The organism is Streptomyces olivochromogenes (assembly GCF_021538895.1).
Taxonomy (GTDB): domain Bacteria; phylum Actinomycetota; class Actinomycetes; order Streptomycetales; family Streptomycetaceae; genus Streptomyces; species Streptomyces olivochromogenes_A.
In genome coordinates this window covers 1-56,504 of the sequence record NZ_JADDRL010000061.1, presented here as the reverse complement: position 1 = coordinate 56,504, position 56,504 = coordinate 1, and the positions used below count along the sequence as shown (strand labels likewise).

The window sequence follows — 56,504 nt, the reverse complement described above, 5'->3', positions numbered from 1 at the left end:
ACTGGCGGTCGCCCTCCAGGGCGCCCGAAGGGCGCGGCCGACGCTGCGGCCCCGATCCCGGGACTGAGCGAAGTTTTCGACCCGCACCGACGACCACACCCCACGAGCCAATCGATCCAACCGGAGCGTTGACGTGACGACGATGCCTCCTGTCCTCCTGAAGAGCGACGAGTTGTTCGGGGACGACAAGACGGGCCTGCCCTACGACAAGTCGCGGGAGATATCCCGCTACCTCCTCATGCACTACGGCGCTGTCGACGACGTCTTCGACCGCCCCCGCCATCCCCTCGCCGACGCCCACGGATACCCGCGGCGGCTGTCCCGGATGCTCCAGGACAGCGCGCTGCGGACCGGGAGCCGGGTGCGGCGCGTGCTCGACGTCGGCTGCAACGTCGGGGGCGTGACGCACGCCCTCAGCGAATGGGCCGAGGACCTCGTCATCGGTGTCGACATCAGCCCGCGCTCGATCGAGATCGCGCAGACGCTGACCCGCAGCGGCGGCGGCACCTTCAGCGTCGCCGAACTGGGGCCGTTCACCCGGGACATCGAGCTGCGTCTGCCGGCCACCGACGGCCGGGCCGAGGTGCGGTTCGAGGTCGGTGACGCGGGCGCGCTGAAGGGCGGGCCCGACGCGTTCGACGCCGTGCTGCTCTCCAACGTGCTGGACCGGGTCGACGACCCGGCCGCCTGCCTGGCGCAGTTCTCCGCCGGCGCGGACCTGCTGCGTCCCGGCGGGCTGCTGATGATCGCCTGCCCGTGGTCCTGGTACCCGGAGTACAGCCACCCGGGCACCTGGCTGGGCTCCGCCCAGGACCACACCTCCAGCGAGGAGGGCCTGAAGCGGCTCCTGGAGGCGGACTTCACCCTCGTCGACGAGGCCGACCAGGCGGGCGTGCTCCGGCAGAACCCGCGCGAGTACGACTACTTCGAAGCCCATGTGACCGTGTGGCGGAAGCGTTGAGAGCCCGTACAAAACCGCAGTAAAAGGGCGGCAAAGTGAACCGGCGTCGGGAGAACCGCGTGCCCTGAGGCAACATCTTGGTGAACGGCGAGCGCCGCGCGGCAGGGACGCGGACGCCGCCGTCTGCCGGATGGGGTGACGGGCATGGTGGAGCCGAGAATCGCGGTCGCCGTGGTGACCATGGGGAACCGTCCCGCCGAAGTCGACGCCCTGCTGGAGTCGGTGGCCAAGCAGGATGTCGCCCCGGCCCGGATCGTGATCGTCGGGAACGGCTGCCGGCTGCCCGACTTCGGCCGGTGGCTGTCCCTGCCCGGCGAGGTCACCGCCATCGACGTCGACGACAACCTCGGCTGCCCGGGCGGGCGCAATGTCGCCCTCGCCCGGCTCCGGGAGTACGGCGACGTCGACGTCGTGGTGGAGCTGGACGACGACGGGCTGCTGGTGGCACCCGATGTGCTGCGCCGCGTACGGGACTTGTACGCGGCCGATCCGCGCCTGGGCATCGTCGGCTTCCGGATCGCCGACGAGCACGGCGAGACCCAGCAGCGGCACGTCCCCCGGGTCGGGGCGGCGGACCCGCTGCGGGGCGGCTATGTGACCGGGTTCCTCGGCGGCGGGCACGCCCTGCGCATGACGATGCTGGCGGAGATCGGGGACTGGCCCGCCGAGTTCTTCTTCGCGCACGAGGAGACGGACCTGGCCTGGCGGGCCGCCGACGCCGGATGGAAGATCCTCTACGCGCCCGAGCTGCTGCTCCAGCACCCGAAGACCTCGCCCGCCCGGCACGCCATCTACTACCGGGTCACCGCCCGCAACCGGGTCTGGCTGGCACGGCGCCGGCTGCCGCTCGCGCTGATCCCGGTCCACCTCGGTGTGTGGACGCTGCTCACCCTGGTCCGCACCCGGTCGGCGTCCGGGCTGCGGGCCTGGCTCGGCGGGTTCGTGGAAGGTCTGCGCGAATCGGCCGGCGAACGGCGCCCCATGCGCTGGCGGACGGTCTGGCGGCTGACCAGGCTGGGTCGCCCACCGGTGATCTGAAGCGGAAAAGACGCGGAGAAGAGGCGGAGGAGAGGGCGCGAGAGGGGCGAGGAAGAAGAGGGGGACGAGGGTCCCGGTCGTTCACCTCCGCCGACCGGGACCCTCTTGCGTCCCCGGACCAGGCCTACGGCGACACTCCCCCGAGCTGCGCATGATGCGCGCGCCGGTGGGCCGGATCCGATGCATTGATCACATCAGGGCGCACCAACGGATCGCTAACATGTGGCCAACGGTTCTCCCGGTGGTCGCGATGCGGTTGGCGCGAAGTCGTCGGGAGAATGGGCGGACAAGCCGGAACCGTAGCGGATTCCGGCCCGTACGGGCAGGGGCAGGGCGGCGGGAAATCGCCGTGGACAGGGCGGAAATCCGCCAGGGACGGCGGGCGAGCCCGCGGGCAGCACGGCCGGTTCCGGCCGCGCGGGAAGGCAGTGGCGGCGTGATGCGGCGGTGCGGGCTGCGGTTCGGGCTGCTGGGACCACCGGTGCTGTACGACCGTGCGCCGTCCGGTATTTCGTACAAGACCGAGGCCGCCCAGAGCGATCTCCTGCGGGCGATCGGCAGCCCCAAGGTGCGCGCCCTGCTCGCGGCGCTGCTGCTGGAGGCCGGCCGGGTCGTCTCGGTCGAGTCGCTCAAGGACGCGCTGTGGGGCGACGCGCCGCCGGCGTCCGCGCAGGCCTCGCTGCACAACCACGTCACCCGGCTGCGCAGGCTCCTCGACGACCCCGAACGGCTGCGTGCCGTGTCGCCCGGATATCTGCTGCGGGTCGACCAGGGCGAGCTGGACGTCCACGTCTTCGACGCCCGGGTCGCCGAGGCGCGCTCCGCGCATGCCCGCCGGGACTGGGCGGGCGTTCTCCGCGCGTGCGCGGCGGCGCTCGCGCTGTGGCGCGGCACGCCGCTGAGCGGCCTGCCGACCGAACTCGGCGGGTACCCCTTCGTGCAGCGCCTGGAGGAGGCGCGGCTGCTCCTGATCGAGTGGGGTTACGACGCCGAGCTCGCCCTCGGCGGCGGCCGCCTCACCGGTCTCGTACCGGAGCTGGCGGCGCTCGTCGCCGAACACCCCCTGCGCGAGGCCTACCACCGCCAGCTCATGCTCGCCCTCCACCGCACCGGCCGCCAGGCCGAGGCCCTGGCCGTCCACCGCGACCTCCGCACCCGCCTGATCGAGGAACTCGGCATCGAACCGGGCCAGGCCATCCGCGACGCCCACATCGAGATCCTCCGCAACGGGGAAGTCGCGTCGACCGACGGCGCCCTCATCAAGCGCCCCACCACCACCGAGGCCGCACCCCGAAGCGCGCCCGCCCCCACCGAACCGGCACTCGCCGACGGCGAGCACACCCCACAGGGGCCACCCGCACCCGACCCCGACTCCCGCACGGGTGGTGCCGGTGGGAACCCGGACCCGGCCGAAGGCCGGGTGCCCGCCCACGCGCCGGCACCGGCACTCGCACCCGCACCGGCCCAACTCCCCCCACCCCCGGCCCACTTCACAGGCCGGACCACCGAACTGAACAACCTCGTCCACACCCTCACCTCCACGAACACCGTCGCCGTGATCACCGGCATGGCCGGCGTGGGCAAGAGCGCCCTCGCCCTCCACACGGCCCACACCCTCCGGGCCCGGTTCCCCGACGGCCAGCTCTACGTGAACCTGCACGGCGCCACCCCCGGCGTCCCCCCGCTCGCCCCCACCCAAGCCCTCACCGCCCTTCTCAGAGACCTCGGCGCCACCCCCCGCAGCATCCCCGACCACCCCGACGCCGCCAGCGCCCTCCTCCGCTCCCTCCTCGCCCCCACCCGCACCCTGATGGTCCTCGACGGCGCCGCGAACGCCGCCCAGGTACGCCCCCTGCTGCCGGCCGGCCCGGGCTGTGCCGTCATCGTCACGAGCCGCTCCCCGCTCACCGCCCTCGACGGCGCCCGCCGCTTCCCGCTCACCCCCCTGACCGGCGAGGACAGCGCGGCGCTTCTGCGCGCGGTGAGCGGCCGCGACAGCCTGGACGCCGCCCACCCCCTCGTCCACCTCACCGGCCGCCTGCCGTTGGCCCTCCGCGTCGTCGCCGCCCGCCTCGCCGCCCGCACCGCCCTCACCCCGGACGTGCTGGCCGGCCAACTGACCGCCACGGAAGGGCGCCTGCACCACCTGGAGTACGACGACCTGAGCGTCCGCCGCTCGCTCGCCGTCGCCCACGACGCCCTCGCCGCCTCCGACCGCGAGGCCGACCAGGACGCGGCCCTCGCCCTGCGCCGCATCGGCGCCCTGGACCTCCCGACGTACGGTGCACCACTCATCGCCCGCCTCACCGGTACCGACGAGCGCCGGGCCGAGGCCGCCCTGGACCGCCTGGTCGACGTGGCCCTCCTGGAGGAGACGGCGTACGGCCGCTACGCACCCCACGACCTGGTCCGCGACTTCGCCCGCGAACTCACCGACGCCGACGAGGGCACCGAGGCGGCCGTCACCGCCCTGCGCTGGTACGCCGCCGTCGCCGAACGCGTCCTGACCGCCATCGTCGAACCCGGCCTCGACCAGGACGACCGCCGCCGCCCGAGCGCCGCGCAGCCGCCCGAGCACGCGGCCGACGTGGCGGCCGTCCCGCCCTTCGCCTCCTCCGCAGAGGCCTTCGCCTGGGGCGACACGGAGCTGGAGAACGTCGTGGCCCTGGTGGAACGCCACGCCCGCCCGGACTCCGACGCCAACCTGGACTCGGGCGTCACCCTGGACTCCGGCGCGAACCCGGACTCCCACCCGAACCCGCCCCCGCCCCATCCCGAACCGCCGGCGACGACCGCGCCCCTCGCCCCCCTCGCCCCTCTTTCCACGCTCATCCGCCTCTTCTTCCCCTACGTCCAGCGCAGCGGCCGCGTCGCCGAGATGGAGGTGCTCGGCCGGGCCGCCCTGGGGACGGCGCGGTGCCTCGGGGACGCGGCCGCCGAGGCGTACGCGCTGGGCGACCTCGCCGGGCTGCACTTCCTGACCGGCCGCCAGAACGACGCCCTGGCCCTCACCGACCGGGCCCTGGCCATCTGGCAGCGCCTCGTCGTGGTCTCCTGGATCCGCCGCTGCCTCAACAACCGGGGACTGCTGCTGGAGGGGCTCGGCCGGTACGCCGAGTCGGAGGAGGCGCTGCGGCGGAGCCTCGGATACTCGCGGCAGCTGAACGACCCCTACGGCGAGGCCGTCACCTACAGCCACCTGGGCAACCTGTACGAGCACACCGACCCCCGGGCCGCGATCGAGCAGCACCGCCGCTCGCTGGCGATCGGCGACGCGATCGGCGCCGTCATCGTGCAGCACTCGGCCCGCTGCAACATCGGCTACGCCCACCTCACCCTCGGCGAACCGGCGGCCGCCGCCACGCACTTCGAGGAGAGCCTGCGCATCCTCGGCGGCCACGGCGACTGGCACGGCGAGTCCCAGACCCGGCTCGGCCTGGTCCGCGCGCTGCGCGGGCTGGGCCGCTCGGAACGCGCCGGGCACGAGTGCGCGGAGCTGCTGCACCGCGCGGACGCCCGCGCCGACCGCTACATGGGCGGTCTGGCCCGCCACCAGCGGGGGCTGGTGCTGCGCGAACAGGGGCGGGCGCAGGAGGCGTACGACAGCTGGCGCGCGGCGCTCACGGCCCTGGACGGCACGGACGCCAAGGAGGTCGTGGCCGAGCTGCGGGAGCTGCTCGGCGGCACGTGCTGATCACTTCGCGTCGGCATAGCACTCCACCACCGCCGTGGTGAACGGAAACCGCACGGGCGTCCGGCCGAACGTCAACCGCCCCGCCAGGTCCGCGGCTTCGCGTATCGCCGCCACGACCGTCTCGGCCTCCTCCTTCGGACAGTGCACCATCACCTCGTCGTGCTGGAAGAAGACCAGTTCGGCCGCCAGGTCCGCGCAGGAACGGCGCAGCGCGGCGAGCATCAGCAGGGCCCAGTCGGCGGCGCTGCCCTGGACCACGAAGTTGCGGGCGAAGCGGCCGCGGGCGCGGGCGTTGGTGGAGGCGTAGCCGGGGACCCACTGCCGGTCCTCGCTCTCCTCCTCCCCGGAGGGGATGCCGGCCTCCTCGGCCGCGTCCTCGCCCGTCCGCGCGGCCGGCGGACAGGTCCGGCCCAGCCAGGTCCGCACCAGCCGCCCCTCCTCGCCGGCCCGGGCCGCCTCGTCGACGTACGCCACGGCGGCCGGGAAGCGGCGTCTGAGCGCGGCGAGGTTCTTCAGGCCGTCGCCGGAGGTCTGGCCGTAGACCGCGCCGAGCACGGCGATCTTGGCCTGGTCGCGGTCGCCGGAGAAGGCGCGGTCGGAGACGGACTGGTAGAGGTCGGTCTCGCGCCCGGCCACCTCCATGAGACCCGGGTCGCGGGAGATGGCAGCCAGCACGCGCGGCTCCATCTGGTCGGCGTCTGCCACCACCAGCCGCCAGCCCGGGTCGGAGACCACGGCCCGCCGGATCACCTTGGGGATCTGCAGCGCGCCCCCGCCGTTGGTCACCCAGCGCCCGGTGACCGTCCCGCCGGCGAGGAACTCCGGCCGGAACCGCCCCTGCCGCACCCAGTCCTGCAGCCAGGACCAGCCGTGCGCGACCCAGATCCGGTACAGCTTCTTGTACTCGAGCAGGGGCTTCACGGCCGGGTGGTCGATGGACTCGATCTCCCAGCGGCGGGTGGACTTCACCTTGATCCCGGCCTGGGCGAAGGCCTTGACCACATCGGCCGGCAGATCGGGCCGCACCCGGCGGCCGAACGCCGCCGACACCTCGTCCGCGAGCTCGGCCAGCCGGCGCGGCTCGCCACCGCCCGCGTACCGCTCGCCGAGCAGTTCGCGCAGCACCTCGCGGTGGACGTCCGCGCTCCACGGCAGTCCCGCCCGGTTCATCTCGGCGGCCACCAGCATCCCCGCCGACTCGGCGGCGGTCAGCAGCCGCATCCGGTCGGGGTGGGCGGCCCGGTCGTGCCGCCGCTGCTGCTCGGCGTAGACGGCGAGGAGGTCGGCGAGCGGCAGACGGGCGCCCTGCGGTTCGAACAGTGGGGACTGCGCGCCCGGTTCGGCGGAGCGCAGCGGCGGATCGGGCGGTACGGGGCCGCCGCGGAGGCGGGCCAGGGCGGCGGCGGCCGAACGCGGCTCGCCCGACCGCCCCTCGTGGCCCAGCAGAAGGGTCTCGGCGTCCTCGATGTCGTAGCACCGCTCCACTCGCACCCCCGTGGCGAGCAGACGCGGATAGACCTCGGGGGTCGACCGCCACACCCAGCGCGTCACCTCCGGACGGCTCCGCACCGCCTCGGCGAGATCGGGCTCCCGCCGCACCGGGCCGACGGGCAGCCCGTCCGGACCGAGGGGGGCGAGCTCGGCGCCGCCGTCCTCGGCCGGGGCGAGTGCCCACCGGTCGGTCATGGTCGCGAGTGTGGCAGGCGGCACTGACAATCCGCCGTGACCTGCGGGTTCAGCTCTCGGGCCGCTGCTGTTCGCGGGTCTGCAGCAGCTGCGCGAGCACCTTGGTGACGTACTGCTCGGCCTTCTCCTTGGTGATGCCGAGGCCGCTGAGCACACCCTCGCCGTGCTCGTACTCCAGCAGGGCCAGCAGGAGGTGTTCGGTGCCGATGTAGTTGTGGCCGAGGCGGAGCGCCTCACGGAAGGTGAGCTCCAAGGGCTTCTTGGCGGCGGCGCTGTACGGGACGAGCTCGGGCACCTCCTCGGCCGCCGGCGGCAGCGCGGCGGCCGCGGCCTCGCGGATCGCGTCGAGGCCGACGCCCTGCTGGGCGAGGGCCTTCGCGGCGAGGCCCTCGGGCTCGGCGAGCAGGCCGAGGACGAGGTGCTCGGGCAGCACCTCGGCGTTGTGCGCGGCCTTGGCCGCGTTGTGCGCGGCCATGACGGTGTTCTGCGCGCGCGGGGTGTAACGGCTGAAGCCCTGGGCGGGGTCCAGGTCGAGGGACTCCTTCGGCACGAAGCGCTTCTGCGCCGCCTGCCGGGTGACGCCCATGCTCTTGCCGATGTCCGTCCAGGAGGCGCCGGAACGCCGCGCCTGGTCGACGAAGTGGCCGATCAGGTGGTCGGCGACGTCGCCCAGGTGGTCGGCGGCGATCACCGCGTCCTGGAGCTGGTCGAGAGGTTCCGCGTGGACCTTCTTGATGGCCTCGATCAGGTCGTCGAGGCGTACCGATGCCGTGCCGGAAGGGTTCGTCGTCATGTGTCAACCGTAGGTTGACAGCCCCGCACCGTCAACCGGGAGTTGACGGTGCGGGGCGTCCTGGGTGCCCCGGGTGTCCTGGGGACCGGCTTCGTCACTTCGGTGCACCGCCGCCCCCGCCCACGTGACCGTACGGCTGTCCACAGGGTGTGGACAGCCGCCGACCGCTGTCGGTGGCCCATGGCACGATCGACGAGTGAGCAGTACGACCAGCACCGTCGAGCGAGCCTTCGCGGCCGCCCTCTACGACGACACCGACTCCGGCCTCGACACGGCGGCGTCCCTCCTCGCGGCCGACCCCGGCGCCGACACCGAACTCGCGCGGCGGGGAGAGGAGTTCGTGGCGGCGGCCTGGCGGCGCGGCTGGCAGCCCGCCGACGTCGTACGCCTGGTACGCCGCGAACTCGACCAGATGCACGTCGAGCGGGCGGCGGCCCTGATCCGCGCCCAGGTGCCGCAGGACCGCCCGCGCGGCCCCCGCTGGACCGCCCAGCTCCACGCGCTCCCCGACGGCGCCCCGCGCGGCGGCGACCGGTTCTCGCACGCGACCGCGGTCCTGGAGCTGTACCGCCTGCTGCTGCGCCTGCCCGCCCTGGAGCCCCTCGACGAGCCGCGCCCGCGCCGGGAGGGCCAGGAAGGCCCGCGGCCGGCCTCCCGCATGCTCACCCGCATCCGGGCGCTGCTCGCCAAGGCGGAGGCGACCGGGTTCCCGGAGGAGGCGGAGGCGCTCAGCGCCAAGGCGCAGGAGCTGATGGCCCGGCACAGCATCGACGAGGCCCTGCTTGCGGCCGACGCACCCGCCGCCGACGCGCCCGGCGCCTGCCGGATCGGGGTCGAGCCGCCGTACGAACAGGCCAAGGCGGTGCTGCTGGACGCCGTCGCCACCGCGAACCACTGCCGTGCCGTGTGGAACGAACCGCTGTGCTTCTCCACGGTCGTCGGCTTCGAGGGCGACCTGGAGGCGGTCGAACTCCTCTACACCTCGCTCCTCGTGCAGGCCACCCACGCGATGACGAAGGCGGAGGCCGCCCAACGCGCGGGCGGGCGCAAGCGCACCAAGACCTTCCGGCAGTCCTTCCTCGCGGCTTACGCCCACCGCGTCGGCGACCGCCTCGCGGCCGCCGCCGAGACCCAGGTCACCCAGGATCTGCTCCCGGTGCTGGCCACCCGCGAGACCGCCGTGACCACCCGCATGGAGCGCATGTTCCCGGAGACGACCACCACCCGGCTGCGCGGGGTCAGCGACGCGGCGGGCTGGACGGAGGGGGCGCGGGCGGCGGACCGGGCCGAGGTCGGGTCCCGTCCGCGACTGCCGTGATCCTCAGTCGCCGACCTGCTGGAAGGTGCTGACGGTGGCGTTCGGCTTGTCCGCGGAACCCTTGCCCGCGACCGGGCCGTACGACCACGGGAAGGTCTGGGCCTCCTTGGCGCCGGGCAGGGTGATCTTCACGGTCTTGGCCTCCAGGCTCGCCTTGTCGCCCGCCTTGCCGCGCACATAGCTGATGGTGAAGGAGGCGGAGTCGCCCTTGGCGAGCTTCAGCTTCTGCGCCTTCGCGCCCTGCTGCGCGGAGACGGTGGCCGAGGCACTGCCCGCGGCGAGGTCGACCCGGGGGAAGCCTTCCAGGGTGCACGGGGTGCTCTGGTTGGTGATGCTGACCGGCACCTCACCCGTGTCGCCGGCCGCCGGGGCCAGGCTCGCCGCCCCGATCTGCACGGACACCCCGCCGTCCGCGCAGGCGTTGTTGTCCTTGCCCTTGTTCTTGTCGCCGCCGCCGTTGTCGCAGGCGGTCAGCACGAGGACGGCGGCGAGGGCGGTGACGGTGAGCGGAAAGGCGCGCATGTGTGGGTCCCTGTCGAGGTCGTGACGGTGTCCCAGCATCATCACGTGCCCGGCCGTTCCCCGCTCGCGCGCCCCTCCGATACGGCGGCCACCGGGCCCCGGGTACGGCGGCTACTGCGCCCCGAGGCTCGCCGTCGGCAGACCCGGAGGAAGCTTGCCGCCCTCGGCCTTGGTGTACGTCTCCTTGCCGAGCTTGCCCGACCAGGTCACCTTCATCGTCGACCCGCTCACCGAGTCGACCATCCCGGTCGCCCGGTCCTTGGAGCCGTCGGCGCACTTCAGATGGATCATCTGCATGCCCGCCTCGACGCCCGCGGACCCGCTGCACACGGTCCCGCCGGTCCCGAAGAGCGCGGCCTGCTTGCCGGTAATCACCAGGGCCACGGCCTTGCCGTCGGTCGTGGTGAGCCAACTGCCCTGCAGCTTGCCGGCGGAGGAGCCCGTACCTCCCGTGCCGCCACTGCCCGCGGTCGACGTCGGGGCCGCGGACGCGCTCGGGCTCGCCGAGGAGTCGTCGTTGGAGTCACCGCCGCTGCTGCACGCGGTCAGCGCGAGCGCGCCCACCAGCCCCGCGGCCGCGGCCGCGATCCGCACCGTCGTAGTCGCCGAAGTCACTGGAAGCTCCCAAGCTGTAGCCGGTCGGCCGCCCGGTTCGCCGGAACGACCGCAGCAAGCTACCAGGCCCTACCACGAGGCCTTCCGGACCCCGGCAGTAACCGCCGTGCGCCCGCTCCCACAGGTTCACCGGGGACGGTCCGAAGCCGCGCGGCTGCCTGCGCGATCCCCGCCGGCCGGAGTACGCGCCCGTCCTAGCCGTGCTCGACTCTCCCGAAGCCGACGGCGAAGACCGTGGAGTCCTGACACAACTCATCCCGACCGCCCGCCAAGTCCCCGTCCGGGCGACCACCCAGGGGACTTGGCGGGCAACCCCCCACACCCCACGCGCGCCCGGGAGCCCACGGTTCCCGGGCGCGCGGTGCCGTTCCCGGCGCTCGTGCGCGCCACTCGCCCCGTTCGATGGGTAGGGAATTCCCTACGCTTGACTCGTAGGGGAACTCCTACCTATCGTCGTGCCCATGAACATCACCCACGCCTCCTTCGTCACCCTCCCCGTCACCGACCAGGACCGCGCCCTGCGCTTCTACCGGGACGTCCTCGGCTTCGAGGTCACCGCCGACCTGGATCTGCCCCAGGGCCGCTGGCTGCAGGTCGCCCCCGCGGGCGCGCAGACCGTCTTCACACTCTCCGGGCCGGGCATGGGTGATTTCGAACCCGGCACGACGCGGGGGATCATGTTGGTGACGACCGATGTCGACGCCGACTGCGCCCGGCTCGCCGAGGCGGGTACCGAGGTGCAGGGCCCGGACGACCTCCCGTGGGGTCGGATGGCCGCCTTCCAGGACCCGGACGGCAACGGTCTGATGCTGCTCACGGAGGCTCACGGCTAGGCCAAGTACGGGCAACTGACGGACACGGCCGGACACAGCCAGACACAGCCAGACACAGCCGGACACGGCCGGACGGGAGCGGCCGCGAGCAGTCACGAGCGCAGACGACGAGAAGGGCCCGGCATGACCGCAGCAGGCACCCGCGAGGCCGCCGAGGACCGTGTCTTCGCCGCGCTCGCCAACGCCACCCGCCGCGAGGTGCTGCGCCTCCTGCGCGAGGAGGGCCCCCAGCCCGTCCAGGCCCTGGCCGACCACTTCGACATGCGGCGACCCAGCCTCTCGGAGCACCTCAAGGTCCTCCGGGAGGCCGGCCTCGTCTCCGAGCAGCGCTCCGGCAGGCAGCGCATCTACCGCCTGGAGGCGGCCCCGCTGGCCGACCTGCAGGACTGGCTCCATCCGTACGAGCGGTTCTGGCGCGACCGCCTGAAGGGCCTCGGCGCACTCCTGGACCGCATGCCCGACGATGATCAGCCATGAACGACCGACCAGAGGACCCGCAACTCCCCGAGCCCCCCGAGTCCGGCGACGATCTCACCACGATCCACGTCGACCAGTTCTTCCCGCACCCGCCCGCCAAGGTCTGGCGCGCCCTCACCGACCCGGACCTGCTCGCCCAGTGGCAGATGCCGGGGGCGGAGAATTTTCGCCTCGAAGTCGGTCACCGGTACCGGATGACCTCGCTCCCGCGTCCGGGAACCCGCTTCTCGGGTGTCGTCGACGTGCAGGTTCTCGCCTACGACAGGGAGCGGATGCTGTCCCTCCGCTGGGCGGATGCCGATCCGGCCAATCCCACGGACTGGACCATTACGTGGACGCTGGAACACGAAGGGCGCGGTACGCGTCTCTTCCTAGTACACGAGGGATTCGATCCGGACGATCCGGCGCAGATGATGGCGCGGAAGATCATGGGCGGGGGCTGGCGTTCGCATGTCTTGCGGGCTCTGGGGCAGACGCTGGAACACCTTCGGTAAAGAAGGCGTCAAAGCTGTAATCGCGGGACCACCCCCCGTGCACGTGCATCTGCTCATGCATCTGCACTTGAACGGGGTTATGATCCGGGTCAGTTGACTACAGCATCTATGGCCACATCAGCCAGTGCACCACCAGGGAGCGACCTGTGGACCGCGACGTTGACAGCGTGTACGGGGGGTACGACGTGTACAACGGCATGGCTGCCACGCAGCTGGACGGAGTGGCCTGGCAGAAGAGCAGGCACAGCAACTCGCAGGGTTCCTGCGTCGAGTTCGCCCGGCTGCCGGGCGGGGACGTGGCCGTGCGCAACTCCCGCTTCCCGGACGGTCCCGCGCTCGTGTACACGCGCGCGGAGATCGAGGCGATGCTCCTGGGCATCAAGGACGGCGAGTTCGACCACCTGATCACGAACTGACGGCGGCACCACTCGGCCGGCAGGCCGAGGGCGCCGTGGCAGTAGGCCTCGCAACGCGCGTAGACTCGGCACGTCAGGTGGTGCCGTGTCTATGTCATTCACCGGGCTGGAGCCGAAACAGCGCCCAGACGACCTTGCCGTTGAGGGTGCCGGCGAGCGGGTGCCAGCCCCAGCTGTCGCTGAAGGAGTCGACGAGGAACAGTCCGCGACCCGACTCCGCGGAGAAGTCGTCCGAACTGCCGGCGACCGGGGTGTCGTGGCTGGGGTCGCGCACCGCGCACACCAGCCGCTCGGTCCAGCGCATCAGGTGCAGCCGCACCTGCGGGGTCTGGTCCGCGCCGCAACAGCCGCCGTCGCCCGGCAGCGCGTGCCGCAGGGCGTTGGTGACCAGTTCCGAGACGACCAGGCATATGTCGTCGAAGCGGTCGCCGACGTCCCACTGTTCGAGCGTTCTGCGGGTGAACTGGCGTGCCTCGCGCACGGCTTCGTAGCGGGCGGGCAGTGCGCAGGAGGCGGCGCTGGACACGGCCGCGGGGTCCAGTGGCGGAAGGCCCTGCCGTAACGGCTTGAGCATGGTCGATCCATTCGTCCCCATGCGAGGCACTCCCGGGAATTCGCGGTCGTTGCGATGCAGCGGTGGCGCGGGACCATGGTTTCGGATGCGCACAGCAGATGCAAGGGCAGATGCACGTGCACGAGACCGAATTGAGCACTCCCGTACCGCTTGTTGGCCATTTTTTCCGCCAAGCTTGTGCATGTGTCTCACCTCTTCCTTGTCTCTTCCTCCCTTCTTCCTGCGCGGAAACTTTGGCCTCTCTCCGTTTCCGTAACCAGACGAGTACTGCTCGAAGTGTTTTAGTGGCAGACTTCGGCCCCTGAAGACGGTTGGGGAGGCTGGCGAACGTGAGCGCGGGAGAGCCCGGATCGGTGGTGCGACGCATGCTGCTCGGATCACAACTCAGGCGACTGCGTGAGGCGCGGGGGATCACGCGCGAGGCGGCGGGTTACTCGATCCGCGCCTCCGAATCGAAGATCAGCCGGATGGAGTTGGGCCGGGTGAGCTTCAAAACACGGGATGTCGAAGACCTGCTGACGCTGTACGGCATCTCGGACGAGGCGGAGCGCGAGTCGCTGCTCTCCCTCGCCCGGGAGGCCAATGTCGCGGGCTGGTGGCACAGCTACTCCGACGTACTGCCGAGCTGGTTCCCCACCTACGTGGGCCTGGAGGGCGCGGCCTCACTGATCCGGGCGTACGAGGTGCAGTTCGTGCACGGCCTGCTGCAGACGGAGGAGTACGCCCGCGCGGTCGTGCGGCGCGGCATGAAGGGCGCGAGCGTGGCCGACGTCGAACGGCGGGTGGCGCTGCGCCTGGAGCGGCAGAAATATCTGGTCTCCGAGAATGCCCCGGAGTTCCACATCGTCCTGGACGAGGCCGCCCTGCGCCGTCCCTATGGCGACCGCGAGGTGATGCGCGGCCAGCTCCAGCACCTGATCGAGATCTCCGAACGGCCCAATGTGCGGCTGCAGGTGATGCCGTTCAGCCTCGGCGGTCACTCCGGGGAGAGCGGTGCCTTCACCATCCTCAGTTTCCCCGAGTCCGACCTGTCCGACGTGGTGTACCTGGAGCAGCTCACCAGCGCCCTCTATCTGGACAAGCGCGAGGACGTCGCGCAGTACGAACAGGCGCTGAAGGAACTCCAGCAGGACAGCCCCGGGCCGGACGAGAGCCGGGACCTGCTGCGGGGACTGCTGCAACTGTCCTGATGGCGGCACTCTTGACTTCGTTCATTTCGTATCCCCAGGTGACACCCCAACTCACATAAAACACAAGTACGATGACGTGTGATCAGACTGAACTGACCGTGAAGTTGATCGGGTGTCTGTCTCGACTGCTTCGGCAGCAAGGGATCGAGGGATCACATGTCGTCCTGCTTCACCGACCTGGCTCAGCAGTACATCGACGGTGAGTGGCGCCCGGGCAGTGGTTCCTGGGACATCATCGACTTCAACCCGTACAACGGTGAGAAGTTGGCCTCGATCACCATCGCCACCATCGACGAGGTCGACGACGCCTACCGGGCGGCCGCACGGGCCCAGCGCGCCTGGGCCGAGACCAACCCGTACGCCCGCCGCGTCTTCTTCGAGAAGGTCCTGCGCCTCGTCGAGGAGCGGGAGGGCGAGATCACCGAGATGATCATCGCCGAGCTCGGCGGCACGTACATGAAGGCCCGGTTCGAGATCCACCTCGCCAAGGAGTTCCTGCGCGAGGCGGCCCAGCTGGCGCTGCGCTGCGAGGGCAGATTCCTGCCCTCGCCGATCGTCGGCAAGGAGAACCGCCTCTACCGCGTCCCGGTCGGCGTGGTCGGCGTCATCAGCCCGTTCAACTTCCCTTTCCTGCTGTCGATCAAGCCCGTCGCCGCGGCCCTCGCGCTCGGCAACTCCGTCGTCCTCAAGCCCCACCAGGACACCCCGATCTGCGGCGGCACGCTGATCGCCAAGCTCTTCGAGGACGCGGGCCTCGCGCCCGGCCTGGTGAACGTCGTACTGACCGACATAGCCGAGATAGGCGATGCCTTCATCGAGCACCCGGTCCCCAAGGTCATCTCCTTCACCGGCTCCGACAAGGTCGGCCGGCACATCGCCACCGTGTGCGCCGCGCAGCTCAAGCGCTCGGTGCTCGAACTGGGCGGCAACAGCGCGCTGGTGGTCCTCGACGACGCCGACATCGACTACGCGGTCGACGCGGCCGTCTTCAGCCGGTACGTCGACCAGGGCCAGGTCTGCATGGCCGCGAACCGTGTGCTGGTGGATCGTTCCGTCGCCGACGAGTTCACCGAGAAGTTCGTGGCCAAGGTCAGGACACTGAAGACCGGCGATCCGAGCGACCCGCAGACGGTGATCGGCCCGGTCATCAACTCCCTCCAGGCGAACGCGATCTCGGCGGCGATCGAGCAGGCCGTGGCCGAGGGCGCCACCGTCCTGGTGCGCGGTGCGACGACCGACAACCTGGTCGAGCCGTCCGTCCTGACCGATGTGCCGACCGACTCCTCCCTGCTGCACAAGGAGATTTTCGGCCCCGTCGCCCTCCTGGTGCCGTTCGACGGCGAGGAGGACGCGGTCCGGATCGTCAACGACACGCCCTACGGCCTGAGCGGCGCCGTCCACACGGCCGACATCGAGCGTGGCGTGGCCTTCGCCAAGCGTGTGGACACCGGCATGTTCCATGTGAACGACGGCACCATCCACGACGAGCCGCTGGTCCCCTTCGGCGGCGAGAAGCACTCCGGCATCGGCCGCCTCAACGGCGAGACCACCCTGGACGCCTTCACCACGCTCAAGTGGATCTCGGTGCAGCACGGCCGGAGCACGTTCCCGTTCTAGTGGCCGCGTCCTTGAGGACAGAAGCTGACCGCAAGGGTCCGTAACGTCATCGGTGTCGGGCAAGAGAAGCCGTTTGGACCTGAGGAAAGGGCCAGTCATGGTCATGCACGTGGGAGCCGAAGCACAGGGCGACGAGCGGGGGGCGCTGCTCGCCTTCCTCGCGGAGCAGCGCGGGGCCGTCCGGCGGGCCGTGCTGGGGCTGACGGAAGAGCAGGCCGCGTCCCGCCCCAGCGCGAGCGAGCTGTCCCTGGGCGGTCTGGTCAAGCATGTCGCCGAGGTCGAGCAGGGCTGGGTCGCCCGTGCCAAGGGCGAGTCGCCGGCGGTCAAGCGGGACGCGTCGAACTGGCACGAGTGCTTCGCCCTGGCCGAGGGCGAGACCGTGGCCGGGCAGCTGGCCTACTGGGAGGAGGTCGCCGCCGAGACGGAGAAGTTCATCCGCTCCGTCCCGAGCCTCGACGACACCTTCCCGCTCCCGAACGACCCCTGGTTCCCGCCGGACGAGTCCGTCTCCATGCGCTGGCTGGCCCTGCACCTGATCCGCGAGACGGCCCGGCACGGCGGCCACGCCGACATAATCCGCGAGTCGCTGGACGGCAAGACGGCGTTCGAGCTCGTGGCGCTGGAAGCCCAGACGGGCCAGGAGTCCCAGGAGGCCTAGGCCGCCGAGGGCGCCCGGGCGGCCCGGCGGCAGGTGGGCCGGCCCCCGGGCCATAACCTGGACCGCATGTCAGCGATCCGTCTCCTCGTGCTGGGCGCGGTCCGCCAGCACGGTCGGGCCCACGGCTACCAGGTGCGCAACGACCTGGAGTACTGGGGCGCCCACGAGTGGTCCAACGCCAAGCCCGGCTCGATCTACCACGCCCTGAAGCAGATGGCGAAACAGGGACTGCTGCTCGCGCACGAGATCGCGCCGTCCACCGCCGGGGGCCCGCCGCGCACCGAGTACGAGATCACCGAGGCGGGCACCGAGGAGTACCTCCGGCTGGTGCGCGAGGCGCTGACCTCGTACGACCAGAAGATGGACATGAAGTCGGCCGCCATCGGCTTCATCGTGGACCTGCCGCGCGCCGAGGCGGTGGCGCTCCTGAAGGAGCGCATCCGGCGCAGCGAGGAGTGGCGATCCGCCGTCACCGAGCACTACGTGCCCGAGGACGGCCCCGAACAGCTGGGCCACATCGGCGAGATCATGAACCTCTGGATCCACACCGCCGACGCCGAGGCCGAGTGGACCCGGGGGCTGATCGCGCGGATCGAGGGTGGGGCGTACACCTTCGCGGGCGAGGGCGAACCGTTCGTCGGCGTCCTCGCCGAGGGCGAGGAGAACCCGTACGCGACGGGGAAGTCCCACCCGGAGGACAGCCGCTAGCCGACACTAATCAAGTTTGACCAATACCCCTTTCCGGCGTTAACTTCGAGCGGGTAGTCAAGTTTGACTAGCGAAAACGGCGTGCGCGCTGGGCTGGCGCGCGCACGGCGGCCCCGGGGCCTTCCTGGGCGCCGTCGGCCTGCTCCTGCTGTTCCGGTTCGCGATGCTGTGGGCCGGCATCCACCTCGCCCTGGTCGCCGGGAAGCCGGAGCTGGTGCAGGCCGTGCAGATCCTGGTCTGGCCGGTCGGCTTCTTCTCCAACGCGCTGGCCACGCCCCGCTCCATGCCCGGCTGGCTGGGCACGGCCGTCGAGTGGAACCCGCTGTCCCGGACCGCGACGGCCGTCCGGGACCTGCTCGGCGGCGCCGGCGGGGACCCCGCCCACGTCTGGCCGGCGATCCTCTGGCCCCTGGCCCTGCTGGCGGTGTTCTTCCCGCTGGCGGTACGGCGGTTCGCCCGCCTGAGTCACTAGCGGTACGGCGGGTGCGGCCGCGACAGGGCCTAGTGGTGGAAGCTGGTGGCCGCGCCCTTGTCCCGGGTGAGGGGATGCGCCTGTCGGCGCAGTTCCGGCAGCAGGCGGCCGAGGTCCTCGATGAACAGCTCGGCGAGGTCCGCGGAGAAGCCGTTGCGGCACACCACCCGCAGGACGGACAGGTCCTCCCGGTTGGGCGGGAAGGTGTACGCGGGCACCAGCCAGCCGCTCTCGCGCAGCCGCCGGGAGACGTCGAAGACGTCGTACGAGGTCACGTCGTCGTTGGTGGTGAAGGCGAAGACCGGCAGCTCGTTGCCCCGGGTCAGCAGCCGGAAGTCGCCGAGCGCCTCGATCCGGTTGGCGAGCGCGGTCGCCACCGTCCGGGTGTACTGCTGCACGGCCCGGTAGCCCTCGCGGCCCAGCCGCAGGAACGAGTAGTACTGCGCCACGACCTGGGCGCCCGGCCGGGAGAAGTTGAGCGCGAAGGTGGGCATGTCGCCGCCCAGGTAGTTCACCCGGAACACGAGCTCGTCGGGCAGCGCCTCCTTGTCCCGCCACAGCGCCCAGCCGACGCCCGGGTAGACCAGGCCGTACTTGTGCCCGGAGGTGTTGATCGAGGCCACGCGCGGCAGCCGGAAGTCCCACACCACGTCCTCGTCCAGGAAGGGCGCGACCATGGCGCCGGACGCGCCGTCCACGTGCACCGGGACGTCGATGCCGGTGCGCTCCTGGAGGGCGTCCAGGGCCGCGCACAGGTCCGCGATCGGCTCGTACGACCCGTCGAAGGTGGAGCCGAGGATGCCGACGACCCCGATGGTGTTCTCGTCGCACAGCGCGGCCGCCGCCTCCGGGTCCAGGTGGTAGCGGTCGCCCTCCATCGGGACCAGCCGGGGCTCGACCTCCCAGAAGTTGCAGAACTTGTCCCAGCACACCTGGACGTTGACCCCCATCACCAGGTTCGGGCGGACGTCCCGGCTCGGATAGCGGTCCGCGTTGCGGCTCGCCCAGCGCCGCTTGAGGGCCATGCCGGCGAGCATGCAGGCCTCGCTGGAGCCGGTCGTCGAACAGCCCACGGTGGTCGACGGGTCGGGCGCGTGCCACAGGTCGGCGAGCATCGCCACGCAGCGCCGCTCCAGCTCGGCCGTGCGCGGGTACTCGTCCTTGTCGATCATGTTCTTGTCCCGGCACTCCCCCATCAGGATCCCCGCCTGGGGCTCCATCCAGGTGGTGACGAACGTGGCCAGATTCAGCCGGGAGTTGCCGTCCAGCATCAGCTCGTCGTGCACCAGTTGGTACGCGGTCGTCGGCGGCAGCGGGGAGTCCGGGAGCCGGTGCGTGGGCGGGGCCTGGGTCAGGCCGACGACCGGGTTCGCCTCCCCGTAGAAGGGGTTGATGTGGGTCGTGCGTTCCTCGTGCTTCTGCGGGCCCTTGTGCAGTGCCATGGAATTGCCTCCTAGAAGGTGAACAGATCCGCCCGGCGGATCACCGGACCGCCGTCCCGTCCGGCCGCAGCTGCATCTGCGGCCGCCCCGTCACCAGCAGCCAGGCGGGCAGCGTGGCGATGCACAACAGGGTCAGGATCGTGGGAGAGGCGACGAGTACCGACGCCGTGAACAGGCTCACCCAGCCCTGTCGGGTGACGGCCAGGAGCATGCCCAGCACGCCCGCCGCCACGCCCAGCGCCGGCGGGACGGCGGGCACCAGGGCGTGGGCGCACAGACCGAGGGCGCCGCCGATGAACACGGACGGGAAGATCCGCCCGCCCCGGAAGCCGCAGGACGCGGCGACGAGCAGCGCGGCCAGCTTCACCACCGTCATCACGGCGAACTGCCCGGCCGTCCAGCCCTCGGGATCGCCGGCCAGCTCGTGGATCTGGTCCAGCCCCTTGAAGAGCGTCAGCGGGCCGCCCAGGACCCCCAGCGCGCCCAGCACGAGCCCGCCCACGGGAAGCATCAGCATCGGGTGCCGCAGCCGATGGAAGGCCGCGTGGACGTACGGGAAGGCGCGCACGGCACACATGCCGAGCAGGGCGCCCACCGACGCCACGACGATCACCGCGAGCAGATCGCCGGCGTCCGGCACGTCGACCGGGGGCAGGTGCAGGTCGAAGGTCGGATGCGAGACCAGGGTGGTCGTCATGGCACCGGCCGCGCCGGCCGCCAGGGGAGCGAAGACGTTGTCCCACAGCAGCCCCCTCATCGGCCTCCCGGCCAGCGACTCCGAGATGACCAGGGCCGCCGCCACCGCCGTGCCGAACAGCGCGCCGATCGTCGCCGCCTCCGCCAGCGCCACCCACAGCGGGCCCGGCAGTCGGGGGAGGAACCGGCCGCCCAGCCACACCGCGAGGCCGACGTTCACCGCGATGATCGGGTTCTCCGGCCCCAGGCTCGGCCCGCCCGCGAGCATCAGGCCGGCCGCCAGGGCCAGGCCGGGCAGCGCGACGGGCGGCAGCGTCTGCGCCTGCAGTCCCGTGGTGGCCGGGTCGGGTCCCGCGTGGCCCGGCGCCTTCCACACCACCAGCCCGACGGCGATGCCGGTCGCGGTGAGCATCACGAAGATCCACAGAACCGAGTAGCGGCCGATCCCGAGCGCGTCGGGCAGGTTCTGCCACAGCACCTTCTCCAGTTGCCCGGCCGCCGTGTCCACCCCGAGGAGGATCAGGCTCGCCACCACGCCCACAGCGAGGGCGGGCAGGATCAGTGGCAGCAGGGCGCGCGCGGGGGTCGCCGGGGCGGTCGTGCGCGTCTGCGGCGCGGTCTCCTGGGCCACGGCCTCACCATAAGCGGACAAAACCGACACAACATCCGGAGCGGGCGGACGGCGCGGCCGGACGAGGGGGACGGCACGTCCGGCGGGGGGCGGACGGCCGGGAAACCGGCTTGCACCTCACGTCACGTGAGGGCCCACCGTGGAGCGCGTACCAGAAAGAAGGAGCGGAAGTGAGCTACTCCGTGGGACAGGTCGCCGGCTTCGCCGGTGTCACGGTGCGCACCCTGCACCACTACGACGAGATCGGCCTGCTCGTCCCGGGGGAGCGCAGCCACGCGGGCCACCGGCGCTACACCGACGCCGATCTGGACCGGTTGCAGCAGATCCTGTTCTACCGGGAGCTCGGCTTCCCGCTCGACGAGGTCGCGGCGCTGCTCGACGACCTGGCCGCCGGCAGGGGTGACCCGCGCGCGCACCTGCGCCGCCAGCACGAACTGCTGACCGCCCGGATCGAGAGACTGCAGAAGATGGCCGCGGCCGTGGAGCACGCCATGGAGGCACACAAGATGGGCATCGACCTCACACCCGAGGAGCGTTTCGAGGTCTTCGGCGACAACGACCCCGAGCAGTACGCCGAGGAGGCCGAGCAGCGCTGGGGCGGCACCGACCAGTACGCCGAGTCGCAGCGCCGGGCCGCCCGCTACACCAAGGACGACTGGAAGCGGTCGCAGGCCGAGGTGGACGCCTGGGCCGAGCGCTACAAGGCGCTGATGGACGCGGGCGAGCCACCGGCCGGCGAGCGGGCCATGGACCTGGCCGAGGAACACCGGCAGCACATCAGCAGGTGGTTCTACGAGTGCCCGCACGAGCTCCACCGGTGCCTCGGCGACATGTACGTGGCCGACGAGCGCTTCACGGCGCACTACGACGCCATGCGGCCGGGCCTCGCCCAGCACCTGCGGGACGCGATCGCGGCGAACGCCGACCGCCACACCGACGGACACACCGCGTAGTCACCTGGCCCGGGGCCCTACTCCCGGGCCAGGACCACGGCGGTCCCGTACGCGCACACCTCCGTGCCCACGTCCGCCGTCTCCGTCACGTCGAAGCGGAACATCAGCACCGCGTTGGCCCCCCGCGCGCGTGCCTGCTCCACGAGCCGCTGCATGGCCTCGTTGCGGCTCTGCACCAGGGTCTTGGTGAGCCCCTTGAGCTCCCCGCCGATCAACGACTTCAGGCCCGCGCCGATCTGGCTGCCCAGATGCCGCGAGCGCACGGTCAGTCCGAAGACCTCGCCGAGGACGTCCTGCACCCGGTGTCCGGGTACGTCGTTCGTGGTCACGACCAGGACGTCGGGCTGGAGACCCTGGCCGCCGCCGTACTCATCAATGCCCATGGCTCACAGCTTTGCCCCAGTCCCCGCACAGTGCATCCTGGAGACACCGGTGGAACCTGGGGCGGACACCATGCGTTGATAGCTTTGTGCGCCTGTACGAGAACGCCGACGCCGCAACGCCTTCACCCTTCAGGAGCCCGGAACCGTGACGACGCTCGCCCTCGGCCCGAGCTGGCTGGACCCCAACTACCTGCTCGACACGTACAGCATCTGGGGTCTGCTCCTCATTGTCTTCGCCGAGTCGGGCCTGCTCATCGGGTTTTTCCTGCCGGGTGACTCGCTGCTGTTCACCTGCGGTCTGCTGATCACCTCCCACCAGCTGGACTTCCCGCTGTGGGGCGCGATCGCCCTCATCTGCCTCGCCGCGATCCTCGGCGACCAGGCGGGCTACATGTTCGGCAAGAAGGTCGGCCCGTCCCTGTTCAACCGCCCGGACTCCCGCCTGTTCAAGCAGGAGAACGTCACCAAGGCGCACGAGTTCTTCGAGAAGTACGGCCCGAAGTCCCTGGTCCTGGCCCGCTTCGTGCCCATCGTGCGCACGTTCACGCCGATCATCGCGGGCGTCAGCGGCATGAAGTACCGCTCGTTCCTGGTCTTCAACGTGATCGGCGGCGTCCTGTGGGGCGCGGGCGTCACCCTGCTCGGCTCCTGGCTGGGCAACGTCGACTTCGTCAAGAAGAACGTCGAGGCGATCCTCATCCTGATCGTCCTGATCTCGGTGGTCCCGATCGCCATCGAGTTCCTGCGGGCCCGCTCCAAGAGCAAGAACGCCCCGCCCGCCGAGGCCCCGGCCCAGCGGCAGCCCTTCCAGCAGCAGGCCCAGCCCCAGGCCCCGGTCATGGACGACGCCACGACCCAGCTGCGCCGTGTCGAGCCGGAGTACGGGCAGCAGCAGCCCCAGCAGCAGCCGTACGGGTCGGGGCAGGGCTACGACGAGTTCTACGGACAGCCCCAGCAGCAGCCGCAGCCCTACGCCCAGCAGGGCTACCCGCAGCAGCAGTACCCCCAGCAGCAGTACCCGCAGCAGCAGTACCCCCAGGGTTACGACCAGGGTTATGACCAGGGCTACGACCAGCAGCAGCCGTACGGATCGCAGCAGGGCTACCCGCAGCAGCACCCGTACAACCAGCAGTAGGGCCTCGGAGCAGGAGCAGGAGCAGGAGCAGGAGCAGGAGCAGGCGGCTGGGGGGCCTCAGAAGCCCCTCGTCCGCTTGGCGGCCCGGCGCTTCTTGGCGGAGCCGACGCGCAGGAACAGCCGCGAGATCTCCGCCCCCAGGTTGACGCCGATCGCGATGGCCATGGCGAGGGACGCGGCCTTGGCCAGGGACACGAGCCCCTTGTCGACCTCGTTCTGCGCGATGGACAGCAGCCCGAAGTAGGTCGCCGAACCCGGCAGCAGCGGCCCGATCGCGGCCGTGGTGTACGGCAGCGCGGACGCGAACCGGTACCGCGACAGCAGCTGCCCGAACAGCCCGACCAGCCCGGCGGCCACGGCCGTGGAGGCCACCGGCGAGATCTCCCCGGCGTAGTGCATCGCGCCGTACACCGACCAGGCGACGCCGCCGTTGAGCGTCACCGCCAGCACGGTGGATCGTTCCTGCTGGAGCAGTACGGCGAAGGTCAGCGACAGCAGCATCGAGGCGGCGATCTGGAGCAGCGGCCGCTCGGCGATGTTCAGCGCCGCGTCCGGGTTGAGCGTGCCGCCCAGCTTCACGCCGAAGTACAGGATGACCAGCACGCCGATGACGATGCCGACGAAGAAGTACATGACCTCCAGCAGGCGGGCGGCAGCGGTGATGTAGAAGCCGGTCAGGCCGTCCTGCACGCCCGCCACCAGCGCCCGTCCGGGCAGCAGCGCGAACAGCCCACCGGTGATCACCGCGGACGCCTTCACGTCGACGTGCGCCAGCGTGAACGCCACGCCGACCGCGGCGGGCGGCATCGCGGCCACGGTGAACTGGTAGAACTCCGGCAGCCCGCGCCCCGCGCACAGCCAGGCCAGCCGGTCGCCGAGCATCGCGCCCAGCGCCGCCGCCACGAACACGATCACGTCACCGCCGACCAGGACGGAGGCCGCGCCCGCGAGCAGTCCGGTCGCCGCGGTCAGCACCCAGGTGGGGTACGGGTGGCGGTTGCGGCGGATCTCCACGAGCCGCCGGTAGGCCTCCTCCAGGGAGACATGGGTCTCCGGGTCCGTCAGGTCGTCCACGAGCCGGAACACGGCCGCCAGACGCGTGTAGTCGGTGCCGCGCCGGCGCACCGTGCGGGACGCCGTCACCGGGTCGTCCACCAGGGACGGCTGGTGCGAGATCGACAGCAGCGTGAAGGTGACGGTCGGCTCGCAGCGGTCGAGGCCGTACGACCGGCACACCGCGAACATCGCGGCCTCGACGTCCTCGGCGCCCTCGCCGCCCGCCAGCAGCAGCTCGCCGATACGCAGGGTCAGGTCGAGCACGCGCGGGACGGCCGGGCCGCCCTCCTCCTCGCCCCTCTGCACCGGCTCCGGGGCCGGCCGCTCGGCCACCGGCAGGCGCAGCATCGTGCGCATCCGGTCCTGCCAGGGCGCGTCCTTGACCAGGCTGACGGCCGGGATGCCGGTCGCCGGGGTGAACGCCGGCGGGGCCTGCCGGCTGCTGTACGTGTTCGGCACGCTGAACGCCGAGCCCTCCGGCTCGGCGCTCGGCGCCTGCGGCGCGTGCGTGCCCTCGGGCACGGCGAACTCGGACGTCGTCTCGGACTCACCGCCCGTCCTCGGGACCGACAGCCCCTCGGGTACGGCGAACTCCGACGTGATCTCGGGGTCGTACGTGCTCCTCGCCTCGTCCGAACGAGGCTTGCGGTCCTCCGCCTCCGTCACTCCGCAACGCTCCCTGAACGACACCTTGCCCAGGCCCCAGTATGCGCATGGGCCCACAGCGGACACGCAAACGGGCCGCACGCGTGCGCGTGCGGCCCGTTAGGGACGCAGTGGTGTCCGTCCTCCAGTCCCGTGGGACGGAGGTCAGTGACCGCCCTGCTCCTTGAAGCGCTTGTAGGACCGCTCGATCTCGATCTCGGCGTCGGTGCGGCCGACCCAGTTGGCGCCCTCGACGGACTTGCCGGGCTCCAGGTCCTTGTAGACCTCGAAGAAGTGCTGGATCTCCAGGCGGTCGAACTCCGACACGTGGTGGATGTCGCGCAGGTGCTCCACCCGCGGGTCGGTGGCCGGAACGCACAGCAGCTTGTCGTCGCCGCCCGCCTCGTCCGTCATCCGGAACATGCCGATCGCACGGCACTTGATGAGGCAGCCCGGGAAGGTCGGCTCGTCCAGGATGACCAGCGCGTCCAGCGGGTCGCCGTCCTCGCCGAGGGTGTTCTCGACGAAGCCGTAGTCGGTCGGGTAGGCGGTCGAGGTGAAGAGGCGACGGTCCAGGCGGATCCGACCGGTCTCGTGGTCCACCTCGTACTTGTTCCGCGAACCCTTCGGGATCTCGATCGTGACGTCGAACTCCACCGGTGGCTCCTCCATGATCAGCACATAGTTCTGGTGATTAAGTGTCCCTCACGCAGGTGTGTGATCGCGAAAGGGGCTGGTGGTCGTGCCAGAGCTGAGGCCTTGGCGAGCCGCGGGACCGCATGTGGTGCGGCTCGCGAACGCCGTACGACCCCGTCTGGCACGGGTCGCGACGGCCGCGAAACCGCGGGTCGCGCGGATCACCCGGGCCGTGGGACCCCGGCTCGCGGGGCCAGGGGGCCTCGCTCGTCCGCGGTCCCTGAAGACCTGGCAGTACACCGCGGGCGCCGCCACCGCCGGGCTGGCACTGGCCGCCGGAGTGGTTTCCGCCGTCGGCCCCTGGGACGCCAACGGTCAGCGTACGGCCGAGCGGGAGCGCGCGGTCGCCCTGGAGCGGCCGGGTGGCGCAGATCACGGCGGTGACTCCGGCACGGCGGACGACGGGCCCCGGCCCGCCCCGAGCGCCGCGTCCGTCCTGACGAGCCTGGGCGGCACCGCCCACAAGGTCAGGTCGGCGCCCACCGGGAAGGCCCTCGCGAACGTCCTGGACCCGCTCCTGGACGACCCGGCGCTCGGCGGCTCGCACACGGCCGCGGTCGTCGACGTGGCGAGTGGTGGCCGGCTGTACGGCACCGGCGCCGACACGGCCCTGACCCCCGCCTCCACCACGAAGATCGCCACCGCCGTCGCCGCGCTGTCCGCCCTGGGCGCCGACCACCGCCTCACCACCCGGACCGCCCTGGAAGCCGACACCAAGGAACTCGTCCTCGTCGGCGGCGGCGACCCGACGCTCACCGCCCACACCAAGGCGGAGGGCTGGGCGAGCCTGCGCACCCTGGCGCGGGACACGGCCGAGGCGCTTGGGCACCGCGGCGTCCGCCAGGTGACGCTCTCGTACGACACCACCCTGTACACGGGCCCCGTGCTCCACCCGATCGGCGTCAACGACAACCTCGCCCCCGTGAGCTCCCTGATGGCCGACGAGGGCCGTACCGACGGCTCGAACAGCGGGCCGGTGACCCGGGTGGCCGATCCCGCGGCGGACGCGGCCGGCAAGTTCGCCGGGTTCCTCAAGGACGCCGGCATCAAGACCACGCACCCCGGCCCCTCCAAGGCGACCGGCCGCGCCACCGCCCTCGCCTCGGTCAGCTCGCCGCCCCTGTCCGACCTGGTCGAACGCATGCTGACCAACAGCGACAACGACATCGCCGAGGCCCTGGCCCGCCAGACCGCCCTGGCGAGCGGCCGGCCGGCGAGCTTCGACGGCGGCGCGGCCGCGATCGCCGCGCAGCTGAAGAAACTGGGCCTGCCGATGAAGGGCGCGTCGTTCCACGACGGCAGCGGCCTGAACCGCAACGACAGGCTGACCGCGAACCTCCTGACCGCCCTCCTGGTCGAAGCCGGCTCCGCCACCCACCCCGGCCTGCGGCCCGTCCTCACCGGCCTGCCCGTCGCCGGCTTCACCGGCACCCTCAGCAGCCGCTACGCGGACGGCGCGGCGGGCGTCGTACGGGCGAAGACCGGCACCCTGACGGGCGTGAACACGCTGGCGGGCACCGTGGTCGACCGGGACGGCCGACTCCTGGCCTTCGCCTTCCTCGCCGCGAACACGACGGATCCGGTCGCGGCCCAGACGGCCCTGGACAAGACGGCGACGGCGCTGGCGGGGTGCGGATGCGGGTAGCCGACGGGGTGCGGGTGCGGGGGCCGCTCGAACCTCGGCTCACCCCTGCCCGCGCGGGAATCCCCCGACGCCCCACGGGTCGCCCCGAGCCTCGCCGACCTCGCACGGCCTGCCCCAAGTGGGAAGGCTCACGTACGGTTGACGCATGACGAGCATCGGTGGCGCTGCATCTCCTGGGATGGTCGACTGGAACCTCGCGGTGGCGACCGCGAGCCGGCTCGTGCGGCCGGGCCCCGAGGTGAGCCGCGACGAGGCCCGCGCCGTCGTCGCGGAACTGCGGCGGCACGCGAAGGCCTCGGAGGAACACGTCCGGGGCTTCACTCGTATGGGCACCGAGGACACCCACGGCACGCCCGTACTGGTCGTCGACCGTCCCGGCTGGGTCCGGGCGAACGTGGCCGGTTTCCGGGAGATCCTCAAGCCCCTGCTGGACAAGATGCAGGAGCGGCGCGGCGGCACCCCCGCCGGTGCGGTCCTCGGCGCCGTCGGCGGCAAGGTCACCGGCGTCGAACTGGGCATGCTGCTGTCCTTCCTGGCCTCCCGCGTCCTCGGCCAGTACGAGACCTTCGCCCCCGCCACCCGCGACCTCCCGGCCGGCGAGAACGGCGGCGGCCGGCTGCTGCTGGTCGCGCCGAACATCGTCCACGTGGAGCGCGAACTCGACGTGGAACCTCACGACTTCCGGCTGTGGGTGTGCCTGCACGAGGAGACGCACCGCACGCAGTTCACCGCCGTGCCGTGGCTGCGTGACCACCTGGAGGGTGAAATCCAGTCTTTCTTGGCGGAGACCGATGTCGACCCGATGACCGTCCTGGAACGCATGCGCGAGGCCGCCCAGTCACTGGCCGGCGGGCGCCCGGAGGGCGAGGAGGACGACGGCGGACGGTCGTTCGTCGAACTGGTGCAGACCCCGGCCCAGCGAGAGATCCTCGGCCGCCTCACCGCGGTGATGTCCCTCCTGGAGGGGCACGCCGACTTCGTGATGGACGGGGTCGGTCCGGAAGTCGTACCGACCGTCTCGGAGATCCGCGAGAAGTTCCAGCAGCGCCGCGCCAAGGGCGCTTCCCGGCTGGACCTGGCGCTGCGCAAACTGCTGGGACTGGACGCCAAGCTGCGGCAATACCGGGACGGCGAGCGCTTCGTGCGCGCGGTCGTCGACCAGGTCGGCATGGACGGCTTCAACCGCGTGTGGACCTCTCCGAACACCCTGCCGACCAAGACGGAGATCGCCAAACCGGCGGACTGGATCGCGCGGGTGCACCGCAAGCCCGAGTCGTGAACCCCGTGGGAAAGTCGTGAACCGAATCCGGCCGACGGCAGGCGAACGCCCCTCCAATCACCCGTCCGAGGGACCGTGAGCCATGGGTAGGCGTGCAATGCTCGGGGAACGGCCCGTTTCTGTCACCATCTACACACTCTGAGTGACCGAAGCTCGGGCTCACCCCCGACAATTTCATGAAGGGAACCGGACATGGGTCCCCATCCTGCGGTCGCGGCGATACGCCTGGCGGTCCGCCGCGTCCTTCACGACCTCATCGACGAACAGATCCCCAACTCCCGGGTCGGCACGCACGCCGCCCCGGACAGCGCGCACGGCGCGTACGAGCGCCCCCCGTCCCCGCTCGTCCTCGTGGCGTGCTCCGGCGGCGCCGACTCCATGGCCCTCGCCTCCGCCCTCGCCTTCGAAGCCCCCAAACTCGGCATCCGCGCCGGCGGTATCACCGTCGACCACGGCCTTCAGCCCGGCTCCGGCCTGCGCGCCGACGAGGTCGTCCTGAGGCTGCGCGAACTCGGCCTGGACCCCGTCGAGTCCATCGCCGTCACCGTGGGCCGCGAGGGAGGTCCCGAGGCCGCCGCCCGGGACGCCCGCTACGCCGCCCTCGACGCCGCCGCCGAACGCCACGGCGCCCGCGCGATCCTGCTCGGCCACACCCGCGACGACCAGGCCGAAACCGTCCTGCTCGGCCTCGCCCGCGGCTCCGGCATCCGCTCCCTGTCCGGAATGGCCGCGGTCTCGGGGGCCGGCGGCCGTTACCGCCGCCCCTTCCTCCAGCTCGACCGGCAGACCGCCCGCAAGGCCTGCATGGTCCAGTCCCTGCCGGTCTGGGACGACCCGCACAACGCCGACCCGGCGTACACGCGCTCCCGGCTGCGCCACGAGGGCCTGCCCGCCCTGGAGAAGGCCCTCGGCAAGGGCGTCGTCGAGGCACTCGCCCGTACGGCCCAGCTCTCCCGCGACGACGCCGACGCCCTCGACGCCTGGGCCAGTCAGGCCGAGACCGCCGTCCGTGACGCCACCGGACTCCTGGAGTGCTCCAAGCTCTTCGCGCTGCCGCCCGCGGTGCGCCGCCGCATCCTGCGCCGCGCCGCCATCGAGGCGGGTGCTCCGGCCGGTTCGCTGTTCGCCCGCCACATCGAGGAACTCGACCGGCTGATCACCGGTTGGCGCGGCCAGGGGGCCATCAATCTCCCGGGCAAAGTCGTCGCCCAGCGACAGGGTGGCAGACTGGTGATTCGGCAAGGCTGAATCCCTCCCCCCGGGGGAGGCGCCGGATCTCCCTCAGGGGACGGGACCGGCGGGCCGGTGGGACGACCGAAAGTGATGCGGGTGGACGCGAAAGACATGGGTGCCGACCTCCAGCGGGTGCTCATCACCAAGGAAGAGATCGACGCGAAGCTGGCCGAGCTGGCCGCGAAGATCGACGCGGAGTACGAGGGCAGGGATCTGCTGATCGTCGGCGTGCTCAAGGGCGCGGTGATGGTCATGGCCGACCTCGCCCGGGCGCTGTCCACCCCCGTCACGATGGACTGGATGGCCGTGTCGTCGTACGGCGCGGGCACCCAGTCCTCCGGTGTCGTGCGGATCCTCAAGGACCTCGACACCGACATCAAGGGCAAGCACGTCCTGATCGTCGAGGACATCATCGACTCCGGCCTGACCCTGTCCTGGCTGATCAACAACCTCGGCTCGCGCGAGCCCGCCTCGCTGAAGGTGTGCACGCTGCTGCGCAAGCCCGACGCCGCCAAGGTCGCCATCGACGTGGAGTGGGTCGGCTTCGACATCCCCAACGAGTTCGTCGTGGGCTACGGCCTCGACTACGCCGAGAAGTACCGCAACCTCCCGTTCGTCGGTACGCTCGCGCCTCACGTCTACGGCGGCTGAGCCCCAAAGGGCCCAAGTCCGTAAGACGATCGGGAACCCCAGCGGGTTTCGTGCCGTTGGAGCATGCAGAGACGGGAATGCCAGCCGTCCGAGCGGCTTCGCGCGGCTTCGGGTGACAATGCTGGGGTACCGTCAGAAGAACTGTCTTATCAAACTCACTATGGCAGGAGGGACGGGGCGGCACCGCTCCGTATGGATGGACGTGAAGCGATACTTCCGTGGGCCGGTCATGTGGATCGTGCTGGCCGTCCTTGCCGTGGTCGTGTTGATGCAGGTCGTCGGCTCGTCCGGCGGCTACAAGACGGTGGACACCGGCCAGGTCGTGGCGGCGATCAACGACAACAAGGTCGAGTCGGCCAAGCTCACCACCGGTGACGAGCAGACCGTCAAGGTCACGCTCAAGGACGGCGTCAAGGTCGAGGGCAGCTCGAAGATCCAGGCGAGCTACATCGGCGACCAGGGCGTGGCCCTGGCCACGACGCTGCAGAACAAGTACCAGGACAAGCAGATCCCGGACGGCTACACGGTCGCGCCGTCCAAGCAGAACCCGTTCGTCGGCGTCCTGCTCTCGCTGCTCCCCTTCGTCCTCATCGTGGTCGTCTTCCTGTTCCTGATGAATCAGATGCAGGGTGGCGGCTCCCGGGTCATGAACTTCGGGAAGTCGAAGGCGAAGCTCATCACCAAGGACACCCCGAAGACGACCTTCTCGGACGTCGCGGGCTGTGACGAGGCGGTCGAGGAACTCCAGGAGATCAAGGAGTTCCTGCAGGAGCCGGCGAAGTTCCAGGCCGTCGGCGCCAAGATCCCCAAGGGCGTGCTCCTGTACGGCCGTCCGGGTACCGGCAAGACGCTGCTCGCGCGTGCCGTGGCCGGCGAGGCCGGGGTCCCCTTCTATTCGATCTCCGGTTCCGACTTCGTCGAGATGTTCGTCGGTGTCGGTGCCTCCCGAGTCCGTGACCTGTTCGAGCAGGCCAAGGCGAACGCCCCGGCGATCGTCTTCGTCGACGAGATCGACGCGGTCGGCCGCCACCGCGGCGCCGGCCTCGGCGGTGGTCACGACGAGCGCGAGCAGACGCTGAACCAGCTGCTCGTCGAGATGGACGGCTTCGACGTCAAGGGCGGCGTGATCCTCATCGCCGCGACGAACCGGCCCGACATCCTCGACCCGGCCCTCCTGCGCCCCGGCCGCTTCGACCGCCAGATCGCGGTCGACCCGCCGGACCTGCAGGGCCGTCTGGAGATCCTCAAGGTCCACCAGAAGGGCAAGCCGGTCGCTCCCGACGTCGACCTGTCCGCGGTCGCCCGCCGTACCCCGGGCTTCACCGGTGCCGACCTGAGCAACGTCCTCAACGAGGCCGCCCTGCTCACGGCGCGCAGCGACAAGAAGCTGATCGACAACTCCATGCTGGACGAGGCGATCGACCGTGTGGTCGCGGGCCCGCAGAAGCGGACCCGGATCATGTCGGACAAGGAGAAGAAGATCACCGCGTACCACGAGGGCGGTCACGCCCTGGTCGCGGCGGCCTCGCCGAACTCCGACCCGGTCCACAAGATCACGATCCTGTCCCGCGGCCGCGCCCTCGGCTACACGATGGTGCTCCCGGACGAGGACAAGTACTCGACCACCCGCAACGAGATGCTCGACCAGCTGGCCTACATGCTGGGCGGCCGCGCGGCCGAGGAACTGGTCTTCCACGACCCGACCACGGGCGCCGCGAACGACATCGAGAAGGCCACCACCACGGCCCGCGCGATGGTCACCCAGTACGGCATGACCGAGCGTCTCGGCGCCATCAAGTTCGGCGGCGACAACACCGAGCCGTTCCTCGGACGTGAGATGGCTCACCAGCGCGACTACTCGGAAGAGGTCGCCGCGCTGGTGGACGAGGAAGTCAAGAAGCTCATCGAGAACGCGCACAACGAGGCCTGGGAGATCCTGGTCGAGAACCGCGACGTCCTCGACAACCTCGTCCTGGCCCTCCTGGAGAAGGAGACGCTCGGCAAGGAGGAGATCGCCGAGATCTTCGCGGCGATCCACAAGCGGCCCGCACGGCCCGCGTGGACCGGCTCCTCCCGGCGTACGCCGTCCACCCGCCCGCCGGTGCTCTCCCCGAAGGAGCTGGCACTGACCAACGGGGCGAACGGCTCGACGCCGGCGATCAGCACCGCGAAGTCCACGGCGGCCGAGTCTGCCCCGGTGACGGAGCAGACCCCGGAGGACCGCTCCGAGAGCTGACCGTTCCTGGTGGGGCCCCACGGGCCGCACCAGTCCCGGAATGGATGCCGCGTCCCCCAAGGTTTTAGCCTTGGGGGACGCGGCATTTCCGGATGTCCGCAGGCAAGTGACACAGGAACGAGGCACCAATGACCGACCCCGTGACCCTGGACGGCGAGGGCACCATCGGCGAATTCGACGAGAAGCGCGCCGAGAACGCCGTACGCGAACTCCTGATCGCGGTCGGCGAGGACCCGGACCGCGAGGGCCTGAGGGAGACGCCGGCGCGGGTGGCGCGGGCGTACAAGGAGATCTTCGCGGGACTGTGGCAGCAGCCCGAGGACGTGCTGACGACCACCTTCGACCTCGGGCACGACGAGATGGTGCTCGTGAAGGACATCGAGGTGTACTCGACCTGTGAGCATCACCTGGTGCCCTTCAGGGGAGTCGCCCACGTCGGCTACATCCCGTCCGTCACCGGGAAGATCACCGGCCTGTCCAAGCTGGCCCGGCTCGTCGACGTCTACGCCCGCCGGCCGCAGGTGCAGGAACGACTCACCACGCAGATCGCGGACTCGCTGATGGACATCCTGGAGCCCCGGGGCGTGATCGTGGTCGTCGAGTGCGAGCACATGTGCATGTCGATGCGGGGCATCCGCAAGCCGGGCGCGAAGACCATAACGTCCGCGGTGCGCGGCCAGCTGCGCGACGCCGCGACGCGGAACGAGGCGATGAGCCTCATCATGGCGCGCTGAACGACCCCGACGGGGCGTTGAACGACCGCCGGGGCGGGCCGACGCGCCGGCGGATCACGCCGCCGGTTCGGCCCCCGTGTGGTCGTGGTCCTCGTCCTCCGGGAGCTTGCAGACGCGCTCCAGGAAGATGGCGGCCGCTATGACGGCGAAGCCCGCCAGGACCGAGAAGGCGGCGTAGATCGCCTGGTCGCGGCGGGCGGGCATGTCGAGGAGCTCCAGCAGGAAGACGCCCGTGCCGCCGTACATCCCGGCGACGAGGGCGGCGACCAGGGCGCTGGCCTGACCGAAGACGACCGCGCGGGCGGCCATGAGCGGGTCGACGCCCTTGGCGCCGGGGCGGCGCTCGCGCTGGGCCTTGAGACGATTGCGCAGCGAGAGCGCCGTGGACAGGAGCACCACGGCGATCAGGGCGAGGACGATGGGGGCGGCCAGCGGAACACTGGGCAGCGTGCCCACCGAGTTCCACAGGCGGGCGCCCGCCCAGGACAGCACCCCGGCGACGACGAACACGCCGACCAGCACCCTGATGCGCAGCTCTCTCACGGTGTTCCTTCAGCTCCCCCGCAGTACGTGTGGCCGGACCGTGCGTTCGTCTCGGCCCTTGACCTTAACGACTACTCGGGCAGGCGGAGTTCCAGGTCCGCGCGGGCTTCCACGCCGTGCCGGGTGAGGGCCGCGAGAAGGTCGGCGACCGCGCCGCGGCCGGGCAGATGGGCGTCGGGGTCCACGTCGTACCAGGGCGCCAGCACGAAGGCGCGCTCGTGGGCGCGCGGGTGGGGGAGGGTCAGATGCGGGTCCGCGGAGACGACGTCGGCGTACGCGACGATGTCGACGTCGAGGGTGCGCGGGCCCCAGCGCTCGTCCCGTACCCGGTTGAAGGCCTCCTCGACCGCGTGCGCCCGCTCCAGAAGGGAGGACGGGGGCAGGGTGGTCTTCAGGACCACGACCGCGTTGAAGTACGAGGGCTGGCTGCCGGGCTCGACGCCCCACGGCTCCGTCTCGTACACCGGTGAGACGCCCTTGATGCGCACGCCCGGGGTGTCCTCCAGCGCGTCGACGGCGCCCTGGAGCGTCTCCAGGCGGTTGCCGAGGTTGGAGCCGAGGGAGATCACGGCCCATTTCGGGTTGCTGAGTGTCGTGTCGGCGGCGTCGACCTGCTCGACGACGGAGGCGGGCACCGGCTGGACGGTCGGGTCGCTGGGACCCTGCGTGAAGGATGCGGTCATACTCGGCTCCGGGTGATGGTGACGGTCACGTCGTCGAAGGGGACCGTGATCGGAGCGTCCGGTTTGTGGACCACGACCTCGACCTCCTGGACCCCCTCGTGCTTCAGACAGGCCTGGGCGATCCGCTCGGCGAGCGTCTCGATGAGGTTCACCGGCTCGCCCTCGACCACGGCCACGACTTCCTCGGCCACGATGCCGTAGTGCACGGTCTTCGCCAGGTCGTCGTCCGCCGCGGCCGGCCGGGTGTCCAGGCCAAGGACGAGGTCCACGAGGAAGGTCTGGCCCTCCTCGCGCTCCTTGGGGAAGACACCGTGGTGCCCGCGGGCCTTGAGGCCGCGCAGCGCGACACGATCCACGCGAATCACTCCTGCAATCGTCGGTAACGGCCGGTTCGTACCGAGTGCGGGCGGCACACCGGCCTCAGACGAATCTACCTGCGGGCACTGACAAAACCAGGCCATGAGAGCGCGGGCCCGGGCGGGGGCCGGGAGGGTTCATCACGTGTTTCCCCTGGGGAACCCGGCGGCTCATGGGGTGGTAGCCGCACATACCCGGGGGTAGGTGATTCCAACCACTTCTTGGTCCCTGCGGGGCGCCTACCCACTCAGGCAGAGGTGTCCTCGTCCTCGTCCTCGTCGTTTTCGGCCATAACCGGGGAGGCGTGGTGGGACCAGAGCTTCCAGCCGTCGGGGGTGCGCCGGAAGACGTTCGTGGCGACGACGAGCTGCCCGACGAGCGGGCCGAGCTCCGCGCCCTCCGCGGGGGCGGGACCACCGCTGAGGATGTTCTCGGTGCAGGTCACCAGGGCGGTGTCGCCGGTGACGGAGACATGGACGTCGGTGAGGAAGAACTGGATGTAGTCGGTGTTCGCCATGATCAGCGCGTACGACCGCAGGACCTCGCCGCGCCCGGTGAGCACCGGCCAGCCCGGGTGCACGCAGGAGACGACGCCGGCGTCCGCCGGATCGTGGTACTCCTCGTCGACGCCCAGGTCGGCGGGGGTGAGCCAGAGCGAGGACAGTTCCTCGAAGTCGCCGCGCTCCATCGCCTCGTAGAAGGCGGTATTGGCGAGTTCGACCTGTTCGACGTCGGTATGGGGGGCGCTCACCGGGCTCCTTCTCCACTCGCGCCAGGCGTGTTCCCTTCCGTGCGCGCGCCTTCCACGGCGCGCGCGACCCGCACGGCGTCCGCCGTCGCACGCACCTCGTGGACGCGTACCGCCCAGGCGCCGGCCTGTGCGGCGAGCGCGGAGACGGCGGCCGTGGCGGCGTCGCGCTCCCGGGCCGGCGGGGGCGCCCCCTCCGGTCCGGCCAGGACGCGGCCGAGGAAACGCTTGCGGGACGCGGCGACCAGGAACGGGTGGCCCAGGGCGGTCAGGCGGTCCAGGTGGGCGAGCAGGGCCAGGTCGTGCTCGGCCTCCTTGGAGAAGCCGAGGCCGGGGTCGACGACGATGCGGTCGGGGGCGATGCCGCCCGCCAGAACGGCCTCCACGCGCGCGTGCAGCTCGTCGACGACTTCGGCGACGACGTCCTCGTACACCCCGTGGACGTTGCCGCCGTCCATGAACCCGCGCCAGTGCATGACGACGAAGGGGGCGCCCGACTCGGCGACCACCGGGATCATCGCGGGGTCGGCGAGGCCGCCGCTGACGTCGTTGACGAGGGCGGCGCCGGCCGCGAGGGCCTGCGCGGCGACCGAGGCGCGCACGGTGTCGACGGAGACGACGACGCCCTCGGAGGCGAGGCCGCGGACGACGGGGATGACCCGCCGCAGTTCCTCGGCCTCGTCGACGCGGGTGGCGCCCGGGCGGGTGGACTCGCCGCCGACGTCGACCAGATCGGCGCCCTCGGCGACCAGTTCGAGGCCGTGCTTGACGGCGGCGGTCGTGTCGAAGAAGCGGCCGCCGTCGGAGAAGGAGTCGGGGGTGACGTTCACGACCCCCATGACCGCGCAGCGGTCCCATGCCGGAAGGCCCGTGACTCGGCCGCGCCCGCTCTGGTTGCTCATACGTTCAGCGTAGGCCCCGGGCGGGGCCGCACGTTCCGGTGGCCCGAGCCCAAGCCCCCGGGCAGGAAGGGTTGGGGCTTGCGCTCGGACCGGTCCGGGATCACGCCGCCCTGACGTCCCGCACGTCGTGTTCCGCGAGCCGGTGGGAGCACGGGCGGGCGGCGGCCGAGCGGCGGCGCAGGAAGCGCGGCAGCGGCAGCGCGAGGTTCACGAAGCCCTCCGCCTGCATGGCGGCGAGGCCGATGCGGGGCAGGTCGCCGGAGGCCCGGTAGACGACGAACCGCGGCTCCCAGCGGGGCTGGAACTTGGCGTTGAACTTGTACAGGGACTCGATCTGGAACCAGCGCGAGAGGAACACCAGCAGTCCGCGCCAGGCGCGCAGCACCGGGCCCGCGCCGATCTTCTCGCCGCGTGCCAGGGCCGAGCGGAACATCGCGAAGTTGAGCGAGACCCGGCTGACGCCGAGCTTCGGGGCCGCCTGCAGGGCCGCCACGATGAGCAGTTCGTTCATGCCGGGGTCGGCCGAACGGTCGCGGCGCATCAGGTCCAGGGAGGCGCCGTCCGTGCCCCAGGGCACGAAGTGCAGGATCGCCTTCAGGTCGCCGTAGGGGCCGGGCTGCTCGTCCGCCTTGTGGGCGGTGGCGATCAGGCAGTCCCCGTCGGACGGGTCGCCGATGCGGCCCAGGGCCATGGAGAAACCGCGTTCGGTGTCGGTGCCGCGCCAGTCCTCCGCGGCCTGCCGGATGCGCTCCAGCTCGGCCTCGCCCACGTCACGGATGCGCCGTACCCGGGTTTCGTAGCCGGCCCGCTCGATGCGCTTGACCATCTGGCGCACGTTGCGCATCGCGCGTCCGGCGAGCGAGAAATCCGCTACGTCCACCACCGCCTCGTCGCCCAGTTCCAGGGCGTCCAGGCCGGTCTCGCGGGTCCACACCTCGCCGCCCGTCTCCGAACAGCCCATGACGGCGGGCGTCCAGGAGTGCGCCTTGGCCTCGTCCATGAACCGCTCGATGGCGCCGGGCCAGGCCTCGACGTCGCCGATCGGGTCGCCGCTGGCGAGCATCACGCCGGACACGACGCGGTAGGTCACCGCAGCCTTGCCGCTGGGCGAGAAGACCACGGCCTTGTCCCGGCGCAGCGCGAAGTGGCCGAGGGAGTCGCGGCGGCCGTGCTTCTCCAGGAGCGCCCGCAGCCGGACCTCGTCCTCCTCGGTCAGCCGCGCGGCCGGGTGTTCGGGGCGGAAGGCCAGGTAGATGGTGGTGACCGCGGTGAGCCAGCCGAGCGCGCCGAGGGAGAAGGCGACCGTCCAGGACGTGTTGCCCTCGTAGTTCATCGGGCCCTCGAAGCCGAACAGGCCGTAGATGACGTGGGTCAGGCGATCGGCCACGCTCGGGTCGCCGATCGTGCGGTTCGGGTGGACGCTGACGATGAGCAGTCCGAGGACGAGGGAACCGGCGGCCATGAGGACGAAGTTGGCGAGCGCCCGCCACCGGCTGCGCGGGTCGGGCAGGGCCGAGAACTCGTCGCGGTGGCGCAGCAGCGGCAGGAGCAGCGCCACGGAGATGAGCACGCCGATGACGGAGTGCCGGTACACGAACTGCGACATCGCACCGGCCGGCAGGAGCACCACGGCGGCCCGCCAGGCCCGGCGCTTGCGCCGCTTGAGCCCGTGCGCGAGCAGCAGCAACAGCACGCCGGTGCTGAGCGCGAGCGCCGCGGCGAACGGGCCGAGCGCGCCCGGCAGCACCTCGGCCAGGGCGTGCATACGGCTGTGACGGAAGCGCGGGAACACACCCGCGGCAATGTCCAGGACGCCCACAAGGGCGCACGCCCTGCCTATGACGGCAGGGACGGCCTCGGGGCGCGGTCCGCGAAATACGCGCTGCGCCACACTTGATCGGCTCGGAACCTCGCCCGACATTTCCCCATCTATCCTGACAGACATCGCATCCCGTAGTTCTGCGAGAGACCTTGAGTCCGGTGCCTATTCGGGCATCCGACGACATTGCGCCCTCTAGGACGGTGTCTCGGGGAAAGAGGTTCACTCCCCACCGGAAAGCCGGGTCAAAGCCCAAGGAAAGCCCGGGGCAAGCCTTCGTCACGAAGCGTCGGCGAGCCCCTGGCGGAAAGCGCAGGCGGGAACAGCTCATGGGTCTCACGAGCAACAAGATGCTGATGCTGGCGGTCGTTCTCGCCGTGCTCCTCTTCGTCGGCACGGTGTGGTTGTGGCCGCGGCTGGCCCGGCGGAACTGGCGGGCCGTCAGCGGGCGCGTGGGGCTCCTCCTGGCCACCCAGCTGGCGCTCTTCCTCTGCCTGGGCATCGGTGTCAACCAGGCCTTCGGCTTCTACGCGAGCTGGGCGGACCTGTTCGGCAAGGAGACGGACCAGGGCGTCGTCGTCGACCACACGGCTCGCCTCGGCGCGGGCGGCCCGCTCCAGGTGATGGCCGCCGGGCCGGTGCAGGGACTGCGCGGATCGCGTCCGTCGGCGACCGGGCAGATCCAGAAGGTCGACATCGTGGGTCGTACGACCCATATCGCCACGCCCGCGTACGTGTACCTGCCGCCGGAGTACTTCCAGGCCCGGTACCGCGCGCGTACGTTCCCCGCGGCCGTCGTCCTCACCGGCTACCCCGGTACGGCCAAGGCCCTGGTGGACAAACTGCACTATCCGCGTACGGCCGGCGAACTGGCCAAGGACGGACGCATGCAGCCGATGATCCTGGTGATGATGCGGCCGACGGTGGCGCCGCCGCGCGACACGGAGTGCGTGGACGTCCCGGGCGGCCCGCGGACCGAGACGTTCTTCGCCAAGGACCTGCCCGATGCCGTACTGGCCCACTACAGGGTGGGCAAGAAACCGGGCAGTTGGGGCATTATCGGCGACTCCACCGGCGGATACTGCGCGCTGAAGCTCGCCATGCACCACCCGGACGTGTACGCGGCCGGCGCGGGCCTGTCGCCTTACTACAAGGCGCCGATCGACGCCACGACCGGTGATCTCTTCCGGGGCGACAAGGCCCTGCGGAATCGTTCCGACTTGTGGTGGTACCTGAAGCACCAGCCCGCGCCCGACACCTCACTGCTCGTCAGCAGCAGCAAGATCGGCGAGTCCAACTACAAGGACACGCTCAAATTCATAGAGCGGGTGCGGGCCACGAACCTGACCCGGATCTCGTCGATCATCCTGGAGAGCGGCGGTCACAACTTCAACACCTGGCGGCGGGAGATCCCGGGGACGCTGCAGTGGATCAGCGGCCGACTGAGCGACCGCTGAAAGCGATCGTGCGCAATTCGGTGCCTGGTGATCGTTCCTGATCTTCCTGGTGCCGTCTGTAGGCATCGGTATGGCTGTGTTTTTACGAGGCGGGGCACCACGATTCGCCTACGCGCGGTAAGTTTCTGGCCATGCCACGTGGACGTCACCGCCATTCCCCGCCTCTGCACAGGCTGTTGCCGCCTTCGGCGATCGCAGGCGTATCGCTCGTCTGCGCCCTGGGCCCCTGGGTGTTCTCGGAACAGACGGTGCTGCGCTCCCTGGCCGCGGCCGCCGCGGCGACGGCGGTCATCGGCGCGGTCGTCATGCGCCGCTGGGACACCCATGCCGGCAAGCACGTCGCCGACCTCACGCGCGCGCGGGCGAGCGACGAGTGGCGGTACGAGGAACGGGTCGCCGAGCTGGAGACCGACCTGGAGGAGTCGCGCGAGCTGCGCGGCAAGCTGGAGCAGCGGCTGCGCGCCAAGCGGGCGGAGCTCGCGGGGCTGCGCAACGAGCACGCCGCCCTGCTGCGCCGCTACGCCACGGCGGAGACCGAGCGCGCGAGCGCCCTGGAGGGCCGCCGGCTGCTGGAGATAGAGGCGACCACGCCCTCCCGCGCGCTGCCGCCCGCGCCGCGGCGCGCGGAGCCGACGGAGGCCGGGGCTGTGGCTGCCGCGGCCGACGCCGACGCCGAGACGACGGGTGCGGCTGAGGCCGAGGCGACGGATGCGGTCGGTGCGGTCGACGCGGCCGATGCCGGCGAGGCCGGTGCCACCGCGGCCGACGAGTCCGCGGAGTCCGCGGAGTCCGCCGAGGAGCAGCCCGCTGTTCCCGACGTGTTCTCGCCGGAGGGTTCCCGGCTCTTCCTGCGGGCCCAGGCGGCGCTGTCCCGGTTCGACGAGAACGACAAGAACGACAAGAACGACAAGAACGACAAGAACGACAAGAACAACGAGAACGACGAGAACGACGAGAACATCGAGAACACGGCCGTCGGCGAGGGTGACGAGGCCGCCAAAGGAGAGGGCGCCGGAGACCCCGTGAACGAGGCGTCCGCCGCGGCGGAGGCCGACAGCGCGCGGGCCGAGTCCACTCCGGGACAGGAGCCGGTGCGGGAGCCGGAGGAGCCCGGTCGGTCCGCTCCGTCCGCCCAGTCCGCCGAGCCGGCCGGTCAGGAGTCCGTCGAGGGCTCCGCCGCCGATTCCGCCGAGGCCGCAGCAGCGAACCCCGCTCAGGCTTCCGCCGCGGACTCCGGCCAGGAGGACGAGGCGCAGGGGCAGCCCGAGGCGGTCGACGGGCACGAGCACGCGGCCGCCGACATCCCGACGGCGTCGGCCCCGGCCGCCGCGCCCGCGCAGCAGCCGACGGGGCACTTCACGGTGCCGACCGCGGTGGCCGTCGTACCGGCCGCGCCCGTGCGGCGCCCGGTGGTCGAGGGCGGGTTCGACTTCTTCGGTACGCAGAAGGAAGCGCCGTCGGCCGCGCTGGACGCCGTGCAGAACGAGGACCTCGCCGACGTGGTCGGCCAGGAGGCGCTCGCCCTGCACAAGGCGGAGTCCGAGGCCGAGTTCAAGCCCGCCGACGAGGAGTCGCGCGCCGTCGGCCAGGTCATCGACCTGACGGCCCACGACGAGACGGAACAGATCGACCTGCAGGGCCTGCGCAGCGCGGCGTCCTGAGCGACTTCTTGAACGGAGTGAGGCGGCCGGCCTTCGGGGGCGGCCGCCTCACCCCGTTCAGACCATCCAGCGGTCCGGCCGGGCGTCCCTGCGTCCCGTCCGTGATCGCTCCGCCTGCCCCCGCAGCAGCTCCAAGGCCTCCTGAGCGTCCCGCAGACGCGCTGTCACGGTCTTGTTGGCACCCGTGTCCACATGGACGTCCGCGAGCCGCCACAGGCGCTCCCAGGGGCCCTGGGTGAGCCGTACGCTCTGGACCTTGGCGTGCGGGACGAGCGCCAGCTTCCGACGCAGCAGGCCGTGCCGCGCGGCGAACACGGCGTCGGTGACCGCGATCCCGTGCCCCCGCCACCACAGCGGCACACAGCGTCCGGCCCGCCGCGGCGGGCGAGCCAGGGCCGACGGCGGCGGCACGGTCACGCCGGGGAGCACGCGGGCGACGACCGCCTCGGCGATCGCGCGCGGGGCGACCGGCACCAGGACGGAGTTCGAGGACCCGGCCACGTCCAGCTCCACCCGCACCCGGCCCCGCGCCCGCCACAGCAGCGGTTCCACGATCCGTACGGTCTGCACCCGGCCCGGCGGCACGGTCTCGTGCGTGCGGTCGAGCAGCCCGTGGTCGATGCGCAGCCCGTCCGGGGAGTCGCCCACCGTCCAGTCGTACTCGGCGACGAACCGCCCCACACTGCTCGCGCCCGCCGCGCCGAGCAGCGGCAGGCCGGTGGCGAGGACCGTGACCACGCTGTGGGTGGCCAGCCACAGCACCGGCGGTACGACGAGCGCGGCGGCCAGGGAGCCCCAGGTGGCGCCCGTCAGGAGCAGCGCGACGGCGAGCTCGCGCGAGGGTACGCGGAGCAGCTCGCGCGCGGGAGCCTCCCCGACCTCGCGCGCCGTCTCGGGCGCGAAACCGGCCGCCCGCGCGAGAAGTTCCGCGCGCAGCGCGCGGGCCTCGTCCTCGCCCAGGAAGGCCAGTTCGTCCTTCTTGTCGGCCCCGACGACGTCGATCCTGAGCTTGGCGACACCGGCCACGCGCGCGAGCAGCGGCCGGCTGACGTCGACGGCCTGGATCCGCTCCAGCCGGATGTGCGCGGCGCGGCGGAAGACCAGGCCGGTGCGTATGCGCAGTTCGGTGTCCGTGACCGCGAAGTGCGTGAACCACCACGACAGGAACCCGTAGAGGGCGGCCGCCGGGACCAGGACGGCCAGCCCGATCAGCAGCATGGTCGTGGTCAGCTTCGTCAGCTGTGCCTGTGCCTGGTCCGGGTCGTGCACCGCCCACCCGGCGATCACGGCGACCGGCGCCCACGCCCGGCGGAACGGCGTCACGGGGTGCAGCCGCCGCTCGGCCACGGGGCGGGTGGGCCGTACGCCGTCCTCGACGCCCGGCGCCGTCATAGTCCCGCCGATCGGGCCTCGCCGAGCTCGGTGAGCCGGTCGCGCAGCCGCTCCGCCTCGGCCGGGTCGAGGCCGGGGATGGTGGCGTCGGTGGCCGCGGCCGCCGTGTGCAGCTGCACGCTGGCCAGGCCGAAGTGCCGCTCGACGGGACCGGAGGTGACCTCCACGAGCTGCATCCGCCCGTACGGTACGACGGTCTCCTCGCGCCACAGCACGCCTCGGCTGATCAGCAGGTCGTCGGCGCGCTCGGCGTACCGCCAGGAGCGCCAGTTGCGGCCGAGCAGCACCCAGCCCCACGCCATCAGGGCCAGCGGCACCAGTGCCAGGACGGCCCAGGCGGGGCCGGCCAGCAGACCGGGCAGCAGCCCCAGCAGGAGGGCCGCCAGACCCAGCCACACCACCAGCTGCAGTCGCCGCATCCGCAGCAGGCCGGGCGGCAGCCCGGTCCACACCGGCTCCGCCCCCGTCGCGCCGGCACCGGCCGAGCTCCCCGTCTCCATGGAGCCAGCGTACGTAGGGGAGACTGTGTCCATGACGCCCACCACGGAGACCACGGTCGGGATCGGCGGCGCCGCGGAGAGCACCGACATGGTGCTCAACATCGGCCCCCAGCACCCCTCCACGCACGGCGTGCTGCGGCTGCGGCTCGTGCTGGACGGTGAGCGCATCGTGCACGCGGAGCCGGTGATCGGGTACATGCACCGGGGCGCGGAGAAGCTCTTCGAGGCGCGCGACTACCGGCAGATCATCATGCTCGCCAACCGTCACGACTGGCTGTCGGCCTTCTCGAACGAGCTGGGCGTCGTCCTCGCGGTGGAGCGGATGCTCGGCATGGAGGTCCCCGAGCGCGCGGTGTGGACGCGCACGCTGCTCGCCGAGCTGAACCGGGTGCTGAACCACCTGATGTTCCTCGGGTCCTATCCGCTGGAGCTCGGCGGCATCACCCCGATCTTCTACGCCTTCCGGGAGCGCGAGGAGCTCCAGCACGTCATGGAGGAGGTCTCCGGCGGGCGCATGCACTACATGTTCAACCGCGTCGGAGGCCTGAAGGAGGACCTGCCGGCCGGCTGGACCGCACGCGCGCGTGCCGCCGTGGCCGACCTGCGCTCGCGCGTGGACGTCTTCGACGACCTCGTCCTCGGCAACGAGATCTTCCGGGGGCGGACCCGCGACGTGGGTGCGCTCACGCCCGAGGCCGTGCACGCGTACGGCGTGAGCGGGCCCATCGCGCGTGCCTCGGGCGTCGACTTCGACCTGCGCCGCGACGAGCCGTACCTGGCGTACGGGGAGCTCCAGGACACCCTGAAGGTGGTGACCCGCACCGAGGGCGACTGTCTGGCCCGCTTCGAGTGCCTGCTGGAGCAGACCCACAACGCCCTGGACCTCGCCGACGCCTGCCTCGACCGGCTCGCCGACCTGCCGCCCGGCCCGATCAACCAGCGGCTTCCGAAGGTTCTGAAGGCGCCGGAGGGCCACACGTACGCGTGGACCGAGAACCCGCTCGGCATCAACGGCTACTACCTGGTCAGCAAGGGCGAGAAGACCCCGTACCGGCTGAAGCTGCGCTCGGCCTCGTACAACAACATCCAGGTCCTGACCGAGCTGTTGCCGGGGACGCTGGTCGCGGACATGGTGGCGATCCTGGGGTCGATGTTCTTCGTGGTCGGGGACATCGACAAGTAGGGCCAAGTAGGGCCAAGTAGGGCCAAGTAGGGCCAAGCGGTGCCAAGTGGCAGAGTCACTCCGGCCCGGTGTCCGGGGCGAGTGGGTCCGGAATGCCGACCGGCTGGAGCAGCCATCCGAAGTCGCCCAGGCCGCCCGCTGCGGTGAGTTCGGCGGCTTCTCCGGCGCTCGCGAGGGCGCGTACGTACGCCGTGGGGTCGGTGGTGGCGAGCGTGAGTGGGGGGCGCGCGCCCGCGAGGCCCACGGCGCGCAGTGCGGCGCGTTGCGTGAGAAGGCGTGCACCGGGGAGCGTCGCGCACGCGTCGAGTGCGACGTGCGCCGTGATGTCGCACGACCCGTCCGGCACGGGCGCCGTCTCGTGCCCCTCCCGGAAGCCGGTGAGCGTCCCGAACGGGGGGCGCGTCCCGGCCGTGTGCGCGTAGTCCACGGCCACCGCGAGCCCCCGCGCGACGCGGCCGACGGCGGACGCCCACGCGGTGTCCCGAGGCAGCCCGATCTCCGCGCGCAGCCCTTCCTCGGCCGGCAGCGGCCACCAGCGCGCGAGCCACTCCGCCTCCGGCCCCGACACGGGCGGGCCGAGCCGCTCGGCCCCGTCCTCCCGTACGAGCACCAGCCGCGGCCGGCCGGCGGAGTCCACCTCCGCGACCTCCACCGGCACGTTGTCCAGCCACTCGTTGGCGAAGAGCAGTCCGGTGACGTCGTGCGGGGGTTCGCTCAGCCAGGTGATCCGGGGGTCGAGCCCGTCGGGGCGGTCGGCGATCTCGACGGCGTACCCGCGCGCGCGGGCGGCCACCTCGGCGGGCAGCGCGGCGAGCACGCCGGTGACCAGTTCGCCCCGTCCCGCCCCCATGTCGACGAAGTCCAGCGTCGCGGGGTGCCCCAGCGCCTCGTCGACGCGGCACAGCAGCCGCGCCACGGCCCCGGCGAACAGCGGCGAGGCGTGGACGGACGTACGGAAGTGCCCGGCCGGGCCCTCGGGACGCCGGTAGAAGCCGCCCGGTCCGTACAGGGCGGCCTCGGTCGCCGCCCGCCAGCCGCGCCATTCGCCGGCCGCCGTCCCGCCCCCGGGAACACCCGCTGTCTCGTCCGTCACCGCAACAGATTAGGCGCACAGGTGATCACGTCCTCCACCTTGCGGAGTATGCGCGCGGGGCACGGATCGGCCCTCCGGTTGACCCCCGCACACACCGCGCTTCCCTACTCTGGGTTACGTGCAGCGCCTTTATGACTTCCTCCGCAGGCACCCGACATGGGTCGACACCTTCTGGGCCGTCGTCCTCTTCGGGCTCTCCGGCGTGAGCGTGATGAGTGTCGAGAGGGCGCCCGAGCACCACATGTCGCTCGGCGGGGGACTGGCCGTGTCCGCCGTCCTGAGCCTCGTCGTCGCGCTGCGCCGCCGCTACCCGGAGGCGATGCTGCTGCTGGCCCTCGCGACCGGGCTGGCCCAGCTGGTCCTGGACGTCGAGACGACCGTCGCCAACTTCGCGATGCTGGTGATCACCTACACGGTCGCCATGATCGGCGCGCGCTGGGCGTCGCGGCTGGCGCTCACGGTGAGCCTGGGCGCGGCGATCCTCGCGCAGATCCGCTGGCCCGATCAGCAGACGAGCTTCCTGGGCCAGGTGGCGATAGTCGTGTTCCAGACGGTGCCCTTCGCGCTCGCCTGGGTGCTCGGCGACTCCATGCGCACGCGTCGCGCCTACTTCGCGCAGCTGGAGGAGCGCGCGGCCCGGCTGGAGAAGGAGCGCGAGGCACAGGCCAAGGTCGCCGTCGCCGCCGAGCGCGCCCGGATCGCCCGTGAGCTGCACGACGTGGTCGCGCACAACGTGTCGGTGATGGTGGTGCAGGCCGACGGCGCCGCCTACGTCCTCGACGCCGCGCCCGACCAGGCCAAGAAGGCCCTGGAGACGATCTCCTCCACCGGCCGCCAGGCCCTCGCCGAGATGCGCCGCCTGCTGGGCGTGCTGCGCACCGGCGAGCACCAGGAGAGCGGCGAGTACGTCCCGCAGCCCGACGTCGAGCAGATCGACGAGCTCGTGGAGAAGTGCCGCAGCTCCGGCCTGCCCGTCGACTTCAAGGTGGAGGGCACCCCGCGCCCGCTGCCCAGCGGCGTTGAGCTCACGGCATACCGCATCGTGCAGGAGGCGCTGACCAACACCCGCAAGCACGGCGGTGAGAACGCCGGCGCCAGCGTGCGGCTGGTCTACTTCGACGACGGGCTCGGACTGCTCATCGAGGACGACGGCAAGGGCGCCCCGCACGAGCTGTACGAGGAGGGCGGCGCCGACGGCCAGGGCCACGGCCTGATCGGCATGCGCGAGCGGGTCGGCATGGTCGGCGGCACTCTGGACGCGGGTCCGCGCCCTGGCGGAGGATTCCGGATCAGCGCGCTGCTCCCGCTCAAGCCGGCGCATTGACGCTGACGCACGCCCCCTGTTGACACCTGTCACACCCCCACTTCACCCGCTCACGGAAACGGAAGAGAACCCCCATGACGATCCGCGTGATGCTCGTCGACGACCAGGTGCTGCTGCGCACCGGGTTCCGGATGGTGCTCGCGGCCCAGCCGGACATGGAGGTCGTCGCGGAGGCGGGCGACGGCGTCGAGGCCCTGCAGGTGCTGCGCTCCACCGCCGTCGACGTCGTGCTGATGGACGTCCGCATGCCGAAGCTGGACGGCGTCGAGACCACCCGCCGCGTCTGCTCCGAGCCCGACGCGCCGAAGGTGCTGATCCTGACCACCTTCGACCTCGACGAGTACGCCTTCTCCGGGCTCAAGGCGGGTGCCTCCGGCTTCATGCTCAAGGACGTGCCGCCCGCCGAGCTGCTGACCGCGATCCGGGCCGTGCACAGCGGCGACGCCGTCGTCGCACCCTCCACCACCCGCCGCCTCCTGGACCGCTTCGCGCCGATGCTGCCGAGCTCCGGCGGGGAGCCGCGGCAGCGGGAGCTGGAGCGGCTCACCGACCGCGAGCGCGAGGTCATGGTCCTGGTCGCCCAAGGCCTGTCGAACGGCGAGATCGCCGCCCGGCTGGTCCTGTCCGAGGCGACGGTCAAGACCCATGTGGGCCGCATCCTGACCAAGCTCGGTCTGCGGGACCGGGTGCAGGTGGTGGTCCTGGCGTACGAGACGGGGCTGGTCCGGGCGGGCGGCCACGGCTGACCGTGCCGGTACGGGGCGGCGGCTCCGGCTGACGGTGCCGCCGGCTCCTCGGGGCCGGGGTCCGGGGCCGGGGTTCGGGCCGGGGGTCAGCGCAGGACGCCCTCGATGAAGTCGCTGCCCAGGCGGGCGACCGCCGACAGGTCCAGCTGGTGCTGGGCGTAGCGGCCCCGGCGGCGGGTGGTGACCAGGCCGGCCTTCTTCAACACACTCAGGTGCCGGGATATCTCGGGCGGCGTCATGCCGTGCGCGTCCGCCAGTTCGCTCGTCGTGTGCGGGGCGCGGGCGAGGTGCCGGCACAGACGCATCCGTACCGGGTGCGCGAGCGCCTCCAGGCGGCGCGTGAGCTGTTCGACGGACGGCGCCTGCGGCCGGGAGCCGCTGACCGGGTAGGAGATCGACGGCTGCCAGCCGAACCGGTGCAGGACCATCACATGGGGCCGGCCCAGGCTGGTCGGGACGAGCACGAGGCCGCCGTCGCCGGTGGCGGTGCGGCCCACCAGGAGCTTGTCGACCGTGACGACCCCGGCCTCCTCGTCGACGGACACCGCGCTGGACAGCGAGGTGAGCGCTTCCGTGAGGCCTCTGCGGCGCAGCAGCTCGGTCCGGTGCCGGGCGTCCGCGGCCAGCTGCGGCTGGACCCGGGCCCAGATGTCCGCGAAGAACGCGTCGTCGCAGTCCCGCAGCAGCTGCCGCAGCCACGCGCGGACGGCGGGCGGGTCCGCCAGCAGCCGACGGGTGAACCGCTCCTGGACCGCGCCGCGCGCCGCGGCCAGCTCCAGGGCGCGACGGCGCGCCGCCGGATCCTCCAGCGGGCCCGCCTCCGGCACGTCGTAGCGGTGCTGGCAGGTGAATTCGAGCGCCGCGTGCACGAACTGCTCGTCCGTCAGCTTGTCCAGCAGGTCCAGTTCCTCGGCGAGCGTGGCGCCCGGCACCGCACGGCCGCCCGGGATCCCGGCGAACGGGGCGAAGACGTCGGAGAACGTCGTGCGCCACAGGAAGTCCGCCTCGCACAGCCGGTCCGCCAGCCCGGGGTCCAGCCGCGCCGAGACCGCGGTCGCCCAGCCCTGGAGCTCGGGGTGGTGACCGGGCTCGCTGAGCGCGTGCAGCGCCATCCCCAGCTCGCCCAAGGGCGACGGCACGACGGAGATCCGCTCCGACGGCAGCCCGGTGATGTCGATGGTCACGCTCATGCCCCCATGGTGCACCGGACCACCGACAACGCCCGCGCTTGCGTCCTAGCCGTCGGCCCGAGCGCCGGCCTCCTGGGCCAGCCGGACCGCGAAGTCCGCGACCGCCGCCTCGACGTCGGCGGCCGTCCACTCCAGGCCGGCCGCGCCCACGGTCACCTCGGTGAAGGCCAGTCCGGGCCCGCCCTGGGTCCACAGGCCCGCGAAGAGGTACGTACCCGTCTCCTCGGCCTGGCGCAGCGCCGCCCGCGTGATCACGTCCGGGTCGTACGGCAGCCAGACCTGGAACTGGTGGGTGTGCGGCTCCTCGGGATGGACCCGGGACCACGGCAGCCCGGCCGCGGCGAATCCCTCGCGCAGCGCGGCGGCCACCACACGCGCGTGCCGCACGTACTCCGGCAGCCGGGGCAGCTCCCGCTCCAGGCCGACGAGCGCCGAGAGCACGGTGGGGAACTGCTGGAAGATCATGCCGCCGTAGCGGTGCCGCCAGGTCTTCGCCTCCTCCACCAGCGTCGCCGGTCCGGCCAGCGCGGCACCGCCGAAGCCGTCGAGGGACTTGTAGAACGACACGTAGACGCTGTCCGCGAGGGCCGCGATCTCGTCCAGGGGGCGGCCGAAGTGGACGGTCGTCTCCCACAGGCGGGCCCCGTCGAAGTGCACCACCGCGTCGCGCTCCCGGGCGGCCGCCACCACCTCGGTGAGCTCCTCCCAGGTGGGCAGCACGAACCCGGCGTCCCTGAGGGGAAGTTCCAGCATCAGCGCCCCGAAGGGCTCGGGGAAGTCGCGTATCTCCTGCGCCGTGGGAAGCCGCGGCCCGTCGGCCACCCGGACCGGGCGCAACCCGCTGACCCGGGTGAACGCACTGCGCTCGTGCACCTCGGGGTGGGCCAGCGCGTGCAGGCCGACCGTGGGGTCATTGGTGCGGGCCGCCCAGCAGCGCAGGGCCACCTGCTGCGCCATCGTGCCGGTCGGGAAGAACGCGGCGCCCTCCGTGCCCAGCAGCGCGGCGACCCGCTCCTCCAGGGAGGCCACGATCCGGTCGCCGTAGATGTCCGTGCCCTCGTCCAGGTCGTAGACCTGGGGCGCCGCCTCCTGCAGCGCGGCGAGCCGTCCGCGGATCGTGTCCCGCGAGCCCTGGCGGGCCAGGACGCGCCGGGCCTTCCGGAAGGCGGCCGTCCGCCGCTCCCGCAACAGCTCCTGTGCCGACCGCTCTTCACCCTGCTCAGCTGAATCGCTCATGCCGGGGATCATGCCCTGCCCCGTCCGGGAGGGCATCCGTGTTTCCCGGCGGCGAGGGCGTGGGGAAACCCACAGCCTGTGGATGACCCGACCGGTGCTCCAGGCGATAGCGTTAACATGACGAGAAATCGTCCGGTACCCAGAGCGGACTGGAACGGGAAGGCCTCCGTCGCGTGAGTACAGACCAGCAGCCAGACCTCAAGGACCGCCCCGCGCGGCTCACCGTCGGCGTCGTCGGCGCCGGTCGCGTGGGCCCCGCGCTGGCCGCGTCCCTCCAGCTCGCCGGGCACCGCCCGGTGGCCGTCTCCGGGGTCTCCGACGCCTCCCGGCGGCGTGCCGCGCGGCTGCTGCCCGACGTGCCCCTGGTGCCGCCCGCCGAGGTCCTCCAGCGCGCCGACCTGGTGCTGCTCACCGTCCCCGACGACACCCTGCCCGGCCTCGTGACGGGCCTCGCCGAGACCGGCGCCGTACGGCCCGGCCAGCTGCTCGTTCACACGTCCGGCCGGTACGGCGCCCGGGTCCTCGACCCGGCCCTGCGCGTGGGCGCGCTGCCGCTTGCCCTGCACCCCGCGATGACCTTCACCGGCACCCCGGTGGACGTCCAGCGGCTGGCGGGCTGCTCCTTCGGCGTCACCGCCCCCGACGAGCTGCGGCTGGCCGCCGAGGCCCTCGTCATCGAGATGGGCGGTGAACCCGAGTGGATCGCCGAGGAGAACCGCCCGCTCTACCACGCGGCCCTCGCCCTCGGCTCCAACCACCTGGTCACCCTGGTCGCCCAGTCCATGGAGCTGCTGCGCACGGCGGGCGTCGAGGCCCCGGACCGGATGCTCGGCCCGCTGCTGGGCGCCGCCCTGGACAACGCCCTGCGCTCCGGCGACGCGGCGCTGACCGGACCCGTCGCGCGCGGGGACGCGGGCACGGTCGCCGCGCACATCACCGAGCTGCGCAAGCACGCCCCGCAGACCGTCGCGGGCTACCTGGCGATGGCCCGGGCGACCGCCGACCGCGCGCTCGCCCACGGGCTGCTGAAGCCGGAGCTCGCCGAGGACCTCCTCGGCGTGCTGGCCGGCGGTGACGGGGACGCCCGATGAGCGGCGCCGCGCTCCAGATCGTGACGGAGGGCCGCCCGATGGCGTGCGAGCCCGAGAACGGAGACCTTCGATGACCACCGCCCTGCTGAGCACCGCCGACGAGCTGCACGCGCGCGTGCGCCGCGGTCGCCGTGCCGTCGTGATGACCATGGGCGCCCTGCACGAGGGTCACGCCACGCTGGTCCGCGCCGCGCGCGAGCTGGCCGGGCCCGACGGCGAGGTCGTCGTCACCGTCTTCGTCAATCCGCTGCAGTTCGGCGCGGGCGAGGACCTCGACCGCTATCCGCGCACCCTGGAAGCCGACCTGAAGATCGCCGAACAGTCGGGCGCGGACGTCGTGTTCGCCCCGTCCGTGGACGAGGTCTACCCCGGCGGCCAACCCCAGGTGCGGGTCACCGCCGGTCCCATGGGCGAGCGTCTGGAGGGTGCCTCGCGGCCCGGTCACTTCGACGGCGTGCTCACCGTCGTCGCCAAGCTGCTCCACCTCACCCGCCCCGACGTGGCCCTGTTCGGGCAGAAGGACGCCCAGCAGCTGGCCGTGATCCGGCGCATGGTGCGGGACCTCAACTTCGGCATCGAGATCGTCGGCGTGCCGACCGTCCGCGAGCCCGACGGCCTGGCCCTGTCCAGCCGCAACCGCTACCTCTCGCCGCCGGAGCGGCACACCGCCCTCGCCCTGTCCCAGGCGCTGTTCGCGGGCGCCGACCGGCACGCGGCCCAGGAGGCGCTGCGGGCGCGGGCCCGCGAAGTGCCCTCCACGCGTGCGCGTGCCGAGGCGCTCAGCGCCATAGGAGAGTCCCGCGCGGCCGCCGACGCGCACGCCGTCGCCAAGGCGGCGCCCGGCGGCCCGGCGGCCGTCCGCGCGGCCGCCCGCCTGGTCCTGGACGAGGCCGCCCGGCTCGACCCGCCGCTGGAACTGGACTACCTCGCCCTGGTGGACCCGTCCGACTTCACCGAGATCGGCGGCGACTTCACCGGTGAGGCCGTGCTCGCCGTCGCGGCCCGGGTCGGGACGACCCGGCTGATCGACAACATCCCCCTGACCTTCGGAACCTTCGGAGCCGCCTCGTGACCAGCACAGGCATACGACTGCACGCCCCCGCCCCCGGGTGGTCCATCGCCGCGGACGTGGTGGTCGTCGGTTCCGGCGTCGCCGGCCTGACGGCGGCCCTGCGCTGCGAGGCGGCCGGTCTGCGGACGGTCGTAGTCACCAAGGCCCGCCTCGACGACGGCTCCACCCGCTGGGCCCAGGGCGGCATCGCCGCGGCCCTGGGCGAGGGCGACACCCCCGAACAGCACCTGGACGACACCCTGGTCGCGGGCGCGGGCCTGTGCGACGAGGACGCCGTACGGATCCTCGTCACCGAGGGCCCCGGCGCGGTGCACCGGCTCATCTCCACCGGCGCCCACTTCGACACCGACGACGAGGGCGACATCGACCTGACCCGCGAGGGCGGCCACCACCGCCGTCGCATCGCGCACGCCGGCGGCGACGCCACCGGGGCGGAGATCTCCCGGGCGCTCGTCGAGGCCGTACGCGCGCGCGGGCTCCGTACGATCGAGAACGCGCTGGTCCTGGACCTGCTGACGGACGCCGACGGGCGCACCGCGGGCGTGTCCCTGCACGTCATGGGCGAGGGCCAGCACGACGGCGTGGGCGCCGTGCACGCGCCCGCGGTCGTCCTCGCGACCGGCGGCATGGGACAGGTGTTCTCCGCGACCACCAACCCCTCCGTCTCCACCGGCGACGGCGTCGCCCTCGCCCTGCGCGCGGGCGCGGAGGTCTCCGACCTGGAGTTCGTGCAGTTCCACCCGACCGTGCTGTTCCTCGGCGCCGACGCGGAGGGCCAGCAGCCGCTGGTCTCCGAGGCGGTGCGCGGCGAGGGCGCCCACCTGGTCGACGCCGACGGCGTGCGCTTCATGGTCGGGCAGCACGAACTGGCCGAACTCGCGCCCCGGGACATCGTCGCCAAGGGCATCATGCGCCGCATGCAGGAGCAGGACGCCGAGCACATGTTCCTCGACGCCCGGCACTTCGGCGCCGACATGTGGGAGCACCGCTTCCCGACGATCCTGGCCGCCTGCCGCGCCAACGGCATCGACCCGGTCACCGAGCCCATCCCGATCGCCCCGGCCGCCCACTACGCCTCCGGCGGCGTGCGCACCGACGCCCGGGGCCGGACGACGGTCCCCGGCCTGTACGCGTGCGGCGAGGTCGCCTGCACCGGCGTGCACGGCGCGAACCGGCTCGCCTCCAACTCCCTGCTGGAGGGCCTGGTCTACGCCGAGCGCATCGCCGCCGACATCACGGCCCGCCAGGCGGACAACCGCCTCCACACGCGCGTGCCCGAGCCGGTCGAGCACCCGGACACACCCGCCCACCCGCTGCTCGCCCCCGAGGCCCGGTTCACCATCCAGCGGATCATGACCGAGGGCGCCGCGGTGCTGCGCTCGGACGAGTCGCTGACCAAGGCCGCCGACCAGCTCCAGCGGCTGCACACCGAGGCCCGCGACGCCCTCGACGAGAACGGCAAGACCGCCGAGCCCGGCGTCGACACCTGGGAGGCCACCAACCTCCTGTGCGTGGCCCGCGTTCTGGTCGCCGCCGCGCGGCTGCGCGAGGAGACTCGTGGGTGCCACTGGCGCGAGGACCGGGCCGACCGCGACGACGCCCGGTGGCGGCGCCACATCGTCGTACGGCTGAATCCGGACCGGTCGTTGGCCGTCGGCACCACGGACACCGCAGACTTCCCCCCTACCCGGCACCACCCGCGTCCCCAGGAGCAGTGACACAAGTGAGCACGGACGATCTTCCCCTCGCCTCGAACGGAGGCTGCGGCGACGGCTGTGGCTGCGGCGCGGAAGCCGACGAGGAGTACCTGGAGTGCGGGCTCGACCCCGCGCTCGCGCAGCTGCTGGCGGACGCCGGACTCGACCCCCTGGAGGTCGAGGACATCGCCAACGTCGCCATCCAGGAGGACCTCGACCACGGCGTCGACGTCACGACCGTCGCGACCATCCCCGAGGAGGCCGTCGCCACCGCCGACTTCACCGCGCGCGAGGCCGGCGTGGTGGCGGGCCTGCGGGTGGCCGAGGCCGTGCTGTCCGTGGTCTGCACGGACGAGTTCGAGGTCGAGCGGCACGTCGAGGACGGCGACCGGGTGGAGGCCGGAGACAAGCTCCTGTCGGTCACCACGCGCACCCGCGACCTGCTGACCGCCGAGCGCAGCGCGCTCAACCTGATGTGCCGCCTGTCCGGCATCGCGACGGCCACGCGCGCGTGGGCGGACGTGCTGGAGGGCACCAAGGCCCGCGTGCGCGACACCCGCAAGACGACGCCGGGCCTCAGGGCGCTGGAGAAGTTCGCGGTGCGCTGCGGCGGCGGCGTCAACCACCGCATGTCGCTGTCGGACGCGGCGCTGGTGAAGGACAACCACGTGGTCGCCGCCGGCGGCGTCGCGCGGGCCTTCGAAGCCGTACGGGAGGCCTTCCCGGACGTGCCGATCGAGGTCGAGGTGGACACCCTGCACCAGCTGCGCGAGGTGGTGGACGCGGGCGCCGACCTGATCCTGCTGGACAACTTCACGCCCATGGAGTGCGAGGAGGCGGTGGCGATCGTCGACGGCCGGGCGATGCTGGAGGCCTCCGGCCGACTCACCCTGGAGAACGCCAAGGCCTACGCGGACACCGGCGTGGACTACCTGGCCGTCGGCGCGCTCACCCACTCCTCGCCGATCCTGGACATCGGCCTGGACCTGCGCGAGGCGGAGTAACAGCCATGCTCCTCACGATCGACGTGGGCAACACGCAGACCGTTCTCGGCCTGTTCGACGGCGAGGACATCGTCGAGCACTGGCGGATCTCCACGGACCCGCGCCGCACGGCGGACGAGCTGGCGGTGCTGCTGCAGGGCCTGATGGGCATGCACCCGCTCCTCGGGGAGGAGCTCGGGGACGGCATCGACGGCATCGCGATCTGCGCGACCGTGCCCTCGGTGCTGCACGAGCTGCGCGAGGTGACGCGGCGCTACTACGGCGACGTGCCCGCGGTGCTGGTGGAGCCCGGCGTGAAGACCGGCGTGCCGATCCTCACCGACAACCCCAAGGAGGTCGGCGCGGACCGCATCATCAACGCGGTGGCCGCCGTCGAGCTGTACGGGGGGCCCGCGATCGTCGTGGACTTCGGTACGGCGACCACCTTCGACGCGGTGTCCGCGCGCGGGGAGTACATCGGCGGGGTCATCGCGCCCGGCATCGAGATCTCCGTCGAGGCGCTCGGCGTCAAGGGCGCGCAGCTGCGGAAGATCGAGGTGGCCCGGCCGCGGAGCGTGATCGGCAAGAACACGGTCGAGGCCATGCAGGCGGGCATCGTGTACGGGTTCGCCGGGCAGGTCGACGGCGTGGTGAGCCGGATGGCCCGCGAGCTGGCCGACGATCCCGAGGACGTGACCGTGATCGCCACGGGCGGCCTGGCGCCGATGGTGCTGGGCGAGTCGTCGGTGATCGACGAGCACGAGCCCTGGCTGACGCTGATCGGGCTGCGGCTGGTCTACGAGCGGAACGTCTCGCGCATGTGAGATGCGGGCGCGCGGGTGGGCGTCGGCAGCCGCCAGGCGGGTGGCTTGACGGCGCCACACCCGGATTCGATGTCGGGTTTGTCTGATTAGCGCGTATCTTCGGTGCATGCCCACGCCACACGGATCCCGCGGCGGCATGGCGTTCGGCGTGGAGGAGCTGCGTGTGCTCCGTCGCGCTCTCGCCCTCGCCCTTCACCCCGGTCCCGCCTCGGCAGAGGACGTCCAGGACTGCCTCCGGCTCGCCGAGTCGCTCGACGAGGCGATGCGCGAGGGCGCCCGGCTGCGCGCCTTCCTGATGGCCGACCTCGCCCGGTACCGCGCCGCCCTGCCCGGCACCGCCGCCGGCTATCTCACGCTCCTGGAGGAGGCGCTGCGGGCCGGGTACCGCCCGACGGGCGACGACCTCGCCGCGCTCCGCGCACTGCGCGCGAACCCGGTCGCGGCCGCCCTGCTGGCGCGCTGCGAGGCACTGGGCGGCGGGGCCGTACGGGCGCGCACCGAAGGACCGGACCGGCGCGGGGC

At 71.9% G+C, this 56,504-nt stretch carries 51 protein-coding genes and 2 pseudogenes; 32 read left to right on the top strand and 21 right to left on the bottom strand.

What is annotated here, in order from left to right:
- Positions 1-142 precede the first annotated feature (142 nt).
- From IPZ69_RS27800 to IPZ69_RS27790, 3 genes are all read left to right on the top strand, one after another.
- Positions 143-961: a class I SAM-dependent methyltransferase gene (locus tag IPZ69_RS27800; protein ID WP_235457303.1), complete on the top strand. Its 819-nt coding sequence runs from the start codon at positions 143-145 to the stop codon at positions 959-961.
- Between the two features lie 144 nt (positions 962-1,105).
- The gene (locus IPZ69_RS27795; protein ID WP_235457302.1) at positions 1,106-1,999 is read left to right on the top strand and encodes a glycosyltransferase family 2 protein; all 894 of its coding nucleotides are present in this window, start codon (positions 1,106-1,108) and stop codon (positions 1,997-1,999) included.
- Positions 2,000-2,438: 439 nt separating this feature from the next.
- Positions 2,439-5,693: an AfsR/SARP family transcriptional regulator gene (locus IPZ69_RS27790; protein ID WP_235457308.1), complete on the top strand. Its 3,255-nt coding sequence runs from the start codon at positions 2,439-2,441 to the stop codon at positions 5,691-5,693.
- On the opposite strand, the gene IPZ69_RS27785 is transcribed toward IPZ69_RS27790, so the two are convergent.
- Together IPZ69_RS27785 and IPZ69_RS27780 are read right to left on the bottom strand one after the other, a co-directional pair.
- Positions 5,694-7,379 carry a bifunctional 3'-5' exonuclease/DNA polymerase gene (locus tag IPZ69_RS27785; protein WP_235457301.1) on the bottom strand — a complete coding sequence of 562 codons (1,686 nt, stop codon included), beginning with the start codon at positions 7,377-7,379 and terminating at the stop codon, positions 5,694-5,696.
- Between the two features lie 49 nt (positions 7,380-7,428).
- Positions 7,429-8,172, bottom strand: a complete 744-nt coding sequence (locus tag IPZ69_RS27780) for a Clp protease N-terminal domain-containing protein (RefSeq protein ID WP_235457300.1) — start codon at positions 8,170-8,172, stop codon at positions 7,429-7,431.
- Between the two features lie 196 nt (positions 8,173-8,368).
- Between IPZ69_RS27780 and IPZ69_RS27775 the strand changes: the two genes are divergently transcribed.
- The gene (locus IPZ69_RS27775; RefSeq protein WP_235457299.1) at positions 8,369-9,490 is read left to right on the top strand and encodes a DUF2786 domain-containing protein; all 1,122 of its coding nucleotides are present in this window, start codon (positions 8,369-8,371) and stop codon (positions 9,488-9,490) included.
- 3 nt (positions 9,491-9,493) lie between these two features.
- Here IPZ69_RS27775 and IPZ69_RS27770 read toward each other — a convergent pair whose 3' ends face one another.
- Entirely contained in the window at positions 9,494-10,012 is a 519-nt protein-coding gene (locus tag IPZ69_RS27770) for a DUF4232 domain-containing protein (protein WP_235457298.1), read from the bottom strand.
- A gap of 111 nt (positions 10,013-10,123) precedes the next feature.
- Entirely contained in the window at positions 10,124-10,627 is a 504-nt protein-coding gene (locus tag IPZ69_RS27765; RefSeq protein WP_235457297.1) for a hypothetical protein, read from the bottom strand.
- 461 nt (positions 10,628-11,088) lie between these two features.
- On the opposite strand from IPZ69_RS27765, the gene IPZ69_RS27760 reads away from it, so the two are divergent.
- The 4 genes from IPZ69_RS27760 (at position 11,089) to IPZ69_RS27745 (ending at position 12,847) form a co-directional block, all read left to right on the top strand.
- Positions 11,089-11,460 carry a VOC family protein gene (locus IPZ69_RS27760; RefSeq protein WP_235457296.1) on the top strand — a complete coding sequence of 124 codons (372 nt, stop codon included), beginning with the start codon at positions 11,089-11,091 and terminating at the stop codon, positions 11,458-11,460.
- A 123-nt stretch (positions 11,461-11,583) separates the two neighbouring features.
- Positions 11,584-11,937, top strand: coding sequence for an ArsR/SmtB family transcription factor (locus IPZ69_RS27755; protein ID WP_235457295.1), 354 nt, complete (start codon positions 11,584-11,586; stop codon positions 11,935-11,937).
- Entirely contained in the window at positions 11,934-12,431 is a 498-nt protein-coding gene (locus tag IPZ69_RS27750) for an SRPBCC family protein (RefSeq protein ID WP_235457294.1), read from the top strand. Before IPZ69_RS27755 ends, IPZ69_RS27750 begins: the two co-directional genes overlap by 4 nt.
- A 146-nt stretch (positions 12,432-12,577) precedes the next feature.
- Positions 12,578-12,847, top strand: a complete 270-nt coding sequence (locus IPZ69_RS27745; RefSeq protein ID WP_235457292.1) for a DUF397 domain-containing protein — start codon at positions 12,578-12,580, stop codon at positions 12,845-12,847.
- Between the two features lie 94 nt (positions 12,848-12,941).
- Here the strand turns inward: IPZ69_RS27745 and IPZ69_RS27740 are convergent, their stop codons facing one another.
- A complete protein-coding gene (locus IPZ69_RS27740; RefSeq protein WP_235457291.1) occupies positions 12,942-13,442 on the bottom strand; it encodes an ATP-binding protein in 501 nt (166 codons plus the stop codon).
- A gap of 344 nt (positions 13,443-13,786) precedes the next feature.
- On the opposite strand from IPZ69_RS27740, the gene IPZ69_RS27735 reads away from it, so the two are divergent.
- From IPZ69_RS27735 to IPZ69_RS27715, 5 genes and pseudogenes are all read left to right on the top strand, one after another.
- Positions 13,787-14,611, top strand: coding sequence for a helix-turn-helix domain-containing protein (locus IPZ69_RS27735; RefSeq protein ID WP_235457307.1), 825 nt, complete (start codon positions 13,787-13,789; stop codon positions 14,609-14,611).
- A gap of 156 nt (positions 14,612-14,767) precedes the next feature.
- Positions 14,768-16,228 carry an aldehyde dehydrogenase family protein gene (locus IPZ69_RS27730; protein WP_235457290.1) on the top strand — a complete coding sequence of 487 codons (1,461 nt, stop codon included), beginning with the start codon at positions 14,768-14,770 and terminating at the stop codon, positions 16,226-16,228.
- Between the two features lie 97 nt (positions 16,229-16,325).
- Positions 16,326-16,886 (top strand): DinB family protein, encoded by a 561-nt coding sequence (locus tag IPZ69_RS27725; RefSeq protein WP_235457289.1) that lies wholly within the window; start codon positions 16,326-16,328, stop codon positions 16,884-16,886.
- A gap of 66 nt (positions 16,887-16,952) precedes the next feature.
- Positions 16,953-17,594 carry a PadR family transcriptional regulator gene (locus IPZ69_RS27720; RefSeq protein WP_235457288.1) on the top strand — a complete coding sequence of 214 codons (642 nt, stop codon included), beginning with the start codon at positions 16,953-16,955 and terminating at the stop codon, positions 17,592-17,594.
- Positions 17,595-17,679: 85 nt separating this feature from the next.
- A pseudogene (locus IPZ69_RS27715) lies at positions 17,680-18,066 on the top strand (ABC transporter permease); the annotation flags it as partial.
- A gap of 29 nt (positions 18,067-18,095) precedes the next feature.
- Here IPZ69_RS27715 and IPZ69_RS27710 read toward each other — a convergent pair.
- The gene (locus IPZ69_RS27710; RefSeq protein WP_235457287.1) at positions 18,096-19,508 is read right to left on the bottom strand and encodes a glutamate decarboxylase; all 1,413 of its coding nucleotides are present in this window, start codon (positions 19,506-19,508) and stop codon (positions 18,096-18,098) included.
- A gap of 40 nt (positions 19,509-19,548) precedes the next feature.
- Positions 19,549-20,835 (bottom strand): ion channel protein, encoded by a 1,287-nt coding sequence (locus IPZ69_RS27705; RefSeq protein ID WP_235457286.1) that lies wholly within the window; start codon positions 20,833-20,835, stop codon positions 19,549-19,551.
- Positions 20,836-21,005: 170 nt separating this feature from the next.
- Between IPZ69_RS27705 and IPZ69_RS27700 the strand changes: the two genes are divergently transcribed.
- The gene (locus IPZ69_RS27700) at positions 21,006-21,788 is read left to right on the top strand and encodes a MerR family transcriptional regulator (protein WP_235457285.1); all 783 of its coding nucleotides are present in this window, start codon (positions 21,006-21,008) and stop codon (positions 21,786-21,788) included.
- A 17-nt stretch (positions 21,789-21,805) separates the two neighbouring features.
- Here IPZ69_RS27700 and IPZ69_RS27695 read toward each other — a convergent pair whose 3' ends face one another.
- Positions 21,806-22,171, bottom strand: a complete 366-nt coding sequence (locus tag IPZ69_RS27695) for a YbjQ family protein (RefSeq protein ID WP_235457283.1) — start codon at positions 22,169-22,171, stop codon at positions 21,806-21,808.
- Positions 22,172-22,316: 145 nt separating this feature from the next.
- Here IPZ69_RS27695 and IPZ69_RS27690 point away from each other — a divergent pair, with 145 nt between their 5' ends.
- On the top strand, positions 22,317-23,306 hold the full coding sequence (locus tag IPZ69_RS27690; RefSeq protein ID WP_235457282.1) for a DedA family protein: 990 nt from the start codon (positions 22,317-22,319) through the stop codon (positions 23,304-23,306).
- A gap of 57 nt (positions 23,307-23,363) precedes the next feature.
- Here the strand turns inward: IPZ69_RS27690 and IPZ69_RS27685 are convergent, their stop codons facing one another.
- Complete coding sequence (locus tag IPZ69_RS27685) at positions 23,364-25,028, bottom strand: threonine/serine exporter family protein (protein WP_235457281.1); 1,665 nt, start codon at positions 25,026-25,028, stop codon at positions 23,364-23,366.
- A gap of 144 nt (positions 25,029-25,172) precedes the next feature.
- On the bottom strand, positions 25,173-25,664 hold the full coding sequence (locus tag IPZ69_RS27680; RefSeq protein ID WP_010044289.1) for an inorganic diphosphatase: 492 nt from the start codon (positions 25,662-25,664) through the stop codon (positions 25,173-25,175).
- A gap of 79 nt (positions 25,665-25,743) precedes the next feature.
- Here IPZ69_RS27680 and dacB point away from each other — a divergent pair, with 79 nt between their 5' ends.
- From dacB to folE, 6 genes are all read left to right on the top strand, one after another.
- A complete protein-coding gene (gene dacB, locus IPZ69_RS27675; protein ID WP_374294017.1) occupies positions 25,744-27,348 on the top strand; it encodes a D-alanyl-D-alanine carboxypeptidase/D-alanyl-D-alanine endopeptidase in 1,605 nt (534 codons plus the stop codon).
- Positions 27,349-27,493: 145 nt separating this feature from the next.
- Positions 27,494-28,627 carry a zinc-dependent metalloprotease gene (locus tag IPZ69_RS27670; protein WP_235457280.1) on the top strand — a complete coding sequence of 378 codons (1,134 nt, stop codon included), beginning with the start codon at positions 27,494-27,496 and terminating at the stop codon, positions 28,625-28,627.
- Between the two features lie 192 nt (positions 28,628-28,819).
- Entirely contained in the window at positions 28,820-29,875 is a 1,056-nt protein-coding gene (tilS, locus tag IPZ69_RS27665; protein WP_235457279.1) for a tRNA lysidine(34) synthetase TilS, read from the top strand.
- A 75-nt stretch (positions 29,876-29,950) separates the two neighbouring features.
- Positions 29,951-30,511, top strand: a complete 561-nt coding sequence (gene hpt / locus IPZ69_RS27660) for a hypoxanthine phosphoribosyltransferase (RefSeq protein ID WP_235457305.1) — start codon at positions 29,951-29,953, stop codon at positions 30,509-30,511.
- Between the two features lie 196 nt (positions 30,512-30,707).
- A complete protein-coding gene (gene ftsH, locus IPZ69_RS27655; RefSeq protein ID WP_235457278.1) occupies positions 30,708-32,747 on the top strand; it encodes an ATP-dependent zinc metalloprotease FtsH in 2,040 nt (679 codons plus the stop codon).
- Positions 32,748-32,875: 128 nt separating this feature from the next.
- Entirely contained in the window at positions 32,876-33,481 is a 606-nt protein-coding gene (gene folE, locus IPZ69_RS27650; protein WP_235457277.1) for a GTP cyclohydrolase I FolE, read from the top strand.
- A gap of 54 nt (positions 33,482-33,535) precedes the next feature.
- Here folE and IPZ69_RS27645 read toward each other — a convergent pair whose 3' ends face one another.
- The 6 genes from IPZ69_RS27645 to IPZ69_RS27620 form a co-directional block, all read right to left on the bottom strand.
- Positions 33,536-34,024 (bottom strand): DUF3180 domain-containing protein, encoded by a 489-nt coding sequence (locus IPZ69_RS27645; RefSeq protein ID WP_235457276.1) that lies wholly within the window; start codon positions 34,022-34,024, stop codon positions 33,536-33,538.
- Between the two features lie 71 nt (positions 34,025-34,095).
- Entirely contained in the window at positions 34,096-34,707 is a 612-nt protein-coding gene (folK, locus tag IPZ69_RS27640; RefSeq protein ID WP_235457275.1) for a 2-amino-4-hydroxy-6-hydroxymethyldihydropteridine diphosphokinase, read from the bottom strand.
- Positions 34,704-35,063, bottom strand: a complete 360-nt coding sequence (folB, locus tag IPZ69_RS27635; protein WP_235457274.1) for a dihydroneopterin aldolase — start codon at positions 35,061-35,063, stop codon at positions 34,704-34,706. The genes folK and folB overlap by 4 nt, the downstream gene beginning before the upstream one ends.
- A gap of 248 nt (positions 35,064-35,311) precedes the next feature.
- The gene (locus IPZ69_RS27630) at positions 35,312-35,815 is read right to left on the bottom strand and encodes a nuclear transport factor 2 family protein (protein ID WP_235457273.1); all 504 of its coding nucleotides are present in this window, start codon (positions 35,813-35,815) and stop codon (positions 35,312-35,314) included.
- Entirely contained in the window at positions 35,812-36,714 is a 903-nt protein-coding gene (gene folP / locus IPZ69_RS27625; RefSeq protein ID WP_235457272.1) for a dihydropteroate synthase, read from the bottom strand. The genes IPZ69_RS27630 and folP overlap by 4 nt, the downstream gene beginning before the upstream one ends.
- 100 nt (positions 36,715-36,814) lie before the next feature.
- Positions 36,815-38,635: a phosphatidylglycerol lysyltransferase domain-containing protein gene (locus IPZ69_RS27620; protein WP_235457271.1), complete on the bottom strand. Its 1,821-nt coding sequence runs from the start codon at positions 38,633-38,635 to the stop codon at positions 36,815-36,817.
- A 227-nt stretch (positions 38,636-38,862) separates the two neighbouring features.
- Here IPZ69_RS27620 and IPZ69_RS27615 point away from each other — a divergent pair, with 227 nt between their 5' ends.
- Together IPZ69_RS27615 and IPZ69_RS27610 are read left to right on the top strand one after the other, a co-directional pair.
- The gene (locus IPZ69_RS27615; RefSeq protein ID WP_235457270.1) at positions 38,863-39,990 is read left to right on the top strand and encodes an alpha/beta hydrolase; all 1,128 of its coding nucleotides are present in this window, start codon (positions 38,863-38,865) and stop codon (positions 39,988-39,990) included.
- 131 nt (positions 39,991-40,121) lie between these two features.
- Positions 40,122-41,651, top strand: a complete 1,530-nt coding sequence (locus IPZ69_RS27610; RefSeq protein ID WP_235457269.1) for a hypothetical protein — start codon at positions 40,122-40,124, stop codon at positions 41,649-41,651.
- Positions 41,652-41,708: 57 nt separating this feature from the next.
- On the opposite strand, the gene IPZ69_RS27605 is transcribed toward IPZ69_RS27610, so the two are convergent.
- Positions 41,709-43,043, bottom strand: coding sequence for a PH domain-containing protein (locus IPZ69_RS27605; protein ID WP_235457267.1), 1,335 nt, complete (start codon positions 43,041-43,043; stop codon positions 41,709-41,711).
- Positions 43,040-43,543, bottom strand: coding sequence for a PH domain-containing protein (locus IPZ69_RS27600; protein ID WP_235457265.1), 504 nt, complete (start codon positions 43,541-43,543; stop codon positions 43,040-43,042). The genes IPZ69_RS27605 and IPZ69_RS27600 overlap by 4 nt, the downstream gene beginning before the upstream one ends.
- Before the next feature lie 31 nt (positions 43,544-43,574).
- Between IPZ69_RS27600 and IPZ69_RS27595 the strand changes: the two genes are divergently transcribed.
- Positions 43,575-44,726 (top strand): NADH-quinone oxidoreductase subunit D, encoded by a 1,152-nt coding sequence (locus tag IPZ69_RS27595; protein WP_235457263.1) that lies wholly within the window; start codon positions 43,575-43,577, stop codon positions 44,724-44,726.
- A gap of 55 nt (positions 44,727-44,781) precedes the next feature.
- Here the strand turns inward: IPZ69_RS27595 and IPZ69_RS27590 are convergent, their stop codons facing one another.
- The gene (locus tag IPZ69_RS27590; protein ID WP_235457261.1) at positions 44,782-45,819 is read right to left on the bottom strand and encodes an SAM-dependent methyltransferase; all 1,038 of its coding nucleotides are present in this window, start codon (positions 45,817-45,819) and stop codon (positions 44,782-44,784) included.
- Between the two features lie 118 nt (positions 45,820-45,937).
- On the opposite strand from IPZ69_RS27590, the gene IPZ69_RS27585 reads away from it, so the two are divergent.
- Both IPZ69_RS27585 and IPZ69_RS27580 read left to right on the top strand, forming a co-directional pair.
- Positions 45,938-47,143: a sensor histidine kinase gene (locus tag IPZ69_RS27585; RefSeq protein WP_235457259.1), complete on the top strand. Its 1,206-nt coding sequence runs from the start codon at positions 45,938-45,940 to the stop codon at positions 47,141-47,143.
- 74 nt (positions 47,144-47,217) lie between these two features.
- Positions 47,218-47,889, top strand: a complete 672-nt coding sequence (locus tag IPZ69_RS27580) for a response regulator (RefSeq protein ID WP_235457258.1) — start codon at positions 47,218-47,220, stop codon at positions 47,887-47,889.
- An 86-nt stretch (positions 47,890-47,975) separates the two neighbouring features.
- Here the strand turns inward: IPZ69_RS27580 and IPZ69_RS27575 are convergent, their stop codons facing one another.
- Positions 47,976-49,079: a DUF5937 family protein gene (locus IPZ69_RS27575; RefSeq protein WP_235457257.1), complete on the bottom strand. Its 1,104-nt coding sequence runs from the start codon at positions 49,077-49,079 to the stop codon at positions 47,976-47,978.
- A gap of 45 nt (positions 49,080-49,124) precedes the next feature.
- Positions 49,125-50,315 (bottom strand): threonine aldolase family protein, encoded by a 1,191-nt coding sequence (locus IPZ69_RS27570; RefSeq protein ID WP_235457256.1) that lies wholly within the window; start codon positions 50,313-50,315, stop codon positions 49,125-49,127.
- 173 nt (positions 50,316-50,488) lie between these two features.
- Here IPZ69_RS27570 and IPZ69_RS27565 point away from each other — a divergent pair, with 173 nt between their 5' ends.
- The 6 genes and pseudogenes from IPZ69_RS27565 to IPZ69_RS27540 all read left to right on the top strand — a co-directional run.
- Positions 50,489-51,406, top strand: coding sequence for a Rossmann-like and DUF2520 domain-containing protein (locus IPZ69_RS27565; RefSeq protein WP_235457255.1), 918 nt, complete (start codon positions 50,489-50,491; stop codon positions 51,404-51,406).
- 70 nt (positions 51,407-51,476) lie between these two features.
- The gene (gene panC / locus IPZ69_RS27560) at positions 51,477-52,478 is read left to right on the top strand and encodes a pantoate--beta-alanine ligase (RefSeq protein ID WP_235457254.1); all 1,002 of its coding nucleotides are present in this window, start codon (positions 51,477-51,479) and stop codon (positions 52,476-52,478) included.
- Entirely contained in the window at positions 52,475-54,196 is a 1,722-nt protein-coding gene (locus IPZ69_RS27555; RefSeq protein WP_235457253.1) for an L-aspartate oxidase, read from the top strand. Before panC ends, IPZ69_RS27555 begins: the two co-directional genes overlap by 4 nt.
- Before the next feature lie 5 nt (positions 54,197-54,201).
- Positions 54,202-55,179: a carboxylating nicotinate-nucleotide diphosphorylase gene (gene nadC / locus IPZ69_RS27550; protein ID WP_235457252.1), complete on the top strand. Its 978-nt coding sequence runs from the start codon at positions 54,202-54,204 to the stop codon at positions 55,177-55,179.
- A gap of 5 nt (positions 55,180-55,184) precedes the next feature.
- Positions 55,185-55,982, top strand: a complete 798-nt coding sequence (locus tag IPZ69_RS27545) for a type III pantothenate kinase (RefSeq protein WP_235457249.1) — start codon at positions 55,185-55,187, stop codon at positions 55,980-55,982.
- 106 nt (positions 55,983-56,088) lie between these two features.
- Positions 56,089-56,504 (top strand): annotated as a pseudogene (locus tag IPZ69_RS27540) (hypothetical protein); the annotation flags it as partial.

Excerpts from the sequence above, each read along its gene's own strand:
- IPZ69_RS27800 (WP_235457303.1), top strand. The coding sequence starts at position 143 with ATGCCTCCTGTCCTCCTGAAGAGCGACGAGTTGTTCGGGGACGACAAG.
- IPZ69_RS27795 (WP_235457302.1), top strand. The coding sequence starts at position 1,106 with ATGGTGGAGCCGAGAATCGCGGTCGCCGTGGTGACCATGGGGAACCGT.
- IPZ69_RS27790 (WP_235457308.1), top strand. The coding sequence starts at position 2,439 with ATGCGGCGGTGCGGGCTGCGGTTCGGGCTGCTGGGACCACCGGTGCTG.
- IPZ69_RS27785 (WP_235457301.1), bottom strand. The coding sequence starts at position 7,379 with ATGACCGACCGGTGGGCACTCGCCCCGGCCGAGGACGGCGGCGCCGAG.
- IPZ69_RS27780 (WP_235457300.1), bottom strand. The coding sequence starts at position 8,172 with ATGACGACGAACCCTTCCGGCACGGCATCGGTACGCCTCGACGACCTG.
- IPZ69_RS27770 (WP_235457298.1), bottom strand. The coding sequence starts at position 10,012 with ATGCGCGCCTTTCCGCTCACCGTCACCGCCCTCGCCGCCGTCCTCGTG.
- IPZ69_RS27760 (WP_235457296.1), top strand. The coding sequence starts at position 11,089 with ATGAACATCACCCACGCCTCCTTCGTCACCCTCCCCGTCACCGACCAG.
- IPZ69_RS27755 (WP_235457295.1), top strand. The coding sequence starts at position 11,584 with ATGACCGCAGCAGGCACCCGCGAGGCCGCCGAGGACCGTGTCTTCGCC.
- IPZ69_RS27750 (WP_235457294.1), top strand. The coding sequence starts at position 11,934 with ATGAACGACCGACCAGAGGACCCGCAACTCCCCGAGCCCCCCGAGTCC.
- IPZ69_RS27740 (WP_235457291.1), bottom strand. The coding sequence starts at position 13,442 with ATGGGGACGAATGGATCGACCATGCTCAAGCCGTTACGGCAGGGCCTT.
- IPZ69_RS27735 (WP_235457307.1), top strand. The coding sequence starts at position 13,787 with ATGCTGCTCGGATCACAACTCAGGCGACTGCGTGAGGCGCGGGGGATC.
- IPZ69_RS27730 (WP_235457290.1), top strand. The coding sequence starts at position 14,768 with ATGTCGTCCTGCTTCACCGACCTGGCTCAGCAGTACATCGACGGTGAG.
- IPZ69_RS27725 (WP_235457289.1), top strand. The coding sequence starts at position 16,326 with ATGGTCATGCACGTGGGAGCCGAAGCACAGGGCGACGAGCGGGGGGCG.
- IPZ69_RS27720 (WP_235457288.1), top strand. The coding sequence starts at position 16,953 with ATGTCAGCGATCCGTCTCCTCGTGCTGGGCGCGGTCCGCCAGCACGGT.
- IPZ69_RS27710 (WP_235457287.1), bottom strand. The coding sequence starts at position 19,508 with ATGGCACTGCACAAGGGCCCGCAGAAGCACGAGGAACGCACGACCCAC.
- IPZ69_RS27695 (WP_235457283.1), bottom strand. The coding sequence starts at position 22,171 with ATGGGCATTGATGAGTACGGCGGCGGCCAGGGTCTCCAGCCCGACGTC.
- IPZ69_RS27670 (WP_235457280.1), top strand. The coding sequence starts at position 27,494 with ATGACGAGCATCGGTGGCGCTGCATCTCCTGGGATGGTCGACTGGAAC.
- tilS (WP_235457279.1), top strand. The coding sequence starts at position 28,820 with ATGGGTCCCCATCCTGCGGTCGCGGCGATACGCCTGGCGGTCCGCCGC.
- hpt (WP_235457305.1), top strand. The coding sequence starts at position 29,951 with ATGCGGGTGGACGCGAAAGACATGGGTGCCGACCTCCAGCGGGTGCTC.
- ftsH (WP_235457278.1), top strand. The coding sequence starts at position 30,708 with ATGGACGTGAAGCGATACTTCCGTGGGCCGGTCATGTGGATCGTGCTG.
- folE (WP_235457277.1), top strand. The coding sequence starts at position 32,876 with ATGACCGACCCCGTGACCCTGGACGGCGAGGGCACCATCGGCGAATTC.
- folK (WP_235457275.1), bottom strand. The coding sequence starts at position 34,707 with ATGACCGCATCCTTCACGCAGGGTCCCAGCGACCCGACCGTCCAGCCG.
- folP (WP_235457272.1), bottom strand. The coding sequence starts at position 36,714 with ATGAGCAACCAGAGCGGGCGCGGCCGAGTCACGGGCCTTCCGGCATGG.
- IPZ69_RS27620 (WP_235457271.1), bottom strand. The coding sequence starts at position 38,635 with ATGTCGGGCGAGGTTCCGAGCCGATCAAGTGTGGCGCAGCGCGTATTT.
- IPZ69_RS27615 (WP_235457270.1), top strand. The coding sequence starts at position 38,863 with ATGGGTCTCACGAGCAACAAGATGCTGATGCTGGCGGTCGTTCTCGCC.
- IPZ69_RS27610 (WP_235457269.1), top strand. The coding sequence starts at position 40,122 with ATGCCACGTGGACGTCACCGCCATTCCCCGCCTCTGCACAGGCTGTTG.
- IPZ69_RS27605 (WP_235457267.1), bottom strand. The coding sequence starts at position 43,043 with ATGACGGCGCCGGGCGTCGAGGACGGCGTACGGCCCACCCGCCCCGTG.
- IPZ69_RS27600 (WP_235457265.1), bottom strand. The coding sequence starts at position 43,543 with ATGGAGACGGGGAGCTCGGCCGGTGCCGGCGCGACGGGGGCGGAGCCG.
- IPZ69_RS27595 (WP_235457263.1), top strand. The coding sequence starts at position 43,575 with ATGACGCCCACCACGGAGACCACGGTCGGGATCGGCGGCGCCGCGGAG.
- IPZ69_RS27580 (WP_235457258.1), top strand. The coding sequence starts at position 47,218 with ATGACGATCCGCGTGATGCTCGTCGACGACCAGGTGCTGCTGCGCACC.
- IPZ69_RS27575 (WP_235457257.1), bottom strand. The coding sequence starts at position 49,079 with ATGAGCGTGACCATCGACATCACCGGGCTGCCGTCGGAGCGGATCTCC.
- IPZ69_RS27570 (WP_235457256.1), bottom strand. The coding sequence starts at position 50,315 with ATGAGCGATTCAGCTGAGCAGGGTGAAGAGCGGTCGGCACAGGAGCTG.
- panC (WP_235457254.1), top strand. The coding sequence starts at position 51,477 with ATGACCACCGCCCTGCTGAGCACCGCCGACGAGCTGCACGCGCGCGTG.
- IPZ69_RS27545 (WP_235457249.1), top strand. The coding sequence starts at position 55,185 with ATGCTCCTCACGATCGACGTGGGCAACACGCAGACCGTTCTCGGCCTG.